Source organism: Salinivibrio sp. PR5, from assembly GCF_001996085.1.
Taxonomy (GTDB): domain Bacteria; phylum Pseudomonadota; class Gammaproteobacteria; order Enterobacterales; family Vibrionaceae; genus Salinivibrio; species Salinivibrio proteolyticus.
Window position 1 is genome coordinate 1 of record NZ_MUFK01000005.1, and the last position, 57,671, is coordinate 57,671.

Annotated in this window: 50 protein-coding genes and 1 rRNA gene (1 of these 51 running past the window's edge); 31 read left to right on the forward strand and 20 right to left on the reverse strand. The window is 51.8% G+C overall.

Features of this window, described 5'->3' with window-relative positions; all coding sequences use genetic code 11:
• A 16S ribosomal RNA gene (locus BZG82_RS03160) occupies positions 1-148 on the reverse strand; the annotation flags it as partial.
• A gap of 527 nt (positions 149-675) precedes the next feature.
• On the opposite strand from BZG82_RS03160, the gene BZG82_RS03170 reads away from it, so the two are divergent.
• A complete protein-coding gene (locus BZG82_RS03170; protein WP_077663351.1) occupies positions 676-1,008 on the forward strand; it encodes an SMR family transporter in 333 nt (110 codons plus the stop codon).
• Positions 1,009-1,086: 78 nt separating this feature from the next.
• Here BZG82_RS03170 and groL read toward each other — a convergent pair whose 3' ends face one another.
• Positions 1,087-2,733, reverse strand: coding sequence for a chaperonin GroEL (gene groL / locus BZG82_RS03175; RefSeq protein ID WP_077765149.1), 1,647 nt, complete (start codon positions 2,731-2,733; stop codon positions 1,087-1,089).
• Between the two features lie 43 nt (positions 2,734-2,776).
• The gene (locus tag BZG82_RS03180) at positions 2,777-3,067 is read right to left on the reverse strand and encodes a co-chaperone GroES (protein WP_069586954.1); all 291 of its coding nucleotides are present in this window, start codon (positions 3,065-3,067) and stop codon (positions 2,777-2,779) included.
• Between the two features lie 219 nt (positions 3,068-3,286).
• Here BZG82_RS03180 and BZG82_RS03185 point away from each other — a divergent pair, with 219 nt between their 5' ends.
• Positions 3,287-4,636 (forward strand): MATE family efflux transporter, encoded by a 1,350-nt coding sequence (locus BZG82_RS03185; protein ID WP_077663349.1) that lies wholly within the window; start codon positions 3,287-3,289, stop codon positions 4,634-4,636.
• Here BZG82_RS03185 and BZG82_RS03190 read toward each other — a convergent pair.
• The gene (locus BZG82_RS03190; RefSeq protein ID WP_338012742.1) at positions 4,606-5,094 is read right to left on the reverse strand and encodes a MarR family winged helix-turn-helix transcriptional regulator; all 489 of its coding nucleotides are present in this window, start codon (positions 5,092-5,094) and stop codon (positions 4,606-4,608) included. The genes BZG82_RS03185 and BZG82_RS03190 overlap by 31 nt on opposite strands.
• A gap of 232 nt (positions 5,095-5,326) precedes the next feature.
• Here BZG82_RS03190 and BZG82_RS03195 point away from each other — a divergent pair, with 232 nt between their 5' ends.
• The 4 genes from BZG82_RS03195 to BZG82_RS03210 are packed head-to-tail and all read left to right on the forward strand — an operon-like array spanning position 5,327 to position 10,116.
• Positions 5,327-6,466, forward strand: coding sequence for a homogentisate 1,2-dioxygenase (locus tag BZG82_RS03195; RefSeq protein WP_046074551.1), 1,140 nt, complete (start codon positions 5,327-5,329; stop codon positions 6,464-6,466).
• A gap of 14 nt (positions 6,467-6,480) precedes the next feature.
• Complete coding sequence (locus tag BZG82_RS03200) at positions 6,481-7,467, forward strand: fumarylacetoacetate hydrolase family protein (protein WP_077765150.1); 987 nt, start codon at positions 6,481-6,483, stop codon at positions 7,465-7,467.
• A 60-nt stretch (positions 7,468-7,527) separates the two neighbouring features.
• Positions 7,528-8,148, forward strand: coding sequence for a maleylacetoacetate isomerase (gene maiA / locus BZG82_RS03205; protein ID WP_077765151.1), 621 nt, complete (start codon positions 7,528-7,530; stop codon positions 8,146-8,148).
• A 9-nt stretch (positions 8,149-8,157) separates the two neighbouring features.
• Complete coding sequence (locus BZG82_RS03210; protein WP_077765152.1) at positions 8,158-10,116, forward strand: acetoacetate--CoA ligase; 1,959 nt, start codon at positions 8,158-8,160, stop codon at positions 10,114-10,116.
• 69 nt (positions 10,117-10,185) lie between these two features.
• On the opposite strand, the gene BZG82_RS03215 is transcribed toward BZG82_RS03210, so the two are convergent.
• Complete coding sequence (locus tag BZG82_RS03215; RefSeq protein ID WP_077456074.1) at positions 10,186-10,701, reverse strand: FxsA family protein; 516 nt, start codon at positions 10,699-10,701, stop codon at positions 10,186-10,188.
• 306 nt (positions 10,702-11,007) lie between these two features.
• On the opposite strand from BZG82_RS03215, the gene aspA reads away from it, so the two are divergent.
• Complete coding sequence (gene aspA / locus BZG82_RS03220) at positions 11,008-12,459, forward strand: aspartate ammonia-lyase (protein WP_420876441.1); 1,452 nt, start codon at positions 11,008-11,010, stop codon at positions 12,457-12,459.
• Positions 12,460-12,529: 70 nt separating this feature from the next.
• On the opposite strand, the gene BZG82_RS03225 is transcribed toward aspA, so the two are convergent.
• Positions 12,530-13,840: an anaerobic C4-dicarboxylate transporter family protein gene (locus tag BZG82_RS03225; protein ID WP_077765153.1), complete on the reverse strand. Its 1,311-nt coding sequence runs from the start codon at positions 13,838-13,840 to the stop codon at positions 12,530-12,532.
• Positions 13,841-14,262: 422 nt separating this feature from the next.
• Between BZG82_RS03225 and BZG82_RS03230 the strand changes: the two genes are divergently transcribed.
• Complete coding sequence (locus BZG82_RS03230; RefSeq protein WP_077479088.1) at positions 14,263-14,532, forward strand: type B 50S ribosomal protein L31; 270 nt, start codon at positions 14,263-14,265, stop codon at positions 14,530-14,532.
• Entirely contained in the window at positions 14,529-14,672 is a 144-nt protein-coding gene (gene ykgO / locus BZG82_RS03235) for a type B 50S ribosomal protein L36 (RefSeq protein ID WP_077639285.1), read from the forward strand. Before BZG82_RS03230 ends, ykgO begins: the two co-directional genes overlap by 4 nt.
• Here ykgO and BZG82_RS03240 read toward each other — a convergent pair.
• Together BZG82_RS03240 and BZG82_RS03245 are read right to left on the reverse strand one after the other, a co-directional pair.
• A complete protein-coding gene (locus tag BZG82_RS03240) occupies positions 14,669-14,962 on the reverse strand; it encodes a DUF2218 domain-containing protein (RefSeq protein ID WP_077765154.1) in 294 nt (97 codons plus the stop codon). The two genes, ykgO and BZG82_RS03240, sit on opposite strands and share 4 nt — an antisense overlap.
• 43 nt (positions 14,963-15,005) lie before the next feature.
• A complete protein-coding gene (locus tag BZG82_RS03245; protein ID WP_077765155.1) occupies positions 15,006-17,018 on the reverse strand; it encodes a TonB-dependent receptor domain-containing protein in 2,013 nt (670 codons plus the stop codon).
• Between the two features lie 185 nt (positions 17,019-17,203).
• Here BZG82_RS03245 and BZG82_RS03250 point away from each other — a divergent pair, with 185 nt between their 5' ends.
• The 7 genes from BZG82_RS03250 to BZG82_RS03280 all read left to right on the forward strand — a co-directional run bounded on the left by BZG82_RS03250 (position 17,204) and on the right by BZG82_RS03280 (position 22,913).
• Complete coding sequence (locus BZG82_RS03250) at positions 17,204-18,178, forward strand: helix-turn-helix domain-containing protein (protein WP_158075975.1); 975 nt, start codon at positions 17,204-17,206, stop codon at positions 18,176-18,178.
• Positions 18,179-18,226: 48 nt separating this feature from the next.
• Positions 18,227-18,742, forward strand: coding sequence for a thioredoxin fold domain-containing protein (locus BZG82_RS03255; RefSeq protein ID WP_077479083.1), 516 nt, complete (start codon positions 18,227-18,229; stop codon positions 18,740-18,742).
• Positions 18,743-18,829: 87 nt separating this feature from the next.
• The gene (locus BZG82_RS03260; RefSeq protein WP_077479082.1) at positions 18,830-19,462 is read left to right on the forward strand and encodes a response regulator transcription factor; all 633 of its coding nucleotides are present in this window, start codon (positions 18,830-18,832) and stop codon (positions 19,460-19,462) included.
• 37 nt (positions 19,463-19,499) lie between these two features.
• Positions 19,500-20,132, forward strand: a complete 633-nt coding sequence (locus BZG82_RS03265; protein ID WP_077765157.1) for a MarC family protein — start codon at positions 19,500-19,502, stop codon at positions 20,130-20,132.
• Between the two features lie 180 nt (positions 20,133-20,312).
• The gene (locus tag BZG82_RS03270) at positions 20,313-20,579 is read left to right on the forward strand and encodes a DUF4212 domain-containing protein (protein WP_069586971.1); all 267 of its coding nucleotides are present in this window, start codon (positions 20,313-20,315) and stop codon (positions 20,577-20,579) included.
• Positions 20,580-20,591: 12 nt separating this feature from the next.
• The gene (locus tag BZG82_RS03275) at positions 20,592-22,319 is read left to right on the forward strand and encodes a sodium:solute symporter family protein (RefSeq protein ID WP_077456064.1); all 1,728 of its coding nucleotides are present in this window, start codon (positions 20,592-20,594) and stop codon (positions 22,317-22,319) included.
• Between the two features lie 72 nt (positions 22,320-22,391).
• Positions 22,392-22,913, forward strand: coding sequence for a hypothetical protein (locus tag BZG82_RS03280; protein ID WP_077663338.1), 522 nt, complete (start codon positions 22,392-22,394; stop codon positions 22,911-22,913).
• Between the two features lie 6 nt (positions 22,914-22,919).
• On the opposite strand, the gene BZG82_RS03285 is transcribed toward BZG82_RS03280, so the two are convergent.
• The 3 genes from BZG82_RS03285 to BZG82_RS03295 all read right to left on the reverse strand — a co-directional run bounded on the left by BZG82_RS03285 (position 22,920) and on the right by BZG82_RS03295 (position 27,875).
• Positions 22,920-23,144: a hypothetical protein gene (locus BZG82_RS03285; RefSeq protein ID WP_077765158.1), complete on the reverse strand. Its 225-nt coding sequence runs from the start codon at positions 23,142-23,144 to the stop codon at positions 22,920-22,922.
• Positions 23,144-26,590 (reverse strand): hybrid sensor histidine kinase/response regulator, encoded by a 3,447-nt coding sequence (locus BZG82_RS03290; RefSeq protein ID WP_077663336.1) that lies wholly within the window; start codon positions 26,588-26,590, stop codon positions 23,144-23,146. Before BZG82_RS03290 ends, BZG82_RS03285 begins: the two co-directional genes overlap by 1 nt.
• Before the next feature lie 103 nt (positions 26,591-26,693).
• Positions 26,694-27,875, reverse strand: a complete 1,182-nt coding sequence (locus BZG82_RS03295; RefSeq protein WP_077663335.1) for a 3-phenylpropionate MFS transporter — start codon at positions 27,873-27,875, stop codon at positions 26,694-26,696.
• Between the two features lie 197 nt (positions 27,876-28,072).
• Here BZG82_RS03295 and BZG82_RS03300 point away from each other — a divergent pair, with 197 nt between their 5' ends.
• The 6 genes from BZG82_RS03300 to accC all read left to right on the forward strand — a co-directional run bounded on the left by BZG82_RS03300 (position 28,073) and on the right by accC (position 35,333).
• On the forward strand, positions 28,073-29,869 hold the full coding sequence (locus BZG82_RS03300; protein WP_077663334.1) for a DUF294 nucleotidyltransferase-like domain-containing protein: 1,797 nt from the start codon (positions 28,073-28,075) through the stop codon (positions 29,867-29,869).
• 1 nt (position 29,870) lies between these two features.
• Positions 29,871-30,494 carry a 3'-5' exonuclease gene (locus BZG82_RS03305; RefSeq protein WP_069586978.1) on the forward strand — a complete coding sequence of 208 codons (624 nt, stop codon included), beginning with the start codon at positions 29,871-29,873 and terminating at the stop codon, positions 30,492-30,494.
• Between the two features lie 244 nt (positions 30,495-30,738).
• Positions 30,739-32,688, forward strand: coding sequence for an acetate--CoA ligase (gene acs / locus BZG82_RS03310; protein ID WP_077765159.1), 1,950 nt, complete (start codon positions 30,739-30,741; stop codon positions 32,686-32,688).
• A 347-nt stretch (positions 32,689-33,035) separates the two neighbouring features.
• Positions 33,036-33,491: a type II 3-dehydroquinate dehydratase gene (gene aroQ, locus BZG82_RS03315; RefSeq protein ID WP_077479074.1), complete on the forward strand. Its 456-nt coding sequence runs from the start codon at positions 33,036-33,038 to the stop codon at positions 33,489-33,491.
• Positions 33,492-33,516: 25 nt separating this feature from the next.
• Entirely contained in the window at positions 33,517-33,978 is a 462-nt protein-coding gene (gene accB / locus BZG82_RS03320) for an acetyl-CoA carboxylase biotin carboxyl carrier protein (RefSeq protein ID WP_077456057.1), read from the forward strand.
• A gap of 11 nt (positions 33,979-33,989) precedes the next feature.
• On the forward strand, positions 33,990-35,333 hold the full coding sequence (accC, locus tag BZG82_RS03325; RefSeq protein ID WP_069586982.1) for an acetyl-CoA carboxylase biotin carboxylase subunit: 1,344 nt from the start codon (positions 33,990-33,992) through the stop codon (positions 35,331-35,333).
• Between the two features lie 72 nt (positions 35,334-35,405).
• Here accC and BZG82_RS03330 read toward each other — a convergent pair whose 3' ends face one another.
• A complete protein-coding gene (locus tag BZG82_RS03330) occupies positions 35,406-37,370 on the reverse strand; it encodes a methyl-accepting chemotaxis protein (protein ID WP_158074928.1) in 1,965 nt (654 codons plus the stop codon).
• 251 nt (positions 37,371-37,621) lie between these two features.
• Between BZG82_RS03330 and prmA the strand changes: the two genes are divergently transcribed.
• From prmA to fis, 3 genes are all read left to right on the forward strand, one after another.
• A complete protein-coding gene (prmA, locus tag BZG82_RS03335; protein ID WP_077479071.1) occupies positions 37,622-38,509 on the forward strand; it encodes a 50S ribosomal protein L11 methyltransferase in 888 nt (295 codons plus the stop codon).
• Positions 38,510-38,738: 229 nt separating this feature from the next.
• Complete coding sequence (dusB, locus tag BZG82_RS03340) at positions 38,739-39,704, forward strand: tRNA dihydrouridine synthase DusB (protein WP_069587013.1); 966 nt, start codon at positions 38,739-38,741, stop codon at positions 39,702-39,704.
• Between the two features lie 22 nt (positions 39,705-39,726).
• Entirely contained in the window at positions 39,727-40,023 is a 297-nt protein-coding gene (gene fis / locus BZG82_RS03345; protein WP_002542007.1) for a DNA-binding transcriptional regulator Fis, read from the forward strand.
• Between the two features lie 89 nt (positions 40,024-40,112).
• Here fis and zntR read toward each other — a convergent pair whose 3' ends face one another.
• The gene (zntR, locus tag BZG82_RS03350; protein WP_394329759.1) at positions 40,113-40,538 is read right to left on the reverse strand and encodes a Zn(2+)-responsive transcriptional regulator; all 426 of its coding nucleotides are present in this window, start codon (positions 40,536-40,538) and stop codon (positions 40,113-40,115) included.
• A gap of 270 nt (positions 40,539-40,808) precedes the next feature.
• Here zntR and purH point away from each other — a divergent pair, with 270 nt between their 5' ends.
• On the forward strand, positions 40,809-42,398 hold the full coding sequence (gene purH / locus BZG82_RS03355; protein ID WP_077765160.1) for a bifunctional phosphoribosylaminoimidazolecarboxamide formyltransferase/IMP cyclohydrolase: 1,590 nt from the start codon (positions 40,809-40,811) through the stop codon (positions 42,396-42,398).
• A gap of 21 nt (positions 42,399-42,419) precedes the next feature.
• Entirely contained in the window at positions 42,420-43,709 is a 1,290-nt protein-coding gene (gene purD / locus BZG82_RS03360; protein WP_077765161.1) for a phosphoribosylamine--glycine ligase, read from the forward strand.
• Between the two features lie 50 nt (positions 43,710-43,759).
• Here the strand turns inward: purD and BZG82_RS03365 are convergent, their stop codons facing one another.
• Both BZG82_RS03365 and hupA read right to left on the reverse strand, forming a co-directional pair.
• Positions 43,760-44,431, reverse strand: coding sequence for a DUF1481 domain-containing protein (locus tag BZG82_RS03365; RefSeq protein WP_077765162.1), 672 nt, complete (start codon positions 44,429-44,431; stop codon positions 43,760-43,762).
• A gap of 62 nt (positions 44,432-44,493) precedes the next feature.
• Positions 44,494-44,766: a nucleoid-associated protein HU-alpha gene (hupA, locus tag BZG82_RS03370; protein WP_069586989.1), complete on the reverse strand. Its 273-nt coding sequence runs from the start codon at positions 44,764-44,766 to the stop codon at positions 44,494-44,496.
• A 224-nt stretch (positions 44,767-44,990) separates the two neighbouring features.
• Between hupA and BZG82_RS03375 the strand changes: the two genes are divergently transcribed.
• Positions 44,991-46,085: a CNNM domain-containing protein gene (locus BZG82_RS03375; protein WP_077456049.1), complete on the forward strand. Its 1,095-nt coding sequence runs from the start codon at positions 44,991-44,993 to the stop codon at positions 46,083-46,085.
• 52 nt (positions 46,086-46,137) lie between these two features.
• On the opposite strand, the gene BZG82_RS03380 is transcribed toward BZG82_RS03375, so the two are convergent.
• Positions 46,138-46,725, reverse strand: coding sequence for a YjaG family protein (locus tag BZG82_RS03380; protein ID WP_077676096.1), 588 nt, complete (start codon positions 46,723-46,725; stop codon positions 46,138-46,140).
• A 92-nt stretch (positions 46,726-46,817) separates the two neighbouring features.
• On the opposite strand from BZG82_RS03380, the gene BZG82_RS03385 reads away from it, so the two are divergent.
• Both BZG82_RS03385 and BZG82_RS03390 read left to right on the forward strand, forming a co-directional pair.
• Positions 46,818-47,723, forward strand: coding sequence for a D-2-hydroxyacid dehydrogenase (locus tag BZG82_RS03385; RefSeq protein ID WP_077765163.1), 906 nt, complete (start codon positions 46,818-46,820; stop codon positions 47,721-47,723).
• Complete coding sequence (locus tag BZG82_RS03390) at positions 47,724-48,320, forward strand: uracil-DNA glycosylase family protein (RefSeq protein WP_077479065.1); 597 nt, start codon at positions 47,724-47,726, stop codon at positions 48,318-48,320. It abuts the gene before it with no gap.
• 31 nt (positions 48,321-48,351) lie between these two features.
• Here the strand turns inward: BZG82_RS03390 and hemE are convergent, their stop codons facing one another.
• A complete protein-coding gene (gene hemE, locus BZG82_RS03395; RefSeq protein WP_077479064.1) occupies positions 48,352-49,416 on the reverse strand; it encodes a uroporphyrinogen decarboxylase in 1,065 nt (354 codons plus the stop codon).
• A 219-nt stretch (positions 49,417-49,635) separates the two neighbouring features.
• On the reverse strand, positions 49,636-50,406 hold the full coding sequence (nudC, locus tag BZG82_RS03400) for an NAD(+) diphosphatase (RefSeq protein ID WP_077479063.1): 771 nt from the start codon (positions 50,404-50,406) through the stop codon (positions 49,636-49,638).
• A gap of 144 nt (positions 50,407-50,550) precedes the next feature.
• On the opposite strand from nudC, the gene BZG82_RS03405 reads away from it, so the two are divergent.
• The gene (locus BZG82_RS03405) at positions 50,551-51,036 is read left to right on the forward strand and encodes an Rsd/AlgQ family anti-sigma factor (protein ID WP_077479062.1); all 486 of its coding nucleotides are present in this window, start codon (positions 50,551-50,553) and stop codon (positions 51,034-51,036) included.
• 118 nt (positions 51,037-51,154) lie between these two features.
• Here BZG82_RS03405 and rpoC read toward each other — a convergent pair whose 3' ends face one another.
• The gene (rpoC, locus tag BZG82_RS03410) at positions 51,155-55,369 is read right to left on the reverse strand and encodes a DNA-directed RNA polymerase subunit beta' (RefSeq protein ID WP_069586997.1); all 4,215 of its coding nucleotides are present in this window, start codon (positions 55,367-55,369) and stop codon (positions 51,155-51,157) included.
• 84 nt (positions 55,370-55,453) lie between these two features.
• Positions 55,454-57,671, reverse strand: the 3' portion of a protein-coding gene (gene rpoB / locus BZG82_RS03415; protein WP_077765220.1) for a DNA-directed RNA polymerase subunit beta. It continues 1,808 nt past the right edge of the window; 2,218 of the gene's 4,026 nt are visible here — the last part of the coding sequence; its start codon lies beyond the right edge, outside the window; its stop codon occupies positions 55,454-55,456.

A 57,671-nucleotide genomic window follows, 5' to 3' on the forward strand; every position in this document is an offset into this window, starting at 1 on the left:
AGGGCAGGTTCCCAGCCGTTACTCACCCGTCCGCCGCTCGACGTCCAGTAAATCCACCGAAGCTTCAATACTGCCGTTTCCGCTCGACTTGCATGTGTTAGGCCTGCCGCCAGCGTTCAATCTGAGCCATGATCAAACTCTTCAATTAAAGTTTTTTCGAAACCGAAGTTTCAGCTCAATGAATACTGATTACTGTTTCTCTCCAAAGAGAAAAACGAATTGACTGTGCTCCTGTTGGCATTCACTTTTAAAAAAGTGAAATCAAAACAGCTCAAGGCTGTACCAACATGAATTGGTCACTCAGTTCATCGAATAAATCTTTTTGTCTATTCTCAACGAGTGCCCACACAGATTGCATAGGTCAAATTGTTAAAGAGCGTGTCGATTTAGTGGTCGGCATTTCGTGACTTGCGTCTCATTGCCCCGTCGACAGGAAGCGCAGTATAGAGATTTCAGTTTTTCCCGCAACCCCTTTTTGCAAAAAACTTTTCGTTAGCGCAAAAAGTGAACAAAAACGGTCGTTTTGTTTAATAAACCAGCAAAAACCGTCCCACTTTCGCTTACCAAGCTTCCTATTATAGTACCCACCCTCAGCTCTTTCCATAAAATGTGGCATACATCATACATTCGGGCTGGTAGCATAGTCGCTCTGTTTCTCACTAGGGAGTCATCGATATGAAGCATTGGCTTTTTCTGGGGTTTGCCATCGTGGCAGAGGTGATTGCAACCGCATCACTCAAAAACAGTGACGGCTTTTCTAAGCTCGTCCCTTCCGTATTAGTGGTGGTGGGATACAGTTTTTCCTTCTATTTGCTTGCGCTAACACTCCGAGCGATCCCTGTGGGTATTGCTTATGCCATCTGGGCTGGCGCCGGTGTGACTTTGATAGCGCTCATTGGTTGGTTGGTCTTCGGTCAGAAGCTTGATACGCCTGCGGTGATTGGAATGACGCTGATTGTTGCCGGTGTGGCCGTGATGAATTTATTTTCATCTGCATCTCCGCACTAGTTATCACGCCCACTGACGGTCGAACTAAAACAAAAAACCCAGCCGAAGCTGGGTTTTTCTTGTTCAGGGGAAAGGCAATTACATCATGCCGCCCATTCCGCCCATGCCACCCATACCAGCAGCGCCCATATCAGCACCGCCGTCTTTTTGTGGCAAGTCAGTAACCATTGCTTCGGTGGTGATCATTAGACCAGCAACAGAGGCAGCAAATTGCAGTGCACTACGAGTCACTTTGGTTGGGTCAAGAATACCCATTTCGATCATGTCACCGTATTCACCGGTTGCGGCGTTGTAACCATAGTTACCGTCACCTGCTTTCACATTGTTCGCAACCACTGAATCTTCGTCACCCGCGTTAGTCGCGATTTGACGAATAGGCGCTTCCATGGCGCGCAGTGCAACACGGATACCGACGTTTTGCTCTTCGTTATCGCCTTTCAGCTCGCCAACTTTGCTAGCGGCACGGATAAGCGCAACGCCACCACCGGCAACCACGCCTTCTTCCACTGCCGCACGAGTCGCGTGCAGAGCATCTTCAACGCGATCTTTCTTCTCTTTCATTTCGACTTCGGTCGCTGCGCCGACTTTGATCACTGCAACACCGCCAGCCAGTTTGGCGACGCGCTCTTGCAGTTTTTCTTTGTCGTAGTCTGAGCTCGCTTCTTCGATTTGTTGACGAATTTGAGCAACACGCGCTTCGATAGAGGCTTGTTCACCAACACCATCGATAATGGTGGTGTTGTCTTTAGTGACAGTGACACGCTTAGCTTGGCCTAGATCTTCCAGCGTCACTTTCTCCAGTTCCATGCCAATCTCTTCTGAGATCACGGTACCAGCAGTCAGTGTCGCGATGTCTTGTAGCATTGCTTTACGACGATCACCAAAGCCAGGGGCTTTCACGGCAGCAACTTTCACGATGCCACGCATGTTGTTAACCACCAAGGTAGCCAGCGCTTCACCTTCAACATCTTCTGCGATGATCAGCAGTGGACGAGAGGCTTTAGAAACCGCTTCTAGCGTTGGTAGCAGCTCGCGGATGTTAGACACTTTTTTGTCAATCAGCAGGATAAATGGGTTATCCAGCTCAACGTTGCCAGCTTCTTGGTTGTTGATGAAGTAAGGAGACAGGTAACCACGGTCGAACTGCATGCCTTCAACAACGCTCAGCTCGTCTTGCAGAGATTGGCCTTCTTCAACAGTGATAACACCGTCGCGACCTACTTTGTCCATGGCTTCAGCAATGATCTTACCCACAGTCTCATCTGAGTTGGCAGAGATAGTACCCACCTGAGCGATCGCATTGCTGGTTGAGCAAGGTGAAGACAGTTTTTTCAGCTCTTCAACCGCAGCAACCACCGCTTTGTCGATACCACGCTTCAGATCCATTGGGTTCATGCCCGCAGCAACCGCTTTCAAGCCTTCATTGACGATAGATTGCGCCAATACAGTTGCAGTGGTCGTACCGTCACCTGCCGCATCATTTGCTTGTGAAGCGACTTCTTTTACCATTTGTGCGCCCATGTTCTGGAACTTGTCTTCCAGCTCGATTTCACGGGCAACAGACACGCCGTCTTTGGTGATAGTTGGCGCACCGAATGATTTGTCTAGAACAACGTTACGACCTTTAGGGCCTAGTGTGACTTTCACGGCATCCGCCAGAACATTCACACCTTCGAGCATTTTCGCACGCGCGTCGTCACTAAATTTAACGTCTTTAGCAGCCATGATTCTATTCCTTTCTTACGTTCTTGATTGGAGGTGAAATGAATTACTCAACGATTGCCATAATGTCGCTTTCTGACAGGATCAGGACTTCTTTACCGTCGATTTTTTCACTCTTAGTACCGAAGCCTTCAGAGAAGATAACAGTGTCACCCACTTTAACGTCCAATGGCTGCACGTTGCCGTTTTCAAGAATACGGCCATTGCCTACCGCCAGTACTTTACCGCGAGTAGACTTTTCTGCAGCAGAACCAGTTAACACGATGCCGCCTGCTGATTTAGACTCAGCTTCTTGGCGCTCAACGATAACGCGATCATGTAGTGGACGAATGTTCATCGGTCGTCTCCTGAATTAGTAATGATGTTCCGTTTGATGAAGTAAGTATGCACACAGGCCGTTCATGCGTCCGGTTCCTGATGTAATTCCCTATGTGGGGACGCCCTTTTTCTTTCCCAAGGGTTTTACAGCAATTTTTTTGATTTTTTTTACCCGGCAGCTTCCTCACCTAGGTGCGATCCGCTAGGGTAAGCCGTCCCAACCCAGTGATCAGAGATTATGAACGACAAACACGGGCTGCTGTCCGCCCCGATCAACCTCACATTGCGTAAGATGACCGTGCCCATGGTATTTGGGCTGTTCGCGATCATCATGTTTAATGTGGTGGATACCTTCTTTATTTCACTGCTTGGCACGGAAGCACTCGCTGCGGTGAGCTTCACCTTTCCCATCACCTTTGCAGTTAACTCCATCACGCTAGGATTAGGGGTCGGCATTGCCGCCTTGGTCGCGCGATTACTCGGCCAGGGTGATCATCAAGATGCCGCGCGGGTCTCGAGTCATGGTTTGATCTTGGCGGTACTCATGGTGATGGTCGTCGGTTGGTTAGGAGCCGCCACCATCAATCCGGTGTTCTCAGCGTTGGGGGCAAGCGATAACTTATTGCCGTTAATCCACGATTACATGCAGGTGTGGTATCTCACTATTCCATTGCTCGTCGTGCCGATGGCAGGGAACGCGGCTATCCGCGCCACGGGCGACACGAAAACGCCGGCGAAAATCATGATGATCTCTGGTGTCATTAATGGCGTGCTCGACCCCTTACTGATTTTTGGCTTGGGCCCATTTCCAGAACTGGGAGTGCAAGGGGCGGCCATCGCCAGCGCCGTCAGTTGGGCGGGGGCATTAGTTGCCGCGCTGAGTATTCTTATCCGCCGCGAGCGACTGTTGATGGCGCCACAATGGACGAAACTGGCGACTGATGTGCGTCAGATCCTTAAAATTGGTATGCCGGCTGGAATGACCAATGCCTTAAACCCGGCCGCAGGTGCCATTTTAATGATGATGCTTGCCTCACAGGGAACAGAAAGTGTTGCCGCCTATGGCGCCGCTCAACGCATTGAAGCCATTTTATTAATTGTGATGATGGCGATGACGTCATCGCTCACGCCCTTAATGTCACAAAACTTTGGCGCGCAATACCATCAACGGGCCTTTCAGGCGCTGTTTAGCGCGATGCGTTTTGCCATCTTGTTTCAGTTTGCCTTGTACTTGTCGCTGTGGCCTTTTATCGATCTGATTGCGGATGTATTCAGTGACGATGTGCGGGTTCAACAAGAAATTGCCCACTATTTAATGGTGGTCCCGGCCAGTTACGGCTTACAAGGCACCTTGATGTTATTGGTCGGCGGCCTGAATGCCATGAAACGTTCGCTGCATTCGTTCGCCTGCAACCTCGTCCGTTTGTTTGTCTTCTTAGTACCTTGTGCGTGGTTGGGCGGCATGGTCAACGGCACCCATGGCTTGTTTGCGGGCATCGCCATTGCCAACCTGCTGGCGGGTATTATGGCGTACCTCTATGCTGTGGTGTTGCGCCGTCAGACACTCGCGGCATCATTGCCCGTCTGAGCCAGCTCTTGAACGCGATGCTGCAGAGCATCTAGCGCCTGATAAAGCGCTTGATACTGCGCCGCACTGAGTCCCTCGAGCATGGCTTTTTCCCACTCCAGTACTTTGGGAACAATGGTCTGGTAATGGGTGCGGCCTTTGTCGGTCAAATGGACTAACGCGGCGCGCTGATCACCTTGGCATGCGCGTCGCTCTACCAACTGATGCTGCTCTAAACGGGTAAGCAAGCGCGACACTTTCACTTTATCCAGCCGTGTTTCTGCGGCTAAATCTTTCGCCATCACGCCATCCCGTGCGCCCAAAGAGGCCAGCACGCGCCATTCTGGACGCGACAATCCAAACTCTGCTTCGTAACGTGCCGCAAGACTGTCGGCCACCAACTCCGCCGTGTGGACCAACTTATACGGCAAAAAACTATCGAGTGCTAAATGAGGAAGGGTCATATCAGTTAGTTTCAAATGAAATCATATAACCTACTTTACGAGAGGCTTAGATAAGATGCAAAGGTAGTGCTTTGTTTACACTTATGATTTTTAAGCGGCAAAAATACTGAACACATAAGGTAAAATATTTGTTAACAATGCGTTGCTTTTTCTTATCTCTGATCGCTAGTATAAACGGATATATTGTTTCTTTTGAAACTATTTGGCGGTCCCAGTGAGCTCGGCCGCCCAGCACAAGGAGCGAGTTATGCGAAAGTGGTTTTCATTCCCCATTCGTGAAGGGGATGCCTCACGTCAAGCCCACTGCGACTTTCCCGAGGGAACCTACGAGCGCGAGTGTGGTAAGGAAGGCTTTTTTGGCCCGGCGAGTCATATGTATCACCGCCATCCCCCGACGGGCTGGAGCGAGTGGGAAGGGCCATTGCGACCGCATGCTTTTGACACCAACCGAGTTGAAACTCAAGGCACGTCACCAATGGATGCACCGGTGCTGTTATCCAATGCCAACGTTCAGGTTCGCTTATGGCGCACCGATACCGCCATGTCTTATCTGGTGCGCAACAGTGATGGCGACGATTGCTTATTTGTCCATCAGGGCGAAGGCTCGCTGTATTGCGATTATGGCCACTTGCGCTATACCAAAGGCGATTATTTGATCATTCCTCGCGCCACCAGCTGGCGACTGGTGCCGGATGAGGCCACCACCTTGTTGATGATTGAAGCGACACACGGCTCCTACATGAGCGCCGAACGAGGCATTGTCGGCGAACATGCGGTGTTTGACCCCGCAGTGTTAGAACATGCACGCATTGACGATAGCTTTAAGGCCCAGCAATCCGACAGCGAAAGCTGGCAGGTGATGATCAAATCGCGCCAGCAGCTTAACCGTGTCACTTATCCTTATAACCCACTCGATGCCGTGGGCTGGAAGGGTAACCTCACCGTGTTCCGACTCAACTGGCGAGATATCCGCCCATTAATGAGCCATCGTTATCACTTGCCGCCATCGGCGCACACCACCTTTGTCGCACAAGGTTTTGTGATTTGTACCTTTGTCCCCCGCCCGATCGAGTCCGATCCTGGCGCACTGAAGGTGCCTTTCTACCACAATAACGATGACTATGATGAGGTACTTTTCTATCACCAAGGTGACTTTTTCAGCCGCGATAACATTGATGCCGGCATGGTGACCTTACACCCTTGTGGCTTCCCACATGGTCCTCACCCAAAAGCCTTTGCCGCGGGCAAAAAGCATCAGAAAAAAGAGACCGATGAAGTGGCGGTGATGATCGATACCCGCATGCCACTTGATATGGGCGACGCGGCGAAAGCCACCGAGCTGACCGATTATGTTTACTCTTGGCGCACGCCAAGTGACGCAGAATAGCGAAGGAGAAAGCAATGAAACTGGCTTCACTCAAACACGGACGTGATGGCAAATTGATTTTGGTCTCTCGTGACCTTACTCGCGCCGTCCACGCCGACGATATTGCGCCCACACTACAAGCGGCACTCGATAATTGGGCGGCCCTTGCGCCCAAACTGACTCAGCGTTACGACGCGCTCAACGACAACCAAGTCAGTGAGTCCTTTGCCTTTGACCCAAGTGTCTGCGACTCACCACTGCCCCGCGCCTATCAGTGGGCGGATGGTAGCGCCTACGTTAACCACGTTGAACTGGTGCGCAAAGCACGCGGTGCACAAATGCCTGAGAGTTTTTGGACTGACCCACTGATGTATCAAGGCATGTCTGATGGCTTTCTCGGCCCACGTGACGAGATTGAATTGGTCGATGATGCGTGGGGTTGTGACTTTGAAGCCGAGCTTGCCGTGATCACCGATGATGTGCCCATGCACCTTAGTGCTGACAAAGCGGGCCAACACATTAAACTGCTGATGCTGGTCAACGACGTTTCACTGCGCAACCTGATCCCCGGCGAGCTTGCCAAAGGGTTCGGCTTTTTCCAATCTAAGCCCGCCTCTGCATTTTCACCGGTGGCGGTTACCCCAGATGAGCTGGGCGATCACTGGCGCGACCATAAAGTCCACTTACCGATGCATGTCACCCTCAACGGCGAATGGTTTGGGTCACCCGACGCGGGTGTCGATATGACCTTTGATTTTGCCCAGTTGGTCGCGCATGTGGCGAAAAGCCGCCATGTCAGCGCTGGGACCATTATTGGCTCCGGCACCGTCTCCAATACCGATCGCAGCAAAGGATCGTGCTGCTTAGCCGAAAAGCGCATGCTGGAAATTATCGACCAAGGCGAGGCAAAAACTCCGTTTATGACCTTTGGCGATAGCGTCACCATCGATATGCGCGACAGCCAAGATGCGTCTATTTTCGGCGCCATTGAGCAAACTGTGACCCGTTACATCGCAGAGTAACCTTGATGCGCGCCTAGTACCTCTGGGCGCGCTTTACGTTGACGCCGCCTAGGAGCTTGTATGCTGCTTTATGATTACAGTAAGTCGACCGCGGCCTACCGCGTCCGCATCGCCCTTGGCCTTAAAGGCCTCAGCTACCAACGAGAAACCGTGTCCCTGCTGGATAAACACCAGCACAGCGACGCCTATCGTTCGCTCAATCCCGCCGGTTTAGTGCCTACCTTGGTCGATGGCGATGTCACCTTGAGCCAATCGCTCGCCATTATCGAATACCTCGACGAGCGCTATCCACAGGTAAAACTGCTCCCCAATGATCCCGTGCAAAAAGCCCAGTGCCGATCTCTGGCGCTCGACATTGCCTGTGATGTGCATCCACTCAATAACTTACGGGTTCTGCAATACTTAACCGGCCCCTTTGGCCACAGTGATGATGACAAAATCACTTGGTATCACCATTGGCTAAAACAAGGGTTCGATGGCTTGGAAGCCAAACTACAGGGATTAGACAGCCCCTTTATCGGCGGAGAAGCGCCTAATTTGGCCGATATTTGTTTGGTCGCGCAGCTGTTTAATGCACGCCGATTTGCGTTTGATTTAACGGCCTACCCAACTTTGACGCGCATTGAATCACAATGCCAAACGCTGGATGCATTTATACAGGCACACCCTGATAAGAGCTAAGGAGAGGACATGAAAGACGGATTGTTGTGGGCGCCGGATAAGGAACGTCAAACCCACACCTTACTCGCCGCGTTTATCCGTGCCGTGAATCAGACTCACGACACCCAGCTGAGTGGCTATGACGATCTTTATGCATGGTCAGTGCGTCAAAGCGGCGATTTTTGGCAACAATTATGGCAATTTTCCGGCGTGATCGGCGATCCGGGCGAGAGAGTGTGCGATATCGACCCCGAGCACCCTAATCGGGATAGCCAGTGGTTTCCCACCGCACGTCTGAACTATGCCGAAAACCTGCTCAAGCACGCAGAGCAATATGCCGACCAACCAGCGATGATTTTTAGCGGTGAGCATGAGGCAGCACGCACCCTCACTTGGCGCGAGCTCGTCGATCAGGTGGCGGTCATCCGTCACTACCTAGATACGCAAGGCGTTCAACCGGGCGATGTGATTGCCGGCTATTTACCTAATCTGCCTGAAACCGTGATTGCGATGCTTGCCACCGCAGCACTGGGCGCGATTTGGACCTCAACCTCACCGGACTTTGGCGTCGACAGTGTGTTGGACCGTTTTGGCCAAACCGAGCCCAAAGTGCTGTTTACCACCGATCACTATCATTACAACGGCAAAACCTATGACTGCCTGCATAAAGCGCAGCAGGTGGTGGATAACGTACCGGCCATTGAGCGCCTAGTGGTGATCCCTTTTGATGGTGATCGACCTTCTTTACCTGCTAGCGTGGATAACTGGCAAGACTTATTAGCCAAGGACGCGCCGCCGCTTCGCTTTACCCGCGTGGCGTTCAATGCGCCACTCTTTGTGCTGTACTCTTCCGGCACCACGGGTAAGCCCAAGTGCATAATTCATTCGGTGGGCGGGATATTGCTCAATCATTTGAAAGAGCATCAGCTCCATTCGGATGTGCGCCCCGGCGATCGCTTTTTCTATTTCACCACCTGCGGCTGGATGATGTGGAATTGGCAGGTCAGTGCCTTGGCAAGCGGCGCGACCTTAGTGCTTTATGATGGCTCGCCGTTTTATCCGGATGCGGGGGTACTTTGGCGACTGGCCGAGCGGCATCAGATCACCCTTTTTGGTACGGCGGCGAAATACTTAGAGGCATTGGAAAAACAAGGGGTGGCGCCAAAAGAGGATTACTCGCTGGCGTCGCTACGCGTCCTATGTTCGACCGGCTCGGTACTTGCGCCCGAGCAGTTTGATTATGTCTATCAAAAGATAAAGTCTGATCTGCAGTTAAGCTCGATTGCGGGTGGCACCGACATTTGTGGCTGCTTTGTTCTTGGCAGCCCGCTGTCACCGGTTTATCGCGGCGAAAGCCAAAAGCGCGGCTTGGCGCTCGATGTACAAGTGTTTAACGCCCAAGGCCAAGCGGTCGAGGAGCAGAAAGGGGAGCTGGTGTGTTGTAATAGCTTCCCCAACCAGCCGGTTGGCTTTTGGCACGATACCGATGGCAGCCGCTATCACAACGCCTATTGGAACAAGATTGATGATATCTGGTTTCATGGTGACTATGTACGCCTGACCGCACAAGGTGGCATGGTGTTCTATGGACGGTCTGATGCGGTATTGAACCCAGGCGGGGTACGAATTGGTACGGCGGAAATCTATCGCCATGTGAATCAGCTTAGCGAGATCATGGATTCGGTGGTCATCGGCCAGCAATGGCAAAATGATGTCCGCGTGGTGCTATTCGTCAAACTCGCCGCCGGCGTGACACTGGATGAGCCACTCAAGCAAACCATCAAAAAAACCATCCGCACCCAGTGCACGCCGCGTCACGTTCCCGCCGTAATTGCCGAGGTGAGCGATATTCCACGCACCAAGTCAGGGAAACTGGCCGAGTTAGCGGTGCGCGATGTGGTCCATGGCCAAGACGTGGCACAGTTAAGCGCACTGGATAACCCAGCATCACTCGACCAATACCGTCAGCGCCCCGAGCTCAACGAGTAAGCTGACGCCATGATCGAAAAAGGCCGCATCTTCATGCGGCCTTTTGGCTGGGCTTAATCCCGACATGGCTTAGCGCAGGCGATGGTCATCGTCGTCATCTTTGCGCTCATATTCACCCTCAAAGGTATTGCCATCCTCACCACGGCCTCCGCGACGGAAAGGATCCTCACCAAAAGGTCCTTGCGCATTGCCCCCTTGATGGAAGCTACCTTGGCTAAAGCCTGCTTGAGACACAGTGACGCGCTTCATCACTTGTTTGGCGAGCGCGGCTCGCGGCCCAGGTAAAAGCACCAACATCCCCATCGCATCGGTCATAAAACCTGGCGTTAACAGCAGCACACCGGCGACGGCCAGCATCACGCCTTCAAGGATTTGCTGAGCGGGTAATTCCCCTCGGTTGAGCCTGTCTTGCACCGAAGCCAAGGTCATAATGCCTTGGCTTCGCACCAAAGACGCACCGACAAACGCGGTAATCAAAACCAGCGCCAGTGTGGGCCACAGCCCCAGCCAGCCACCAACCTGAATAAACAGGCCAATTTCGATCACTGGCACCAAAATAAATAGCAGTAATAAAACTGGAAACACGGTTCACCTCGCACTGGAAATTCACTTTTCATCCTAACATCAAAATCACGCAAAAGCCGAATCGGGAAAGTGGATTTACTGCTTGAATCTCGCGGCAAGAAAGCGCATTTTGTTATCGCCTCCTCTTAGTGCTGTGACCGGTGTCAGCCCTTTTCACCACATCATATGCTCTAATAGCGGCGAAAGGATGTAAGAGACGATACATCCAGCCAAAATCTCTGAGGAATGGATTCTACAGCAAAATTTGTGGCGACGTTTTAATCATTATAATAACTTTGATGTTAAGGCCAACACATGTCTCAGACGATTATTACACCCAATGATACCCCTACGCTGACTACTGCAACCCGCCTTGAAGAAGACTTACTCGGTCAACGCGCTGTTCCAGCCGATGCGTATTACGGTATTCACACCTTGCGCGCCATTGAGAACTTTACCATCTCAAGTACCCGTATTTCAGACATTCCCGATTTCGTACGCGGCATGGTTTACACCAAAAAAGCTGCCGCGATGGCAAACCAAGAACTCGGCGTGATCCCTTCTGATGTCGGTGACTACATTATCAAAGCCTGTGACCAGATTTTGGAAACGGGTAAATGCATGGATCAGTTCCCCTCGGATGTCTTCCAAGGCGGCGCAGGCACCTCAGTGAACATGAATGCTAACGAGGTGATTGCCAACCTTGCGCTTGAACTGATGGGGCATGAGAAAGGTGACTATGATGTGATTAACCCCAACGACCACGTCAATAAGAGCCAATCGACCAACTGTGCGTACCCCACCGGCTTCCGAATTGCGGTCTACAACAGCATTCTCAAATTGATGGATGCGATTGATTATCTGCAAAACGAATTCAACAAAAAAGCGGAGACTTACTCTCACGTACTGAAGATGGGCCGCACCCAGCTGCAAGACGCAGTACCGATGACGGTCGGACAAGAGTTCAAAGCCTTTTCGGTACTACTGCGTGAAGAGATTAAGAACATTAAATATACCGCCGCACTGCTGCTCGAAGTTAACCTCGGCGCGACCGCGATTGGCACCAAGTTGAATGCCGCAGAAGGCTATCAGCAACTGGCGGTAAAACATCTGGCTGAAATCACAGGTCTGCCATGTATCCCGGCCGAAGATTTGATTGAAGCCACGTCAGACTGTGGCGCGTATGTCATGGTCCACGGCGCGCTGAAACGCTTGGCGGTGAAACTATCGAAGATCTGTAACGACTTGCGTCTACTCTCCTCGGGCCCACGTGCGGGACTCAATGAGATTAACCTACCCGAAATGCAGGCAGGTTCGTCCATTATGCCCGCCAAGGTTAACCCAGTGATCCCCGAGGTAGTCAACCAAGTGTGCTTTAAGGTGATGGGCAACGATACCACCATTACGTTTGCCGCCGAAGCCGGCCAACTTCAGCTTAACGTGATGGAACCCGTGATTGGACAGGCACTGTTTGAGTCTATTTCCATTCTGGCGAATGGCTGCCGGAACTTGGGTGAGAAGTGTGTAAGCGGGATTACCGTCAACCAAGAGGTGTGCGAGCACTATGTGCACAACTCGATTGGTATTATCACTTATCTCAACCCCTTTATCGGCCACCACGAGGGCGATATTGTCGGTAAGATTTGTGCGGAAACAGGAAAGAGCGTGAAAGAAGTGGTGCTAGAACGCGGGTTAATGTCCGAAGAAGAACTTGAAGACATCTTCTCCGTCGACAACCTGATGCATCCCAAGTATCGCGGTAAACGCTTTAACGCCTAAGTGAATAACGGTTATCTGATCAACAAGGGCGCTCAATGCGCCCTTTTTATTCGCCTGTCTTTCTATTGGCTTACAGCACCTGAGTGAGTAACAAACCGCAGGCAATGCTGAAGACCATACTGAGCAACCCTGGCACCATAAAGCTGTGGTTAAACACATATTTGCCAATCTGAGTCGTCCCTGTTCGGTCAAAATCAATAGAAGCAATGATAGGACCATAATTGGGGATAAAGAAGTAACCATTTACCGCCACAAAGGTCGCGATGATAATTGAGGGTGGCAGACCCAGTGTAATCGCTACTGGCACCAGCACAGCCGTTGTTGCACCTTGGCTATTCACCATGACCGATAGCGCAAACAAGGCAAAGGCGAACGTCCAAGGCGCCACCTCAACCAAGCCAGACACGGCTTCTTTTACCATATCCGCATGCCCACCAATCAAGGTGTCACCCAGCCACGCAATACCAAAGATAGCGACAATGGCACGCATACCCGCATGAAACACCGAACCTTGGCTAATCGCATTGCCATCCGGTTTACAGGTCAAGATGATCAGTGCACCGACTGACAGCATCACAATTTCAATGGTGTGCGCCATGCCAAGAGGCTCGCCGTCAAACGCTGGGCGCAACGAAGGAAACGCCCCCATTAGCACCACGGTAATGGCCCCGAGTAAAAATAAGGTCACCGATTTTTTCGCTTCCGGCGTCACCTCGACCTCTTCCACGGTCGACGATGCTTCCATTTCTGCGCGAAATGCGGGGTCTTGAAGGCGGCGTTGGTATTCAGGATCGTCTTTAAGCTCTTTGCCAAGCTTATTGACGATCACACACGCAAGCGCAAGACCGATAAAGGTACTGGGAATGGTCACTGACAGCACATCGGTGAGCGTAATCCCTTGTGGCTCTAAAAAGGCCACGCAGGCCACCACAGCAGCAGCGATGGGGCTAGCCACAATCGCAAATTGCGAGGCGATAACCGCCATACTTAATGGGCGTGCTGGGCGAATGCCACTACGGCGGCTCACTTCCGCAATCACAGGCAACACGGAATAAGCAACGTGTCCTGTCCCCGCCATCATGGTAAAGACATAGGTCACTAAGGGGGCAATAAAGGTAATGTGACGCGGGTTTTTACGCAAAATCCCCGTGGCAATTTTAATCAGAAAATCAAGACCACCGGCTGCCTGCATACTGGCCGCAGCGGCAACAACAGCCATGATCATCAGCATGACATCAATCGGTGGATGCGTGGGTTGCATACCAAACCCAAAACTTAATATCGCGAGGCCAACCCCGCCCATCACACCTAAACCAATGCCGCCAATTCGGGCACCAATCAAGATGCAGCTGAGTACCACTAAAAACTCAACCAAAAACATAACGCTCTCCTACTCTGGATAGTTGGGCCCAATTTCCTTACTAGCCAACGCCATGATCGTCTGTCATTTCGCCCTGATGTCGCCAACGTTAACCAGTGTTATTGGGATATGAGTGTCGAGACGGTTCCTTGTCTGTGCATCATCATGATGTTTGCCTTCCGTGAAGGGGATGTGCACGCATGCGCAGCATCATGGATGACAGGCTATCCGTGAGCAGTAACACGCGTGTTGATATAAGTAATAAAAACTAACACTTTTGCGCCCTTCATAACAAAAAGTTCGTAAAATGAGATCTTTAACGCAGATTGTTTCGCCAATGCCTGCTGGGTTATTGATCAATTCACCGCTTTCTCACCCTTAATTNCCCTTAATTGTTATGATATAACATAACAATTAAGTACAACGAAAAGAGGCGCTTCACGGTGAAAAAAGATATCCACCCTCCGTATCAACAAGTCGTGTTTCATGACACCAGTGTCGATACCTATTTTATGATTGGTTCAACCTTGCAAACGTCACGTACCATTGAGTGGCACGACGGTAAAACCTATCCCTATTTTCCACTCGATGTCTCGAGTGCATCGCATCCGGTGTACACGGGTAAACAGCGGGTCACAAACAAAGAAGGACGCGCGGCACACTTCGCCCGCAAGTTTGGCCAAATTGGTGGCAGCCAAAAGGAGAGGTCATGAAGGTCGTGAACTCACTGAAAAGCGCCCGCCAGCGTCACCCTGATTGTCAGGTTGTCCGTCGTCGCGGGCGCATGTTTGTTATTTGCAAAACCAATCCACGTTTTAAGGCGGTGCAGGGGCGGGCAAAAAAACGCGTCTAAGCGTCGGCGACGCACTGCCACTGATGGGGCAGTGCTTCTCGGCGAGCAAACATCTTGATGTGGCTGCTTACCGTTTCAGTCACTAAGGTCAAGTTCGCCTCATCGTCGGCGTGGCATGTAACACGCAACTGGGTCCCTTGTAACTGCATATCGCACACACCCGCAGGGAAATGTACACGTCCTGTTTGCTCATCCCAGCTCGCCTCGACTTTGCGACCAAAGTGACGACACAAGGTCTGCAAGTAACGTGGGGCATGCTCGGACTCCATCATCGTTGTCATACTCGGCATACGTTCTCCTTGGTAGGCTGGCATAGATGCCAGCCTCATCGCGTTAAAATTGATAGGACGCCGTCAATTTAATGTTGCGGCCAGGCTCGTAATCGAGAATTTCTGCGCCTCGTTCACCTGACGTTGACGCATGCGAGCGATAACGACTGTCAAACAAGTTGTCGATCCCTGCCGTCAAAGTGAACCCGTCTACCGTCATTGGTTGCCACTGAGCGAACACGTTGTGTACTGTGTAGCCCGGTTTGGTCAAGTTGCTATCAGGAACCGTGGTCGAGCGCTGAATTTGGGTGTTCCACCCCAGCAGCACATCCCAGCTGTTCAACGCGTAATCCGCATTCAAGGCAAGGGTATCGCCGAGGTGGCGAGCGCGACCAAAAATTTGATCCAGTTGATACGCCTCTGAATAACTCACATCCGTGCGACTGTAACTGGCTGACGCCGTCCACTGCTGCCATGCCCAATAGGTACTGGCTTCAAAGCCACGATAGGTAGCATCGCCACGGTTGGTGGTTTCATAAGCCCAATTACCACTGCCATCTTTGTAACTACGCACCACAATTTCATCATCGAGCTCAGTGCGAAACACCGTCAGATTGGCGGTTAACAAGTAGTCTTCTTGCGCCGCTGCGTTTGAGAGGCGCACACCAATTTCATCGGTCCGGCCATGCTCGGCTTTCAAGTCTTTATCCGCGCTTTCACTCAGTGCTGTGGTGGTGAATGATTCATTCAACGGCGGCGCTTTGTGCAGCTCTCGACTGTTGGCAAACAGGGTGAGATAGTCGTTAGCGACAAACTCTGCACCCAAGGCCAGCGACACATCATCGTAACGCTGACTCGAGCTGGTCGCTCGACGATCAAAGCTGTCATAACGTACCGCTGGCGTCACAGAAAAGCGTGAGGTCAGCGCTATCTTGTCTTCCACATACAGCGCAATCTTGTCGGCCGATTCCAAAATCTGTACACCCGGTTTGGCAAATTGGGTGTCGTTGTCTTGGTTTTCATAGTGCGCACCGTACGCGAGCTGATGATCGCCAATACGCTGCGATACACTGAGTTTTACCCCAATATTGGTGTCTTCTGCCACGTTAACGCCTTTGCGGTCAGCCAGAAATGGGTGGGTCGCAAATTCGGTTTCATCACGGGTGAGTGACAGCTGGTTATAATAGGCCAGCGCTTTTAATTCGATGGTTTGTGACGGCGTGTATTCATAGTTGATCGTCGCGGTATCACGATCGTAGGTCACTGGCAGGGTCATTTCGCCCGTGCGATTACGGTTGAAGCTCACGCCCATATCAGGACGCGGCAGGTAATCGCCCTTGTCGCGGTACTTGTCATAACTGACTTCAAAGCGATGCCCACTCTCAGGCTCCCAACCTAGTTTCACTAAGCCATTAGTGACCTCACCTTCACCGCCGAAGGTACGATGCCCATTGCCGTCTTTAAAGTTGTCGCGATCAAAACGGCTGATATATGCCATCGCATCCCATTCATCACTCAACAACCCATAAACGGTCAACGAGCCTTGCTGGTAATCGTTACTGCCCCAGCCCCCACTTAGGCGTGCCCCAAATGTCTCATTCGCACGCAAGAGATCGTACGGATCTTTGGTTTCAAACGCGACCGCGCCCCCTAGCTCGCTGGTGAGAATCGACGATGCGCCCACCGCGACATCAACACGCTGCAAAATGTCAGGATTTAAAGTGAGGTTGCTGATGTGGTGGAACATTTTACCGCCTTGTGAGGCGCCATCGACGGTGATATCCAGATCTTGTTCGGTAAAGCCACGGATATTAATGCGCTGGGTGAGCGAGTGCGTGCCGCCCACATCCACACCGGGAATATCACGCAATAAGTCAGAGAGGTGATCGGGCTGCTTCACGGTAAGATCGGCCTCCCCCAGATAACGGGAGGAGCTAGACACTTTTGTGCCCCACACGGACACCGTTTCTATGCTTTCACCTTCGGGGCTATCAGCCATCGCAGAGGGACACAAAGCACTGGCAATGCTCAGCGCAAGCAAAGCCGGACGCGCCTTGACGGGAAGTAACAACGTCATAATTCATTTCCTTCTTGGGTAACCCAAACAACTAAATGATACTAATTCGCATTTATGTTAACGTTTAAGTGATTTTCAGGAAGAAAAAAGAATTATGTGCGTGCATCAAGCTTTTATGCGCAGAGCTTTTATGTGCAGAGCTTTTATGCATAGCGCGTTGATGCAGCATGTTAAAGGGGAAAACTATGGCAGCACCCGTGTCTGTTGTTTGCGCACAACGAGAATCCAGCACAGAGGGTCACGCCGAGATCATGGCTAACCACTCGCAAGGAACGCAATCTTTGGTACGTGGGCAGTTCTCACATACCTTATGCCCAGGTGGATTGCAGATCGATGGCGGGATCACCGATGAGTTATGTGATGCCAATGTGCTCCACCGTGCCCATCTGGGGATCACGCTAGTGATAGTACTCGAGGGCGTGCTAGAGTTTGCCTACGATGGCCACACCTATCGGTGTGATGCACGCCACCAGCCCCAAGCGCTTGCCGTCTCCGTGGGTCGTGATAGCACCTTTCGCCGTCGCTTGATTGAAGGTAACCACCTGAAAAAAGTGAACATACTGCTGTCACCTGAATGGCTTAATGGCTATGCAGACGAGCAAGCCTTGCCACTGCTTAGTGGCTTGCATCGCCATCATTTAGGCAGTGTACGCTGGCAACCGAGTACCTCCACACTTGACTCCATTCGCGCCTTATTGCCCAGTATTAATCGGCAACATGAGGCTGATCCCCTGACCCAGCATCTACATGCACTCACCATCATCAAGCATCTGTGTGACCAAGCCGCTCATCGGATCATTGAGCCTGTTGTCGAACACATCCCTACCACCCATGAACCGCAAGTCGCAAAAGCCGTCGCGTATATTGAGACCAAACTGCATACCGCATTGACCTTATCGACCATCGCGCAGGCTTGCGGCCTGAGTCGCAGCACACTGCAGCGTCGTTTTCGTACCCATCTGGGCGTGCCCGTGTCTGATTACATTCGGCGCCGCCGGCTCGCGGTGGTCAAAGAAAAGTTACTGCATGAGGCAATGTCAATTGGCGAAGCGGCTTACTGGGCGGGCTACCATCATCCCTCTAATTTCGTCACCGCATTTAAGCGTCAGTTTGGTATGACGCCCGGGCAGTTGATCCAGTCGCACACCCATGCGGTGTGATCATGGTATTTGTGTATACTCATCCTATTAGCATGAAAAGGAAAAAGTATGAGACAGGGTCGCCGCTTCGCACTGACGGCTGGGGCGTTGATTGCCGCATTAGGCGCCAGTGCGCTTTATATTGTTCACTCGCAACAAGCCACCGCGCCTGCAAACGCATCGCATACCGTCGAGGCGCCAACGTTTGTGACCGTCAACAGCCAAACAGCGCTTGATGCAGAGCTCGCCAACGCAGCCGCGAGTCAGAAAATCGCCTTTGTCGATTACTACGCCGATTGGTGCATTCCGTGTAAGCAGTTCGCCACACAAACCTTTACCGATCCCGACGTGGCTCAGCAACTTAACCGCATGCACCGGATTAAAGTGAACCTTAGCCATAATCGTCCTGAAGATTTTGCCCTTATGCGTCGCCAAAATGTAGCGGGCTTACCCACCCTCGACTTTTGGCTACCCAGTGGTGAACGGCATGAAACCGCACGCGTAACCGGCTTTTTACCTCCCGAGACATTTCTCTCCCATCTTTCTGAACACGGACTCATGGTTCGGGCTAAAAGCAAGGAATGATCAATCTCTTAGTTCCTTTGTTACAAAATTGATAAACCGCACACCCAGTGGTAGCGTTGAAAGAAACACGGGAGCGGCATAAACACCATGGAAGCGCAACATACCATTGTGATCGCTGACGATCATCCGCTGTTTCGAAATGCCTTATTTCAATCAGTGCATATGGCTGTTAGCGGCGCGAATCTACTCGAAGCAGATAGTCTGGATAGTTTGAACGATCTATTAGCACGCGATGCCGAGGTCGATTTAGTGCTACTGGATCTAAAAATGCCGGGGGCCAATGGCATGTCGGGATTAATTGCCCTGCGTCACCAATACCCGACGCTGCCGATTGTGGTAGTCTCCGCCAGTGAAGAGCCCAGCGTAATCCGTCAAGTCCGCTCCCATGGCGCGTTCGGTTTTATTCCTAAATCCAGCGATATGCGTACGCTGGTACAATCGTTAACCCAAGTCCTCGAAGGCACCCCCTGCTTTCCTGATGATTTAGGTGACGATGACGACAGTGAATGCTTGTCGAGCAAATTAGCCGCCTTAACGCCGCAACAATACAAAGTACTACGTATGCTTTGCGATGGCTTGCTGAATAAGCAGATCGCTTACGACTTGGCGGTCTCCGAAGCCACTATCAAAGCCCATATGACGGCGATTTTTCGCAAGCTTGGGGTAAAAAATCGCACCCAAGCGGTGATTTTATTGCAGCAATCGAATATCGAACTTTGATACGCTAGCGCCACATCTCGACCTTGGAGCGCCGCTTATGTTAAGTATTCTTGCTACGCAATTCGTGATTTTATGGGCCGTGATCGATCCTGTCGGTAGCGTGCCCATCTATCTGTCGCAAACCAGCCACATGTCCCCCAAACAAAAGCGCCGCGTGGCCGTAAAAGCGGTAGCGATCGCGTTCGCGATTTTATTGTTCTTCTTAATTGTCGGTCAGCTTTTACTCGAAGCCATGCAAATCCCTTTGCCCGCCTTTCAGGCGGCAGGCGGGCTGGTATTGCTGTTATTTTCTTTAACCATGATTTTCGGCGAAGGCAAGCCTAGTCAAGAAGCCAAAATGCTCAGCGAAAACGTGGATAAGGCCGAGATAGCCGCCACCGCGGTGTATCCCTTGGCAGTGCCGTCTATCGCCTCACCTGGCGCGATGATGGCCATTGTCATGCTCACGGATAACAACCGCTATGCCATTGCTGAGCAAGCCATTACTGCCGGAGTGATGTTCTTAGTCTTAGTCGCGACCTTGGTCTTACTCCTCGGGGCCAATGTAATACACAAAGTGATCGGTAATGTCGGCGCCTCGATTGTCAGTCGTGTCATGGGGCTAATCCTCGCCTCCGTCGCCGTTGCTAATTTGCTCGAAGGGATCCAAAAGTTTTATCACCTGACTTAGACCTTTGGCGCAAGTCGTGGCTAGCTCACCCCGAGCTAGCCCAACCTAGCTCACAAAAATCCTGTCTTTTCGCCATATTGGCGCGCTTGTGGCTCGACTAAAGTTGCAATGTCGCTTTGCCCATCCACTGCTATCGTCTTCATGTAACATTTCATTAACGTGTTAAACAAGGAGATGGCGATGGCGTTTCAAAGCAAGGAACACGCGAAAGCCTACTGGGAGAGAAACGTAAAACTGATGATCAGCTTGCTGATTGTCTGGTTTGTTGTCTCATTCGGTTTTGGGATCTTATTCGTAGATGCCCTCAACACGATTCAAATCGCAGGCTATAAATTGGGATTTTGGTTCGCTCAACAAGGCTCAATTTATACCTTCCTTGGCATCATTTTTGTGTATGCCAAACAGATGCGCAAACTCGATCGCGAGTTCGGTGTAGACGACGAGTAAGAGGGAACACGCATGGATTTAAGAACCATTACTTACATTGTTGTCGGGTTCACGTTCGCCCTCTATATCGGGATTGCGATCTGGGCTCGAGCAGGCTCAACCAAAGAGTTTTATGTCGCTGGCGGTGGGGTTAACCCCGTTGCAAACGGGATGGCCACCGCAGCCGACTGGATGTCAGCAGCCTCCTTCATTTCTATGGCCGGTTTGATTGCCTTTATGGGTTATGGCGGCTCGGTCTTTTTGATGGGCTGGACCGGTGGCTTTGTGCTGCTCGCCCTACTCCTCGCACCTTACCTGCGTAAATTTGGCAAGTTTACCGTCCCCGAGTTTGTCGGTGAGCGCTTTTATTCGAAAACCGCGCGTATCGTGGCGGTGGTTTGCTTGATTATCGCTTCGGTCACTTATGTTATCGGTCAGATGAAAGGGGTTGGGGTCGCATTTGGACGCTTCTTGGAAGTCGATTACTCCACTGGGCTGTTAATCGGTATGGTGATTGTCTTTATGTATTCGGTGATGGGCGGGATGAAAGGCATTACTTATACCCAAATTGCTCAGTATTGCGTACTTATTTTGGCGTATACGATCCCTGCTATTTTTATCTCGCTGAAGCTCACCGGCAATCCGTTCCCACAGTTAGGCCTGGGTAGCACCATGGCAGGTACGGATCAGTATTTGCTCGACCGGCTCGACCAAGTGGTCACCGAGCTCGGTTTTGTCGAATACACTACCGCGGTGCGTGGCAGCACGCTCAATATGTTTGCCTACACCATGTCGCTGATGATCGGTACCGCAGGTCTACCTCACGTAATTATTCGCTTTTTCACCGTTCCTAAGGTGCGCGATGCGCGAACCTCTGCTGGCTGGGCACTCTTCTTTATCGCGATTTTGTATACCTCAGCCCCTGCAGTCGCCGCGATGGCTCGCTTAAACTTGATGGACACCGTCAATCTACCTAATGGTGATAATTTGCTGTACGACGAGCGTCCGGACTGGTTTAAAAACTGGGAAACTACTGGCCTGCTCGGTTTTGAAGACAAAAACGGTGACCAGAAAATTCAGTACACCTCTGATCCAGAAACCAATGAGCTGCGTGTTGACCGCGATATCATGGTGCTCGCTAATCCCGAAATTGCCAAGCTGCCTAACTGGGTGATTGCACTAGTGGCTGCCGGTGGTCTTGCTGCGGCACTGTCGACTGCTGCGGGATTGTTGCTTGCGATATCGTCAGCCATATCCCACGACTTAATCAAAGGGGTCGTTAACCCGAATATCAGTGAAAAAGGCGAGCTCATGGCGAGCCGGATATCCATGGCATTAGCCATCGCCGGTGCTGGCTATTTGGGACTGAATCCGCCTGGCTTCGCCGCTGGTACAGTGGCACTGGCCTTTGGTCTCGCCGCTTCATCAATCTTCCCAGTCCTGATGATGGGGATCTTTACCAAGACCATCAACAAGGAAGGCGCGATCGCCGGGATGGTTGCAGGGATCAGTGTCACCCTGTTCTATGTATTCCAACACAAAGGGATCCTATTTATCCCTGAATGGACATACCTAGAAGGTCTTGGCAGCAATTGGATCTTAGGGATTGAACCTAATGCATTTGGTGCCGTCGGTGCAATCTGTAACTTTGTGGTGGCTATCCTCGTTTCTCGCGTGACCAAAGAAACCCCACAAGAAGTGCAAGATTTGGTCGAACATGTTCGCATGCCATCGGGCGCAGGCGATGCGCAATCACACTAATACGGTATTAACCTATCAAGCCCCTACGGGGGCTTTTATACTATTGGTTACTTCCAGCCAAGGAGAGGCCTGATGTCAACGGTCACACGATTATTAACGAACAAGCATGTCGTCATTGCGATGCTGGTTGCGCCAGTCTTAGCCATCATCGCTTATTTTGCCGTCGATGCCAGTGTGTCTGAGCCCCCTCAAGCGGCCCAGTCAGGACAAAGTTACCCGCTTGCGGTTCGCTCAAATTGTCGTTACACCAGTGGCTTTTGTCAGCTTGAAAATGGCGATATAAAGTTAAAATTAGAATCTGACGGCGTGCAGAATAATCGGCTAACACTGCGTTTAGCGAGCGCGTTACCCCTCGAAGGCGCGAGGATCAGCATGGCGCATACAGGCAACGAGCCTCAGCCACAATCAATGCAAGCGACAGATGAAACCGGCACGGTTTGGCAGGTGTCGCTTCCCGCCCCCGCCAATGAGCAAGCGCAAATTCGACTCGCAGTGAGTGTGGATGGTAGCTACTACTTTGCCGAGGCACCGACCACTTTTATTGAGCATAAAACATTCTACAGCGAGCATCAAAAAGCACAGGACGCGTCCTAACCTTTGCTACGCATCACTTCCGATTAAGTAGCCACGAATGGCGTGCACGATCGTGGCGACTTTATGCTCATAGGCCTGCTCCGTCAGCCAGTGGTTCACGTCCGTCCAGCCATTGCTGTCCAAATGGGCAAGGTCGTCTATGTCGATATGTCCATCCACGGGATTAAACCGACCTTCCACTCGGACCGTGCCAATGTCTGTGTCGAGACGAGAAATACTAAATGGATCCATTACTGTCCTCGTTGCTGTAATAAAGCGCGAAGTTTGAGTGGTTTTACTGGCTTGGAAATGTAAGCAAACCCCAGTCCAGTGACCGATTGTTGAATGTCAGCACTGCGATCTGCGCTGATAATCGCGCCACGGAAACAGCGCCCTAAACGCAACTGACATTGTTGTAAGACCTGCAACCCCGTTTGTTGATTAGCTAAATGGTAGTCACTGAGCACAAACTCTGGGTGCCAATCATCATTAATTTGTTGCATCGCGCCACTGACATCCGGCGCACAACGGACATCACAGCCCCAGCGTGACAATAGCTGTGCCATGCCGGTTAGAATATCGGCTTCGTTATCCACACACAGCACACGGCATCCTTTCAGCGCACTCGCTGCAACATCACTGTGTGAGCGCGGCTCGGCGGGCACCACGGCCTCGGGAGTGCCTTGATCAACCGAGATAGAAAAAACCGTGCCTTTGCCGGGCCAAGAGCGCAACCCAAGCGGCTGCTGTAAGATCTGGCTGATCCCTTTCGCGATCGCAAGTCCCAGCCCCAATCCTTGCTCTGCACCTTGACGGTCAAGGCGAGTAAATTCTTGGAAAATATCTTGCTGACGATCATGCGGGATCCCTGCTCCATCATCCCACACTTCAATACGGTATCGGTTTTCTTCGCGACGTACTCCCAATAACACCCGCCCCCTCGGGTTATAGCGAAAGGCATTGGTCAAAAAGTTTTGCAGTACGCGGCGAAGCAGTTTTTTATCTGAACGTACCCAACCTTGGCAGTGTTGAACATCAAAGCGCATGCCTTGTTGGTTGGCCAATACGCCAAACTCTGCTTCCAATGCCGTGAGTACATCATTTAATGCAAAGTGTTCAATCCGTGCTTTCATCTTGCCCGACTCTAATCGCGAGATATCCAGCAAGTCACCAATCAAATCCTCTGCCCCTTCCAGTGCGCTTTCAATGTGGCCAGCAACCCGTTGCGTGTCGGCATTATGGGCAATCTCCGATAGCGAGGAGGCAAATAAGCGCGCCGCATTCAAAGGCTGCATCAAGTCGTGACTGACCGCCGCGAGAAAACGGCTTTTCGACTGAGACGCCGATTCAGCTTTACGGGTGGCATCAATCAAACGGCTATTGAGGGATTCAAGCTCACGGGTGCGCTCCGTCACTCGTGCTTCCAAGGTTTCATTGGATTGCTTAAGCGCCGCCTCCGCTTGGCGAAACGCAGTAATGTCGGTAAAGGTCATCACGAACCCACCACCGGGCATGGGGTTACCTTGGAGCTCAATGACCCGTCCATCAGGGTGCACACGTGAGGAGGTATGCGGCTGACGGCGTGTTAAATGATGGACTCGTTTCTCTACATGCTCTTCCGGATCGCCCGGTCCACAAAGTCCGCGTTGGGCATTAAAGCGAATCAAATCAGCCACCGGGCGTCCCACCTGAATCAATCCGGGTGGAAACTGAAACATATCAATATAACGTTGGTTCCACGCCACCAGCCGTAGCTGTTTGTCGACCACCGAGATCCCTTGATTAATATGTTCAATAGCGCCTTGGAGCAAACCGCGCGAGAAATCAAACAACTCAGACGCTTCATCAACAATGGTGGCAATTTCTTCCAGCTGCATATTCCGCCCTTGTAAGGCAGACGATAGCACCAGCCGCGCAGACGATGCCCCAAACACTCCCGCCAACACGCGTTCAGTATGACGAATCAAAGGGGCACTTGCTTGCTGTTGCGGGATCAAGTCTTCGCCACGTTGATCGGCAAATTGGCTAAATGCCTGACGCATCCGCCGCCGGCCGACAAAACGGGCCGCAAGCATTTCCAGTTCTGCCACCGTGACTCGACTTTGATATAGGCGTGCATCTTCACTTTCTGGTAGCGGCATGCCCACAAACGCGGCGGCTTGCAGTCGCTCACTCAAAGACGGTCGGGTTAACAGTGACACGGCCACAAAACTGGCAGCGTTCATTAACACACTAAATGCCAAGCCCCAATCGATGGGATCTAGCGTTGCAATAGGCGCAATCGCCGGTGGTGTGATCACCCAAATCAACAAGTTGCTCTGCCCATCGCCGGCAAGCATCCCGGTTTGCGTCATCATGGTGATCAGCCACAAGCTAAATCCTACCGCCAAGCCGGCATACACGCCTTTCTTATTACCTTGGCGCCAATATAAGGCACCGATCATCGCGGGAGCAAACTGCGCAATGGCCGCAAAAGAGAGAAAGCCAATTTCTGATAAAGTTGGCACCGTTAAAATCAGGTGGTAAAAGCCCCAAGCGGCAATAAGAATCAGGAAAATTAAGGCGCGACGGACGTTGAGCAAAAGGCCAGAGAACTGCGTGAAGTTACGCGACGTCATCTTCATCCGCCGCAGCAAAAGGGGCAACACCAGATCATTCGAGACCATAATGGCAAGCGCAATGGTCGAGACAATGACCATACCACTCGCCGCTGATGCGCCCCCCATGAAAGCCAATAACGCCATGCCTTCGGCACCAACCGATAAGGGCAAACGAATCACATACGTATCCGCTGGGGCGTCTGGGATCAGCATTTGTCCGGCGTACGCGAGTGGCAAAACAAATACCAACATCAGTAATAAATAGGTAGGGAATACTTTGCGGGCAGTATTGAGATCGCTGGCACGGGTATTCTCCACCACCATGGTATGAAACTGGCGCGGCAAACAAATAATGGCTGCGGCCGTTAGAAAGGTATGAATGATTAAATTACCAATATCCGGCCGTCCGATTACGCCAGACTCTTCGAGACTCATGGGCAAGCTCGGCGCTTGAAACAAGAGTGCCACCACAAATACGCCAATGCCCAAAAAGGCGACCAGTTTGATCACCGATTCAAACGCAATCGCCATCATCATACCGCGATGGTGCTCGGTGCTATCGATATGGCGTGTACCGAATAACACGGTGAACATCGCGAGCGAGATGCATACCAACCATGCTACTTGGGGTTGCTCTAGGCCAATACTGGCTCCGAGCTCAGGCGAAAGCACATCTAACCCCATAGCGATACCGCGCAGCTGCAGCGCGATATAGGGCAGAACACCGATGACAGCAATCAAGGTAACCACCACCGCCAATCCTTGTGATTTGCCATAACGTGCCGCGATAAAGTCGGCAATCGAAGTGATGTGCTCTCGTTTGGCAATTAAGATCATGCGGGCGAGAAAGCGCCATCCCAGCGTGAACACTAAAATGGGCGCTAAATAGATAGGTAAAAACGACCACGGCGAGCTAGAGGCTTGACCGACCGTACCGAAGAAAGTCCACGAGGTACAATAGACCGCGATAGAAAGGCTATAGATCCAAGGGCGCCACGTTCGTAGCCAACGCGGGCGGCTGTCGCCATACCATGCGATGGCAAACAGCGTCCCCATGTACAGTAGTGAAACCGAGACAATTACCCAGCCTTGTGTCATGACTCCCTTCCTGACCCCTGCGTATTTTTCGTCCGCCTAGAAGGGTGTAACACGCGACAGACACCGGCTCAATCTTCCTGTCTCGGCTTTGTGGGCCTCGTGGCTAACTTTGCTGCAAGCGGGCCTTTCTTGCTTGTTGGTACTGAGGTTCATGCAAAGGCAGTAACAGCGCCGGCAGTGCCAGCAACGCCATCGCATAGAAGGTCCACGCTGGAGAAAAGTCATATACCCAACCGCTAGCTGCCGTCAGCGCCGCGACCACCGCGCCCATGGGAAGGGCATTATAGGCGGCTTGTACCGCGACAAGGCGCGTCCCACATTCGCGTTGAATATATTGCATGGCACCCAAATGGGCGGCGGCAAAGGTAATTCCGTGGAGAAGTTGTACCATTATCACTGGCACTAAGGCTGTCGTTGAGCCAGTGATCCCCCATCGCACTAACACGCCGAGAGCGGCAAGACGGAATAAGGCTTTGGCAGACCAGCCACCAAAAAGACGTGCGCCCAGCGCAAAAACCGCCACTTCCGAGACCACACCCAGACTCCACAAATAGCCCACGATGCTTTCGCTGTAACCGGCATGCTTCCAATAGATAGCGCTAAAACTGTAATACGCGGCATGACTGCCTTGTAGCAAGGAGGCGATCAGCAGGAATACCACAATGTGAGGGTCACGAAAAAGTTGGCGCATCGACACCTTACTGTGGGCCGCGTCATGCTCACTTTCCGGCATTACTGTCGGGCGACGTAAGGTTAACAGCAAGCAAGCCGACAAGCCTCCAATCGCAACCCAAGGGATAATCGCGGCGGTTTCCTCGGTTACCAGCCATCCTGTCAAGCTTGACCCGACAATAAAAGCAATCGACCCCCATAAGCGTGTTCGACCATAGTCGATAATCTGATGACGTGCATAATAGTTCGCTAACGCGTCGGACAAAGGCACCGATGGCCCAATCGCCAGATTAAAGAGCACAGTCACCAACGCGAGCCACGCAATGTTCGCTCCCATTACAGGGTGCAAGGCACAGGTTAACAACGCCATTAAGGTTAAGCCACGAAGTGCAGGCAGTAGCGACTCCACCCGCTGCACTTTGGGAGTAAACACTAAGTTGGCCACACAACGAGTTGCAAAGCCCAAGCCAATCAGCGTACCAATCACCCCGGCATGCAACCCCATGTAATCAAACCAAACCGCCCAAAACGGCAAGTAGACTCCGTAAGAGAAAAAGAAACCGCCAAAGTACTCTGACAGCCAACGAAAAGGAGAACAGTGGGACAAGCTCATTTCATTACTTCACATCAAGATAGATTCGCGGCTAAGTGTCTCAACTCTTTGACATGAAAAAAACCCCTACTCAGCGAATATCCTCATCACTTCGTTGATCTCAGCCTAGGTTTCGCCGCAACTGGCTAGACTAAAGTCGGCTAGCCGGAACAGGTAACGTGCGACACACTAGAAATATTATTGTGGGGAGTGCGATTATGCCTGAACCGTTTGACACCTCTCATGCACCGTTTGATTGCCTAACGGCGTCCCAAGTCAAGCAATGCCGCCAAGCCATAGACGTTGCCTACTTCCGACGTGGCGATACGCTGCTCGCCGCCGGTGATAGTGGCGATCAGCTCTTTATCATTATCAAAGGCAGTGTGGAAGAGGTGTCGGAAGACGGCAAAGAAACCTTTTCGCACTACACCACGGATGATCTATTTGATGTCCCAGCGATATTAAACGGTACCGCCAAGCACCAATATCGCGCCCTAGAAGATACTTTATGTCACTTACTGCCTGCCGAGGTGTTCCTCGCCATTTATCATACCAATCAAGATTTTAGTGCTTACTTCGATACCAACTTACAGCGCCGTCAGCAGCTAATCGCACAAGCTCGCCAACAACAGAACTTAGCCGAGTTCATGCTCACTCGCATTGACGATAGCAATATTCAACCAGCGCTGTGCGTAACACCCGATGTGCCCCTTAGTGACGCCACCGCAAAAATGAAAACACAACGCTGTGATTGTGCCTTGGTTGATTACGAGGATGGGAGCTGCGGCATTATTACCCGCACCAATCTACTGCATGCCTTGGTACTCGACGGCCATGACCAATCGGTCCCGGTGGGAAATATCGCCACCCGCCCCGTGATAAGTGTCGAGCGAGGGGACTTTCTCTTTCATGCCATGATCACCATGACGCGTCAGCGAGTGAAGCGTGTCCGTGTCGTCGATGATCAGGGACAGACCGTAGGCACGCTCGACCTGCCGCAAGTATTGAGCTTATTCTCCACCCATTCTCATGTGCTTAACTTACGCATTGCACGCGCGCAAACCGTCGATGAACTGGTGTTAGCGGCAAATAGCCAAAGCAAATTGGTTCATACCCTGTTTAACAACGGTATCCACACCCGCTTTGTGATGAAGCTCATCGCGACCGTGAATGAACAAATCATGGAAAAAGCGTTTCGCCTCATCGTGCCCGAGCCCTATCAGCAGCAATGCTGTTTGGTGGTGATGGGCTCGGAAGGGCGCGGCGAGCAAGTACTTAAAACCGATCAAGATAACGCACTCATTTTGGCCGATGATCTCACCTGGCCCGAGTGCCAAACCGTGATGGAGGCCTTTTCACATACCTTAAATCTACTCGGCTATCCGCCCTGCCCTGGGCAGGTGATGGTCAGTAACCCTAAGTGGGTGAAAAGCGCGTCTCAATGGCAACAAACCATTCGTAACTTAGCGCAAAGTGCTAATCATCAAAGCGTGATGGATTTAGCCATTCTCGCCGATGCGCATCCTGTTGCGGGCGACAGCCAGCTTATCGACGCGATTCAAACGCCACTTAAAGCCTCGCTCACCGATAATATGCTGACCTTAAATACCTTTGTGCGCCCGGCATTGGCGTTCAAAGTCCCTTTGACGGTATTTGGCTCATTAAAGAGTGGTAAAGAAGGGCTCGACATCAAAAAAGGCGGCATCTTCCCGATTGTGCACGGCATTCGCACTATGAGCCTAGAAAAAGGGGTCAGCGAAACCAATACCTTTGAGCGGATTGAGAGGCTGGCCACCATAGGGACACTGGCCGAAGAAACGGCAGAGAATCTCGCCGAGGCGCTGAAGCTATTTATCCGACTGCGGTTACGCCAACAATTAAGTGGTGAGCAACAGAGTAACTATATCGATGTCTCTGCGCTTCCTTCCAGCGAGCGAGATCTTTTACGCCACGGCCTCCACGTGGTAAAAAAATTCAAAGAATCCCTCGCCTACCACTACCATGTGAGGGACTAGAGTGAACTGGTTGTCACGTCAATGGTACCGCTACCGATTGCGGACATCGTCCTACCGCGCGCTCTTCTTACCCTCGGATCGCAGCACAGTGATCTCACTCGACTGCGAAACCACCAGCTTGGATCCAGAGCGTGCAGAACTCGTCACTATCGCCGCCACTCCGATTCAAGGGAATCGAATACTCACCAGCCAGGCGCTCACCTTGACCTTAGTGGCGCCAAAAAGCTTGAACGCAGGCTCGGTCCGCATTCATCAGTTGCGCCATCAAGATCTTGAACAGGGTGTCAGCGCTGAGCAAGCCATGACGACGTTAATCGCCTTCATCCATAACCATCCTTTGGTTGGCTACCACATTCGCTACGACAAAACGATCTTAGATCGCTACGCACGGCGTTTTTTAGGCTTTCCGTTACCCAATCCCGTGATTGAAGTTAGCGATATTTATCAACGTCAATTAGAGCGTTTACTGCCCAATGCCTACCATGACATCAGCATGGAAGCGATCAGTCGCCATTTAGACCTCCCTTTGCCCGCCCGTCATGATGCACTGGACGATACTATCGCCGCCGCTTTGATTTACGTGCGCTTGCAATATGGCGACATGCCTATGCTACGTTCGCAATAGCCAACAGCGACCCAGCGTTACGACACGTATTGCACAAAAAGTGAGATCAATCCCGCAATCTATGGTCCAACAAGCGCACAAAATACTTATAAATCAATGGCCTCATCCTAAAGTCTAATTGCCGGACCCCACGAACTGTCACACCTTTAAGGGCATGGTTTTCATTTGCCAGGCAGCGGTACAGCCTGACATCTCACGACATGGAAGCGCCGCATGAGATTACGCGGACACGAGGAGAAACAGGATGAGCGATAGTCACGTATACCCCGTCATGCCTTCAATTGCACAAAAGGCACACGCGGATGAAGCCACCTACCAAGCGCTTTATCAGCAATCAGTGACCGATCCCGAAGGCTTTTGGCGCGAACACGGGCAAATTCTTGATTGGATCAAACCCTATACCAAGGTGAAACATACCTCTTTTGATACCGGCCACGTCGATATTCGTTGGTTTGAAGATGGTACCTTGAATGTGGCCGCCAACTGTATCGATCGTCATCTTAACGACAAAGGCGATCAGGTTGCCTTAATTTGGGAAGGAGACGATCCGAAGGACGATGCCACGCTAACCTACAAGCAGCTCCACCAACAGGTGTGCCAATTTGCCAATGCGCTTAAAGACAATGGCGTGAAAAAGGGTGATGTAGTCTGTCTTTATATGCCGATGGTCATGGAAGCCGCGGTCGCGATGCTCGCCTGTGCCCGTATTGGCGCCGTGCACACAGTGGTATTTGGCGGTTTCTCACCTGAAGCGCTGGCGGGACGTATTATCGACTCCAACGCTAAAGTCGTGGTTACCGCGGATGAAGGCGTTCGTGGCGGCCGTGCAGTACCATTGAAAAAGAACGTCGATGAAGCCCTTGCCAACAGCAAAGTCACGTCAGTCAATAACGTGCTGGTTTTCAAACGCACAGGGGGGCAAGTTGATTGGCACGAAGGTCGCGACGTGTGGTGGTATGAAGCCACCGCAAATGCATCAACCGATTGCCCTCCCGAAGAAATGAATGCCGAAGATCCTTTATTTATCCTCTATACATCTGGCTCAACCGGGACGCCAAAAGGGGTACTGCATACCACAGGCGGCTACCTCGTGTATGCTGCGATGACCTTCAAATACGTTTTTGATTATCAAGACGGGGAGGTGTTCTGGTGTACTGCCGATGTGGGTTGGATCACCGGCCACAGCTATCTCATTTATGGCCCGCTAGCTAATGGCGCGAAGACGATTTTATTTGAAGGCGTGCCCACCTACCCATCAACCGCCCGCATGAGCGAAGTGGTTGATAAACACCAAGTGAATATTTTATATACCGCACCGACCGCCATCCGCGCGTTGATGGCCAAAGGTAACGAAGCCGTTGAGGGAACGACACGTAGCTCACTGCGCATTATGGGCTCGGTGGGTGAACCCATTAACCCAGAAGCTTGGGAATGGTACTACACCACCATTGGTAATCGTCAAAGCCCGATTGTGGATACGTGGTGGCAAACAGAAACTGGCGGCATATTGATCACCCCCTTACCCGGCGCGACCGCGCTTAAACCCGGTTCTGCCACCCGACCCTTCTTTGGGGTACAACCAGCGTTGGTCGATAACGTCGGCAACATTGTCGATGGCGCGGCTGAAGGGAATTTGGTGATGCTGGACTCGTGGCCGGGACAAATGCGTACCGTGTTTGGCGACCACGACCGCTTTGAGCAAACGTATTTCTCAACCTTCAAGGGCATGTACTTTACCGGTGACGGCGCGCGTCGCGATGAGGACGGCTACTACTGGATTACAGGTCGTGTCGATGATGTCCTTAACGTATCTGGCCACCGAATGGGGACCGCAGAAATCGAGTCCGCGTTGGTGGCCTTTGATAAAATTGCCGAAGCCGCCATCGTGGGTGTGCCACACGACATCAAAGGCCAAGCGATTTATGCCTACATCACTCTGAACGCTGGTGAGGTGCCCAGCGCCGAGCTGCATAAAGAGGTGAAAGAGTGGGTACGCAAAGAGATTGGTCCTATTGCGACGCCCGATTTTATCCATTGGACCGACGCCTTACCCAAAACACGTTCAGGAAAAATCATGCGCCGTATTCTGCGCAAAATCGCCACCGGTGATACTGGTAGCCTTGGCGACACCTCAACGCTGGCCGATCCGAGTGTGGTCGACAAGCTGATTGCCGAGAAAGAAAACGTGGTGTAGCGCAACGACACGATTGCTTAGCAACCTTTGCCGCCTACGGGCGGCTTTTTTTGTTTTTATGATCTGTGCCACTGAACTGTCTGGGCGAACACCACTCCTATCCTTATCGTCGATAAAAAACACATAACCTTGACAGTACAGCAATCGACAATCGCGACAGTTTTTGCTACACCATAAAGGGAAAGTGTGCTGATTAGACCAGTATTTTGCTGCGATTTGCGGTGAATTCTCTATAATTGAGCCCACTAAGGACAAATCGGCGTGCTTGAAGCCCATTCAGCATGCCATCAGGCTGGAATCCACAAAGTGCTGCATATTGACAGCAAATAGGAGAAGTAAGCGTCAAGATGTCTACAAATAACCGTGTTTTAGTCTTAAATGGCCCAAACCTCAATTTGCTAGGCCAGCGTGAACCCGATCACTACGGTAGCCAAACGCTCGATCAAATTGTCGCCGCGTTGCATGCCCAAGCGGCAACCTTAGGGCTTCACCTTGAGCACTTACAATCCAACAGTGAAGCCAACCTGATTGATGCCATTCACCAAGCCATGGGTGAGATGGATTTTATCATTATCAATCCTGCCGCTTTTACGCACACCTCCGTCGCCCTGCGCGACGCGTTGCTCGGTGTTGGGATCCCGTTTATCGAGGTGCACCTTTCCAATGTGCATGCTCGAGAACCCTTCCGTCATCATTCCTACCTCTCTGACAAGGCTGTCGGTGTAATTTGTGGGTTGGGAGCAGATGGCTACGAATTCGCATTAACGGCAGCTGCGCGCCATTTGGCGTTTGCAGCTCAGTAAAACAAACACAAGAAGAGACGACACCATGGATATCCGTAAAATCAAAAAATTGATCGAACTGGTTGAAGAGTCAGGCATTGCTGAGCTCGAAATTTCTGAGGGCGAAGAGTCGGTACGTATCAGCCGTTCATCACCTGCCGCGCCTCAGTTTGCTGCACCACAGTATGCCATGCCAGCCCCTGCGCCTGCCGCTCCAGCAGCAACGGCCGCAGAAGCGCCAGCCGCAGCGCCGGCAAGCGCACCAGAACCGACGGGTCACCAAGTTCTTTCGCCAATGGTGGGTACTTTCTATCGCGCGCCAAGCCCAGATGCAGCACCGTTTGTTGAAGTTGGCAGCCAAGTCAATGCAGGTGATGCCTTGTGTATCGTTGAAGCGATGAAGATGATGAACCAGATCCAAGCAGATAAGAGCGGTGTGGTAAAAGCGATTCTGTGTGAAGACGGCCAGCCAGTTGAGTTCGACGAACCACTCGTAATCATCGAATAAGCGAGGGCCGTATGTTAGATAAAATTGTTATCGCCAACCGCGGTGAAATCGCGCTACGGATCTTGCGTGCTTGTAAAGAACTCGGCATTAAAACGGTGGCGGTACACTCCACTGCAGACCGCGATTTAAAGCACGTCCTGTTAGCGGATGAAACGGTTTGTATCGGTCCTGCGCCGAGCAACCAAAGCTACCTAAATATTCCTCGTATCATCAGCGCCGCTGAAATCACCGGCGCGGTGGCGATTCACCCGGGTTATGGCTTCTTGTCGGAAAACGCCGATTTTGCTGAGCAAGTAGAGCGCTCTGGCTTTGTCTTTGTCGGCCCCAAAGCCGACACTATTCGTCTGATGGGTGACAAGGTCTCTGCAATCGAAGCGATGAAAAAAGCAGGCGTCCCTTGTGTTCCTGGCTCTGACGGCCCATTGGGTAGCGATCAGGAAAAGAACAAAACCATCGCCAAACGTATTGGCTACCCGGTGATCATCAAAGCGTCAGGCGGCGGCGGTGGCCGTGGTATGCGTGTGGTTCGCTCTGAAGCCGAACTGGTGGATGCCATTGCGATGACCCGCGCCGAAGCCAAAGCCGCGTTTAGCAACGACATGGTGTACATGGAGAAATTCCTTGAAAACCCACGCCACGTCGAAGTGCAAGTCTTGGCGGACGGCCAAGGTGGTGCGATTCACCTCGGTGAACGTGATTGCTCGATGCAACGCCGTCACCAAAAGGTGGTTGAAGAAGCGCCAGCACCCGGGATTACCGATGAAATGCGTAAGTTTATCGGCGAGCGTTGCTGCCGTGCCTGTATCGAAATCGGTTATCGCGGCGCAGGTACCTTTGAATTCTTGTACGAAAACGGCGAGTTCTTCTTTATCGAGATGAACACCCGTATCCAAGTTGAACACCCTGTCACCGAAATGGTTACCGGTGTGGATCTGGTCAAAGAGCAACTGCGCATTGCAGCGGGTCAGCCTCTGTCGTTTACCCAAGATGATATTCGCATTCGCGGCCATGCGGTCGAATGTCGTATTAATGCCGAAGACCCAGAGCGCTTTATTCCGAGCCCGGGTAAAATTGAGCGTTTCCACTCACCAGGCGGTATGGGTGTGCGTTGGGAGTCACATGTGTATGCGGGCTATCGTGTTCCTCCTCACTATGACTCCATGATTGGTAAGCTGATTTGTTACGGTGAGAACCGCGATGTTGCGATTGCTCGTATGCGCAATGCGCTGGCCGAAACCGTGATTGATGGCATTAAAACCAATATTCCGCTGCAAATCGATATTATGAACGATGAGCACTTCCAACACGGTGGGGCCAACATTCACTACCTCGAGAAGAAACTCGGATTGTCTTAATCTGTATTTCGCATAGAAAAAACCTGCCGCGTCGAGACGGCAGGTTTTCATCTCTTTCTCCCCATACAGAGACTAACGAGGCATAAGTTGCTGCTCCAACGCCTCTATCCCTGCGACGACTTGGTGCGATAAGGGTTCGATCTCTAAATACTTGTTGTTTGCCGCTTCGAGATTACCTTTGTCATGCAAGTCAATGATGTCCTTCAAGGTACGATGCAGCTGTGCATGTGGCTTTTCAAGCTGGCGATAGGCCGGCAAATGCCCCGCAATATCTTTGCCTTCGCCGTAGAACCATTTACCCAACCCGCAATGGTGATGAGAGCACGCCACTTTTCTATCCATGGCTTCCGCATTGCCATTTAAAAAGGCGCGCATCTTACTTTTCCAAGCCAAGTGCGCATTCTTGATCGCAGAGAAATCGTGGGCTTTGTCACTCGCACCATTGAGTTTGAAATCCGCTAACGCCACTTTAAGAATTTGCGAGTGCTCGGTAAGCTGCCTTGCTACTTCGCCAGTTTCTGAGGCTTGTTGACTGGCCGCCGAGCTTTGCTCATGAATTTGCTCGACAGAACGACTCATTTCTTTGGTGACTGTCGCCTGCTCATCAGCCGCAGTGGCGACCTGTACGCCCATATCCCGAACGAGGCTAATTTGATCGACAATGTCACGAAGTATCTGCTTCGAGTCTTGAATGTGAGTGAGGGTTTCTTTCGCCACTTGATTATTGCTCACGATGTTTTCAGAGGCTTGTCCAATACCAACACGTAACCCTTCCAACATCTGGCGAATATCGCCTGTCGCTTGCTGCGTGCGCTGAGCCAGACCGCGTACTTCATCGGCAACAACCGCAAAGCCACGCCCCTGATCCCCAGCACGTGCCGCTTCAATGGCTGCATTCAGTGCGAGCAAGTTGGTTTGCTCTGCAATGTCGCTGATCGTCTCGGTGACCGTACTAATTTTTTCACTCTCTGCCGCACTGGCTTGGATCTGAGCAATCGTCTGCTCTAAATCTGCCATATATTGTTCCATGCTTGCGCTTGCCGCCGATACCAGCTCATCCCCTCGGCACGTACTGTCTTGGGTTTGCTCAATAGTTTCAGCGGTACGAGTCATATTTTGTGCCACTTCTTCGACTGTCGAGCTCATTTGCGACATCGCACTGGCCACTTGCGTTGTGTGTTGCACTTGAGCATGCATCTGATTTTGCATGGTATAGCCACGCTCTGACAGTCCATCCGCGTACTGCACCAGTCGGGAGGTATTCTCCATGACTTGACCAATAATGACCCCAAATCGTGCTTTCACCATACGAAAGTTATCGGCCAGCTCTCCCATCTCGTCATAGCGAACTGGCTCTGTCGCATTATCGAGATCACCCGAGGCCAACAAGCGCATGGCTCGGGTGGTTTTTTCCACCGTAAACAGGACACGGTGGCGGACAACCCAAGCTAATAAAACTACGCTCACGATCGTGCCGATAGCGGCATAAAAGGCAAACATAAGCCCGTGAATAAACGCTTGATAAGCAACAGCAAGGCTAAGTACCGCACTGACTGCGGACATACCACGCACAAAGTGTCTTATCTGCAGACGCTGAAGCCATGACGGTCGAGGCATCGCTATCGAGCTATCTTTGCGCATCCGAGCATACAAGGCTTCAGCCTTTTCTATTTCCTCACGGGTAGGCTCACTGCGTACGGATTGAAAGCCAACAACCTGATCATTTTTGACCACCGGGCATACAAAGGCATTCACCCAATAATGATCCCCATTTTTGCATCGGTTTTTCACCACACCGCGCCAATTTTTACCCGCCTTAATGGTCTTCCACATATCATTGAACGCGGCTGGCGGCATGTCTCGGTGCCGTACCATAGAGTGATCACTGCCAATTAACTCATTGAGGGAGTAGCCACTAATGTCAACAAATGCATCGTTGACATAAGTAATACGTCCTTTCATGTCAGTCACAGAAACAAGCTCTCCGCGCCCTTCAAACCTCACTTCTTTCTGCGTTACTGGCCCATTATCTTTCATGGTGGCACTCCCTCTATGGTAAATCGCGTGCATAATGAGTCAAAAAACGTGCCTAAAAATCAATCAGCATTTAACCCTATGAATGCAATGGTTAAAAAACAACCAGAAAAAGATAATCGGTACCTAAGGCAGAAAAAACAGGCAAATAGTCGCATTCTGCTAAGCAAAATGCGTCGCCCTCGGAGACTCGTACATCACAAGGAGAGAGATATTTGATATAATCAGCGTTTAATTTTTATACGGACCTCACCATGCCTTGGATCCAATTAAAACTGAATGCAACTGCTGAAAATGCAGAAGCCATTGGCGACCTACTAATGGAAGAAGCGGGCGCCCTTTCCGTCACCTTTTTAGATGCCAAAGACACGCCTGTTTTTGAACCTTTGCCTGGTGAAACCCGTCTGTGGGGCGAAACCGACATCATGGCGCTATACGACGCCCAAGCGGACATGTCGACCGTGTTGGCCGTGTTAAACGCGAGCCCATTGTTGGCGGACAACTTTGCCCACAAGGTCGAACAGCTTGAGGATAAAGACTGGGAACGCGCTTGGATGGATAACTTCAAGCCAATGCAGTTTGGTGAGCGCCTGTGGATCTGCCCAACTTGGTGTGAAGTCCCTGATGATAATGCCGTCAACGTGATGCTCGACCCTGGCCTCGCCTTTGGCACAGGATCACACCCGACTACCGCGCTTTGCCTCGAGTGGCTCGACGGACTCGACCTCAGCGGTAAAACGGTAATCGACTTCGGTTGTGGCTCTGGGATCCTTGCGATTGCCGCCATCAAACTCGGTGCCGAGCGTGTGATTGGCATTGATATCGATCCTCAAGCACTACTGGCGTCCAAAGATAACGCAGAGCGCAACGGTGTCGCCGACCAACTGCACTTGTATTTGCCTAAAGACCAACCGGCCGATCTCCAAGCCGATGTAGTGGTGGCCAATATTCTGGCCGGTCCACTCCGTGAGCTGTCTGGCGTGATCAAAGGACTCATCAAACCCGGCGGCCAATTAGCGATGTCTGGTGTCCTCGATACCCAAGCAGAAGACGTCGCCAATCACTACCGCGACAGCCTCACTATCGACCCGATCGTAGAGCGTGAAGAGTGGTGCCGAATTAGCGGTCAGTTACCCGCTTAATCGTTCGCATCGTCGTACAAACGGCTTACCGTACCCTTAACAAGGTCGGTAAGTCATCGTTGACGTGCTACTCGAAATGCTTGATTAATCAGCGAAACGCGACTGATACAAAAAGTGCTGTAAAAATCAAGCCATCAATGCTCAAATATTGTCCTTTTCAGACGCGTCAAAAATGCGTAAAATGCGCGCCCTTGCTGACTCAGAGCGGCTGACAGAGGATTTAGAGCTTTTGCGTATCGGACCTTATAACCTGGATGTCCCGTTGATCGTTGCCCCAATGGCAGGTGTCACGGACCGACCTTTTCGTGAGTTATGTCTTGCGCACGGCGCAGGCATGGCGGTCAGTGAAATGATGTCGTCTAATCCAGCCTTATGGCGAACGAACAAATCGCAAAAGCGCATGGTTCATATTGACGAGTCTGGCCTTCGTTCGGTTCAGATCGCCGGTGCCGAGCCAGAGCTAATGGCCGAGGCGGCCCGCTTTTGTGTCGAAAACGGGGCACAAGTCATCGACATCAACATGGGTTGCCCAGTGAAAAAGGTCAATAAGAAGTTAGCCGGCTCTGCCTTGCTAACGCGACCGGACCTCATTGAGCAAATCCTCAAAGCCACGGTAAACGCGGTGGATGTGCCGGTGACATTGAAAACCCGTACAGGTTGGGACCCGGACAATAAGAACTGTGTAGAGATCGCCCGGATGGCGGAAGATTGTGGTATCCAAGCCCTTGCCCTGCATGGCCGCACGCGCGCCTGCATGTACAAAGGGGAAGCGGAGTACGACAGCATTAAAGCAGCCAAAGCGGCTGTGTCGATCCCAGTGATTGCCAATGGCGACATTGATTCTCCGGAAAAAGCACGTTATGTGCTGGATTACACAGGTGCTGATGCATTAATGATTGGTCGTCCTGCTCAAGGACGCCCGTGGATTTTTCGCGAAATCCACCACTATCTCACCACTGGTGAGTACCTGCCTGCCCCTTCACTAGAAGAGGTTAGGACGATTTTGTTGGGTCATGTTCAAGAGCTTCATCACTTTTATGGGGAGCTCAAAGGATTACGTATCGCCCGTAAGCACGTGGGGTGGTACCTGAAAGAGCATGATCAAATTGGCGATTTTCGCCGAACCTTCAACGCAATCGAAGATGCACAACAGCAGATCGATGCGCTGCAAGGCTACTTCGACAACGTTGCATAAATACGAGAAGAGCTGACAGAATATGTTCGAACAAAACCTGACTTCCGAAGCATTGACAGTAACGACTGTAACTTCACAAGATCAAATTACGCAAAAGCCACTTCGTGACTCTGTAAAAGCATCCCTGAAGAACTACCTAGCGCAATTGAATGGCCAGGAAGTCAACGATCTGTATGAGCTTGTCCTCGCAGAAGTTGAGCAGCCACTGCTGGATACCATCATGCAATACACCCGCGGTAACCAAACCCGCGCAGCCACCATGATGGGCATCAACCGCGGTACATTGCGTAAGAAACTGAAAAAATACGGCATGAACTAATCAATCATTGGTTTGGCTGTTATAAAACGGGCTAGCCGTCAATCGGTTGGCCCGTTTTTGTTTTCTCTGATGGTACAACGCACCTTCCCTTAACAGCATGAGTTGGAATCTTCGCTGTCCGCTAGGGTTTCTAATATTGAGCAATGGGTCGCGTCATCGTCGTCCATACCGCAGCAGGCGGCATTTAAGCGTGTCAGTGCATGCTTGACCCGCTCAAGCGCGGCTATCTTCTCTGAGACCTCATTCAGGCGCCGCTGGGTGATCCCTTTCACTTCTGCACAGGTGTGCAAGGTCGCTTCTTCGCGAATGTCAGACAGCTCGTGAATTTCATCAAGCGATAATCCCATTTCTTTGCCGCGCAAAATGAACATGACTTGGCTAATGGCATCATCGGCATAAAGCCGGTATCCACCCTCTGTGCGCGCACTCGGTGCCAACAAGCCAGACTTTTCATAAAAACGCAGTGTATCGGTGGAGACACCACAGTGCTTGGCTAGCTCACCGATTTGCAGCAACTTGGTCATCACCGCTCCTTTTCATGTTGGATGAACCTTCTTTTTGTAGCAAAGGCGGGCTCTTATGACCAGCGTTGCATGAAGACGAGCAACGACAGCCGGATAAAAACAATAAAAATGTCGCCATCAGCAAATAGCAATCGATTGCGCAAACAAAATCAGATAGAATGTCGCCGCTTTGACAATTGGCGGTTTAATAAAGCTTATCCCTGTTGATAGACACGATGGGCTTTGATAAGCATTCAATCTGTCAGTGAAGAGAACTAAGCCATGGAAAATCTGCGTCCTATTCGTCGCGCGTTACTCAGCGTGTCTGATAAAACCGGTGTGGTCGAGTTTGCCCAAGCTCTCGCCCAACGCGGTGTCGAACTGCTATCGACCGGCGGTACTGCCCGTTTACTCGCAGAAAACGGCCTCGCGGTCACCGAAGTCTCCGAGCATACCGGCTTCCCAGAAATGATGGATGGCCGCGTGAAAACCCTCCACCCCAAAATTCACGGCGGCATTTTGGGCCGACGCGGTCAAGACGATGCGGTAATGGAACAGCATCAGATCGCACCGATTGATATGGTGGTGGTGAATCTCTACCCGTTCGCCCAAACCGTTGCCAACCCAGATTGCACACGCGAGCAAGCCATCGAGAATATCGATATCGGCGGCCCAACCATGGTGCGCTCAGCGGCGAAAAACCATGCCGACGTCACCATTGTGGTGAACAGCCAAGACTATGATCGCGTGCTTACCGAGATGGATCAGCACCAGCAGTCTTTGACACATGCCACGCGCTTTGATTTAGCCATTGCCGCGTTTGAGCACACCGCAGCCTACGATGCCATGATTGCGAATTACTTTGGCACCCAAGTGCCTGCCTATCATCAGGCAGAAGAGAGCCAAGACTCGCCATTCCCACGCACCCTGACCCAACATTGGGTTAAAAAGCAAGACATGCGCTACGGCGAAAACAGCCATCAGGCAGGTGCGTTTTATACTGAAGCCCAACCGCAAGAAGCCTCGGTGGCAACGGCGACCCAACTACAGGGCAAGGCGTTGTCTTATAACAATATCGCTGACACCGATGCGGCATTAGAGTGCGTAAAAGAGTTTGAACAGCCTGCCTGCGTGATTGTAAAGCACGCCAACCCCTGTGGCGTTGCCATTGGCGAAGACTTACTCAGCGCCTATCAGCGTGCTTATCAAACCGATCCGACCTCAGCATTTGGTGGCATTATTGCCTTTAACCGTGAGCTGGACGGCGACACGGCACTCGCCATTGTTGAACGTCAATTTGTTGAAGTGATCATCGCACCTCGTGTCAGTGAGGCCGCCAAAGCAGCGGTTGCGGCAAAGAAAAACGTCCGTCTTCTCGAATGTGGCCAATGGCAAGCGCGCACCACAGGGTGGGATAGCAAGCGCGTCAATGGCGGCTTGTTAGTCCAAGCACGCGACCAAGGTATGGTCGGTTTAGACGATTTGCGTATTGTCACTGAGCGTCAGCCTACAGACAAAGAGCTTAGCGATGCGCTATTTTGCTGGAAAGTGGCAAAATACGTGAAATCAAACGCGATTGTGTATGCCAAAGACAGCATGACCATCGGCGTGGGCGCCGGCCAAATGAGCCGCGTCTACTCGGCGAAAATAGCTGGCATCAAAGCGGCCGATGAGCAGCTCGAAGTGGCCGGTAGCGTGATGGCCTCCGATGCCTTCTTCCCTTTCCGTGACGGCATTGATGCTGCAGCAAAAGCTGGGATCACCTGCGTGATCCAACCGGGCGGTTCGATGCGTGATGACGAAGTGATTGCTGCCGCCAATGAGCATGGTATGGCGATGGTCTTTACCGGTATGCGCCATTTCCGCCACTAAGTGGGCGATGAAGGAGAACACATGAAGGTATTAGTTATTGGTGGCGGTGGCCGCGAACATGCGCTGGCGTGGAAAGCCGCCCAATCATCCAACGTTGAGCTCGTGTATTGCGCGCCGGGAAACGCCGGCACCGCGCATGAAACCAAGTTGAGTAATATTGCGATCGCGGCTGATGACGTTGAAGGATTACTGGCCTTTGCCCGCGAGCAACAAATTGATTTGACCATCGTGGGCCCTGAAGCACCTTTGGTGTTGGGCGTGGTCGATGCCTTCCGCGAGCACGGCTTGGCCATCTTTGGTCCTACTCAAGCGGCCGCGCAACTTGAGGGCTCGAAAGCCTTCAGTAAAGACTTTTTAGCGCGACATGGCATTCCCACCGCTGACTACCAAACCTTTTCGACGGTAGAGCCCGCATTAGCCTACATCGAGGAAAAAGGCGCGCCCATTGTGGTCAAAGCCGACGGCCTTGCTGCTGGAAAAGGGGTCATTGTCGCGATGACCGAGCAAGAAGCCACCGAGGCAGTGCGCGATATGCTCTCGGGCAATGCGTTTGGTGAAGCCGGTCACCGAGTGGTCATCGAGGAATTTCTGCAAGGTGAAGAAGCAAGCTTTATCGTCATGGTCGATGGTGAGCATGTGCTGCCAATGGCCACCAGCCAAGACCACAAACGGGTCGGAGAAGGCGATACCGGCCTTAATACCGGCGGTATGGGTGCATACTCGCCCGCGCCTGTGGTCACCGATGCAATCCATCAACGCGTGATGGACGAGGTGATCATGCCCACCGTGAAAGGGATGCACGAAGACGGTGTGCCCTACACCGGCTTTTTGTACGCAGGACTCATGATTACCGCCGATGGCACCCCAAAAGTGGTCGAGTTTAACTGTCGCTTCGGCGATCCGGAAACCCAACCAATTATGATGCGCTTGCAATCTGACTTGGTTGCGCTTTGCTTGGCGGGCACAGAGGGACGCCTTGATAAGGTCGAGTCTCACTGGGATCCGCGTGCAGCCGTGGGTGTGGTCTTAGCCGCTGGCGGCTATCCAGGTGAGTATCGAAAAGGCGATCGTATCACTGGGTTGCCCACCGATAGTGAGACGGCCAAAGTGTTTCACGCAGGTACCGCGCTAAAAGACGGCGATATCGTGACCGCTGGCGGGCGTGTACTCTGTGCTACCGCATTAGGTGAGAATGTGACCACGGCAAAACAAGGGGCTGATACGCTGGCTGCCATGATCCAGTGGCCGGGCTGCTTTTACCGCCGTGATATTGCCCATCGCGCCATCGCCCGCGAAAACGCTACATCATAAGTAAATCAGTGACCGAGACTCTGCCACAATGCGCCTTCGGGGCGCATTTTTTATTCTGCCAATAGCTGAGGACGGGTTAAGCACGCCTTTTCACGGCGCACCATGACCAAGGCATCGATGGTATCTTTGCCAATACCGGGATTCCCAGCGCCAATCACAAAGGTACCCGGCTGGAGCAGCTTGCTCACCACCACAGGCGGGATCGCATCATCAAAGACCCAACGCTGCCGTTCGCCACGGCAATCTACCCAATATTCACCTATTCGCTGTCCCTGCAAGACAGACACATTGCGCGCGATTTGGCCTTGGGCTTGGCCGAGGATCTGATTGGACTCTTGATACAGGCGCGTTAACGCAGCACTGTCGAGGGGAATAATCGCGCCATCTTGGCGATAGCGTTGAAATACAGGTTCGCCACTGGCATCAAAACGGACATGGAGAGAAAAAGGGACACGCGTATTATCTGCGAGCTGTTCACCTTCACGCTTTAAGGCACGTAATTGGCCATCTCGCCACACATATTCGCCGCGATACTCGCCGTAATCCCCTTGCCAAACATGCTCTGACAAGCTGATTGGGCGCCCCTGTTGGCTATCGAGCCAATAGACCGCACTGTGGTCACCCGCAACAGAGGCTGTTACCCGTGTGACAGGCTTAGGGGGTTCGCCACGGCTACAGGCCGTGAGCAGTATGATCAGCGATAACGCCCATACTCTTCGCATTTTGCGTCACCCAGAGACAAAAACGCCATAGCAGAGGCTATGGCGATAATGACGATTGACGCTTACTTAACCGCGTCTTTCAGTGCTTTACCTGCCACAAAGGCTGGCACGTTAGCCGCTGAAATTTGGATCTCTTGACCCGTCTGTGGGTTACGACCCGTGCGCGCTGCACGGTGGTTTACTTTAAACGTACCGAAGCCAATCAGTTGCACCTGCTCGCCTTCTTTTAGGGCACCTTCAATTCCGCCCAAAGTCGCTTCCAGTGCTGCTTTTGCTTGCGCTTTTGAAAGGTCGGCTTTTTCAGCGATCAGGTCGATCAGTTGGGTCTTGTTCATTATGTCTTCCCTTCTAGGTTTTTTTAGAGACGAGCTCACTCTAATTCAAAAGAAGCCCGGCTGGCAAAGGTTTGTGGCGCTTGGTGAGACTATATGGAGGCTCTTTAACCACAAACTGAGCGCGATCTCACAATTTGTTGCGCTTTTTCTCATTTGAATGGTTGTAAAAGCCCGCCACTGGCCTGATCTTTAAGGGGACGACTGGCTTTCATACTCGGGAATATATGCTGACTCTTGTCCTATTTATCTCATTATCTATTGGTGTATCTTTCATTTGTTCTGTGCTTGAAGCAATCCTATTGAGTATTACGCCAAGCTATTTGGCGAATCTCCGTCAGCAAGAACACCCAGCCGCGGCGAAACTGACCGCCTTAAAAGATAATATCGACCGACCACTGGCTTCGATCCTCACCTTAAACACCATTGCGCACACCGTGGGGGCAGCAGGTGCAGGGGCACAAGCGGCCAATGTGTTTGGCGATGCATGGGTTGGGGTATTCTCCGCAGTACTCACACTGGCTATTTTATTACTCTCCGAGATTATCCCAAAAACCATTGGTGCCAACTTCTGGCCGCAATTGGCGCCAGGGGCGGCGATTGTATTGAAGTGGATGGTATGGGGCCTGACCCCCTTTGTGTGGGTATCCGAGCAAATAACCAAGCGTCTTAGCTCTGACGCGACCCATGTCAAACTGCGTGATGAAATCTCGGCCATGGCGATGCTCGCCTCAGAAAGTGGTGAAATGGGTGAAGATGAAACCCAGATGCTCAACAACATGTTGAAACTGCGTGAGCTCCCTGCCACGCAGTTGATGACCCCACGCCCAGTGCTCTTTCGTGTCCCGGCGGAGATGAGTGTAGATACCTTTCTAACCGAGCACAGTGATTGTCCCTTCTCGCGCCCGTTGATTTATGGCGAACAGCGTGATGATATTTTAGGTTTTGTCCACAAATCCGATATCTATGCCGCCAAGACACGCGGGGCTCGACGTACCACCTTGGGTGACCTTATGCGTCCACTCGCGGTGATTTTGCCCGGCAATAGCGTATTACAAGCGTTCGATATCTTAATGATCCGTCGCGCGCAATTAGCGATGATCGTAGACGAGTACGGGACGGTGCAAGGGATTATCACGCTGGAAGATATTTTCGAGTACTTAACCGGCCGCGAGATCATTGATGAAGCGGATACTGTCACCGATATGCAGCAATTGGCCTACCAGCGTTGGGAGTCATGGAAAAAGCAGCATAAGATGATTGAGAGCCAAGACGACGATGAACCGCCGGTACAGCGCCAATCGGATGAGTCATCGGGATAACCTAAACACAAAAGGCGGCCGAAGCCGCCTTTTTTATCTCATTTTCCGCGGTTCAGAGACTTAATCCTAAGTTGCTCACACCCGCCTCGCGTAACTCTTGGCGAATGCCTTTGAGCATCTCAACGTCGCGGGTTTCCGCACTTTTCAGTACCCGGAAAATCGCCCACTGCGCGTCCCATTCATCACACACAGCTTCATTCGCCTTCTGGTTTTCATCGGTGACTGCATCGCCGGTTTGTGCTTCTTCCAGTTGCGCGACGCTCATCACCGACTGCTGGCTCACTTTCAGCGTAATGGTCAGCATTTCATCACGGTCAAGCAAGGCGTGAAGAAGGTGTGATAATGCCGCGCAGGCATCAATGGCTGGATAAGTGAGGTAAATCGCGTCATCGGTGAGCGCAGGGATCAATGGTTCCAGCTTTTCTAGCTGTCGCTCAAAGTCAATTTTGGCCCCTTTCACTGTTTGTGATTCCCACACTGCATCAAGAATATTGCGAAACGCTTGCGGGTCGGCAAATTCAGTTTGCGCACAGTAAAGGGCATAGTTAGGGTACATACGCTCCACCAGCGCAGCCATAAAACTGACGTGCTGCCAAGTCTCACATTTTTCCAAACGCAGTTGTAAGGGGTTTCTTAACATAGCCAATTGATCTTAAATAACGGGGGACAATTGTCCGTCGGTAAATTGGGTGCAAGTGTACTTGATTCACCGCCCCATAAAAAGGAGCCTTTGTGGATAAAGTTTATGTGATCAGTGAGCATGCTGCGACCTACCATCAATTACTGGCAGCGGCCCAACTCCCCGATCTCGCCGTCACCCATAACGCAGCAGAGGCCACGATCTGGCTAGCTGACCCACCGCTTGCCGTGTCAAAGCTGCCTCATGCCAACGCGTTGCGCTGGTTGCAATCCACCTTCGCTGGGACCGATGCGCTGATTCAGGCGCCGTTCCGCCACTATCAGCTCACCAATGTGCGCGGTATTTTTGGCCCCTTGATGGCCGAATATGTTTTCGGACACCTACTGACGAATACTCGCCATATTGGTCAGTACGCCAAACAGCAAGCGCAGTGTCACTGGCAGCCTCAGCCCTATCAGTCATTGCATGGGCAAACGCTCGCCATTTTAGGCACAGGAGCGATTGGCCAGTATATCGCGACCGTCGCTCACGCGTTTGGCATGAAGGTACTGGGCACCAACCAAACCGGCCGGTCTGTCGAGGCGTTTGATCACACCATGACACTGCCCGAATTACAGCAACGGTTGCGTGAGGTTGATGTGTTAGTAAGCACTTTGCCCGCCACAGACAAAACACACCAATGCCTGAATGCGGCGTTTTGGCAGCATGCGCAGGATCTTTTCTTTATTAACGTAGGGCGCGGTGCCACCGTGGATGAGCCCGCCCTGATCCACGCACTGGAGGCGAAGCAGCTTCGCGGCGCGGTCTTGGATGTGATGCAACAGGAGCCCCTGCCCGAGTCGCATCCGTTTTGGACACACCCCAAGGTGACAGTGACACCGCATATTGCTGCCGTTAGCTTCCCCGATCAGGTCTTTAAGCTGTTTACGGATAACTATCGGCGCTGGCATGCTGGCGAGCCTTTGCTCCACCACGTCGATTTTGATAAAGGGTACTAGATGACGTTTTCGGATTTGGAGACAGGGTTATCCGCAGCACAAGCATGCCGATTATGCCAACATTGGCTACCTGATGGACCTCGTCCTGTGATCCAAGCCAGTACGGATGCGCGGGTACTGATTATCGGCCAAGCACCCGGTAGACGCGTCCATGACAGTGGCCTGCCCTTTAATGATCCCAGTGGCGACCGCTTACGAGAATGGCTGGGGGTCACGCGCGAGCAATTCTATCAGCCTGACTTATTTGCCATTATGCCGATGGGGCTATGCTATCCGGGCAAAGGTAAATCGGGCGATTTGCCGCCTGCCCGCATTTGTGCGCCTGTGTGGCACAAGGCAATCAAAGCGCACCTCCCTAACGTTGCGGTGACCTTGCTGATTGGCCAGTATGCTCAGCAGTACTATTTAGCCAATAAGCCCAAAACATTGACCGAAACCGTCAAACACTGGCGGCAGTGGGCACCGCACACTTTTGTGCTACCTCACCCCTCGCCCAGAAATACGTTATGGCTACGTCGTCATCCATGGTTTGAAGAACAGGTAGTGCCAGCCCTGCAAACGCAGATCCAACAGGCGTTGTTCACTGCACCGAGGTAAAAAAACGCTCGCCATTGGCGAGCGTGCTAGCTTAGTCGTGATACAGACGGGACAACTCATGCACCGCATCGACAAACACCCCGGCGTTTTCCGGCGGGACATCGAGGTGGATCCCGTGGCCGAGATTAAAGACATGGCCTGTCCCTTCGCCAAATCCTTCTAGGATAGTCGCAACCTCTTGACGGATACGATCAGGCTGAGCATAGAGGATGGACGGGTCCATATTGCCTTGCAAGGCCACTTTATCACCAATCCGTGCTTTGGCATCGGCAATATCGATTGTCCAATCTAACCCCACACCATCGCAACCGGTCGCCGCGATTTTCTCAAGCCACATTCCGCCGTTTTTGGTAAACAAGGTCACTGGGACACGACGGCCTTCATGCTCACGGATCAGACCATCCACAATTTTATGCATGTATTGGAGTGAGAAGTCGTAATAATCACGCGGGGTTAATACCCCACCCCAAGTATCAAAGATCATCACCGATTGGGCGCCCGCTTTGATTTGCGCATTCAAATAGCTGGTCACGCTATCGGCAAGCTTATCGAGTAATGCATGCAGGGTTTGTGGCTCGGCATACATCATCTTCTTAAGCTTGGTAAAGGCTTTCGAGCTGCCCCCTTCCACCATGTAGGTGGCGAGCGTCCAAGGGCTGCCGGAAAAACCAATCAAGGGAACGTCTCCGTTCAATTCGTGACGAATAGTGCGTACGGCATTCATCACATATTGCAGCTCACCTTCAGGATCGGGAATGCCGATTTTATCGACGTCCGCCTTACAGGTAATCGGGCGCGCAAACTTCGGCCCCTCTCCGGTCTCAAAATACAAACCCAGTCCCATCGCATCGGGGATGGTCAAAATGTCGGAGAACAGAATAGCGGCATCGAGATCAAAGCGGCGTAAAGGTTGTAAAGTCACTTCACACGCCAGCTCTGCATTTTTACACAATGACAGAAAATCACCGGCTTGCGCACGTACTTCGCGGTATTCTGGCAGATAGCGACCAGCTTGACGCATCATCCACACGGGGGTGCAATCCACTGGCTGTTTGAGTAAAGCGCGTAAATAGCGATCGTTTTTCAGTTCAGTCATTGTGTTAAAGCCTGTGAGCGAAAAGAGGCGTCATTGTATCACTGTCGAGTCGCAACAAAAGCCAACCTTTGTTAACAGGATCATAAAACTGTCATCCCAAGGGTGGGCGATGATTGCTGCTTTTCTCACCACATGATACAACCAACGCATAACGACAATAGGTCTGCGAAAGACAATTATGTTCGCATCTTACCCCGGCTTCCCTACGGCCGGGTTTTTTTATTCCTGCGCAAGCGCGCAGCTTGCGTCAATCAAGCGCCGCGCAATGGTCCCTTGAGGTGCAACTGGCGGGAGTGATTGGCAGTCAAACCATTGTGCATCCGTCAATTCCTCATAATCTGGCCGTAGCTGACCGCTTGCATAGTCGGCCAAAAAACCCATCATGACATTGGAAGGAAAGGCCCACGGCTGGCTATCCATATAACGGATATTTTTCACCTCAATCCCCGTTTCCTCTTTGACCTCGCGCGCCACGCACTGTTCGAGGGTTTCACCGGGCTCAACGAATCCGGCAATCACGGTATACATCCCGGTTTTATGCCGTGGATGCTGTGCCAGCAGCAGTCGCTTGTCATCACGTACCGCCACAATCACACAAGGCGACACACGCGGATAATCGTGACGTTGACAGACGGCGCACCACATCGCCACCGACTGTGTATCCAATACCGCACGGTGGCCACAGCGGCCGCAAAATGCTTGCTGCTTTTGCATCACATCAAGCTGAACGACTCGTCCCACTAGCGCAAACAAGTCAGCCGGTAAATCCGATAATAGCGCTCTCAAGTCCGCCATCTCATCACTCGGTAGCATGGTGTTACAATTCCATGCCCCCACCACTGGGATGTGTTGATAATGACCAACGGTGATCGTCGTCTGCACCGCAAACGGCAATTCTGATAGGGATAACAAAGGCAATGTACCGTGAGGAAGCCAGAGTTTTCCGTCGACAACCGCACACAAATAGACGGCTTGTTGATTCTGAGACATGGTCACTTCCTTAGCCTTGCAGCTATACTTGAATACTGGCAATCTAACTTCATAACGTGATGCAAAGGATTGAGCAGCCCGTTAATTTTAAGTTGGCCGTATATAGTGCCACCCATTCGCTGATCGATCACGAGGACGCCGATCATGCTGAAAAAACTTGAACGTACTAAAGCACAATGGAGCGGTTACGATGACGTCATCGATTACTGGCTCGAGTTACGTCGTCAGCTGCTGGTTGAATACTACAACGTGGCAGGTGTCGCGGTAAAAAAGAAGCAGAATCTGCCCAGCAAAGAAGAAATTGACCGCTTCTGCGATCACTTGGTCGATTACATCTCCACGGGGCATTTTAAGATTTATAACATGGTCATGGAGCGATGGCAGTCTACCGGCTTCTCGGCAACACAAGAAACCGATAGCTTGTATTTCCGCATTGTTGACACCACGGATCCTTTGCTCGATTTCAACGACAAATTTAGTGAGCTTGATTGGGATGATGAGGACTATCACTTCCCCGACTTTGATGAAGACATCTCAGCGATCGGCGAGCTGCTGGAACAACGTTTCGAGTTAGAAGACACACTAATTCGTGTCATTGCAGATAGCTTAGCTCACCCGCCTGGCGCGTAAATACGTATCAGTGAATAAACGAATCCGTCGCCTCTTGGCGGCGTTTTTTTGTGCTCTAGGGCAGAAAAACAAAAGGCACCTCCGAGGAGGTGCCTTTTCAATGGTGCGAGACAATCGATTAATTGTCGTCGTTCAGTCCTGCATTCAACAGTGCTGCCAGATCTTGTGAGGCTTGCTCAGCATCAATCTGTGGTGCAACAGGCTGTTCAGGCTCAGCACGTTTGGCTTGACGATCTTTATGATACGCGAAACCAGTACCGGCTGGGATCAAACGACCCACAATCACGTTCTCTTTCAGACCACGTAAGTCATCACGTTTACCCGCTACGGCTGCTTCTGTCAGCACGCGCGTGGTTTCCTGGAACGATGCCGCTGAGATGAATGACTCAGTCGCCAACGAGGCTTTAGTGATACCCAGCAGGTCACGACCATAGGTCGCTGGACGCTTGCCTTCCGCTTCAAGTTCACGGTTAGCAATGGTCACACGTGAGTATTCCACTTGCTCGCCTTCCAAGAAGTCGGTATCACCTGCAGACTTAATGGTCACCTTACGCAACATCTGACGCACGATGGTCTCGATATGCTTATCGTTGATCTTAACGCCTTGCAGACGGTAAACGTCTTGAACTTCGTTGGTGATGTACTCAGCCACTGCGTGAACACCACGCAGACGCAAGATGTCGTGCGGTGATTCTGGACCATCAGCGATCACATCACCTTTCTCGACTTTTTCACCTTCGAATACGTTGAGCTGACGCCATTTTGGAATCATCTCTTCGTAGGCTTGGCCTTCTTCTGGGGTGATGATCAGGCGACGTTTACCTTTGGTTTCTTTACCGAAGGAAACAGTACCTGTGATCTCCGCCAAGATAGCTGGCTCTTTTGGCTTACGCGCTTCGAACAGGTCAGCAACACGTGGCAGACCACCGGTGATATCCTTGGTACCGCCGCTTTCTTGCGGGATACGCGCCAAGGTGTCACCAATGCCAACGTTCGCGCCGTCATCCAGCTGAACAATTGCGTTACCCGGCAAGAAGTATTGAACCGGCATATCAGTGCCTGGGATCATCATGTCATTGCCTTGCGCATCAACCAGTTTCACTGCAGGGCGCTTATCTTTACCGGATGATGGGCGCTCAGAGGCATCCATGACCACGATAGAAGACAGGCCGGTCAGTTCATCAGTTTGACGCTGCATGGTGACGCCATCAATCATGTCTACGAAGCGAACGCTACCTTCTACTTCGGTGATGATTGGCATGGTGTGCGGGTCCCAGTTAGCAACGACGTCGCCAGCTTCAACCGCTTCACCATCTTTCTTGCTCAGCAAGGCACCGTAAGGCACTTTGTAGCTTTCTTTCGTACGACCGAACTCATCAACAATGGTCATCTCTGACGCACGCGAGGTAATCACTAGCTTACCGTCGCTGTTGGTCACGGATTTCACATTGTGCAGGTGCATAGAACCTTTGTTCTTCACCTGGATGTTGTTTTCTGCCGCCGCACGCGATGCCGCACCACCGATGTGGAACGTACGCATGGTCAGCTGTGTACCTGGCTCACCGATAGACTGTGCCGCGATAACGCCCACAGACTCACCGTGGTTCACCAAGTGACCACGTGCCAAGTCACGACCGTAACAGTGTGCACAACAACCGAAGTCAGTTTCACAGGTTACGACAGAGCGTACTTTTACCTTATCGACAGAGTGCTGCTCAAGAATGTCACACCACTTCTCATCCAACAGGGTGTTACGTGGTGCAAGCACCTCGTCAGTACCCGGCTTCAGTACGTCTTCAGCCACGACACGACCCAGCACACGCTCACGCAGTGCTTCTTTCACGTCACCGCCTTCGATAACCGCCATCATGTGGATACCGCCTTCGGTGCCACAATCGGTTTCGGTCACGACCACGTCTTGGGCTACGTCAACCAGACGACGAGTCAGGTAACCTGAGTTCGCTGTCTTCAATGCGGTATCTGCAAGACCCTTACGCGCACCGTGCGTAGAGATAAAGTACTGAAGAACGTTCAGGCCTTCACGGAAGTTCGCCGTGATTGGCGTTTCGATGATAGAGCCATCTGGCTTCGCCATCAGACCACGCATACCGGCTAGCTGACGAATCTGTGCCGCAGAACCACGTGCGCCTGAGTCGGCCATCATGTAAACACTGTTGAACGACTTCTGGGTTTCTTCTTCGCCGTCACGGTTAATCACTGTCTCGTTAGACAGGTTATCCATCATGGCTTTTGCAACTTGTTCGTTCGCTGCAGCCCAGATATCGATCACTTTGTTGTAACGTTCGCCCGCGGTAACCAGACCAGATTGGAACTGCTCTTGGATTTCCGCAACTTCTGCTTCTGCTGCTTCGATCAAGTCGTACTTGGCTTGTGGGATCACCATATCGTCGATACCGACAGAGGTGCCCGACAGTGCCGCGTAGGCAAAACCGGTGTACATGATTTGGTCAGCAAAAATAACAGTGTCTTTCAGACCCAGCTTACGGTAACAGGTGTTGAGCAAGTTAGAGATTTGCTTTTTACCCAGCGGCTGGTTAACCAAGTCAAATGACAGGCCTTCCGGCACGATGGTCCACAGCATGGCACGACCGACGGTGGTATCAACCAGTGATACTTTCTCGGTACGAGCGCCCATCTCATCGATATCGACTTGCTTGATACGCACTTTTACGCGCGTATGCAGTTCAGCATGGCCAGTACGGTAAACCTTTTCGGCTTCGCCTGGGCCGGCCAAGTACATGCCTTCGCCTTTGCCGTTCACCTTCTCACGGGTCATGTAGTAAAGACCCAGTACCACGTCCTGAGACGGTACGATGATAGGATCACCGGATGCTGGCGATAGGATGTTGTTGGTCGACATCATCAACGCACGCGCTTCGAGCTGGGCTTCCAGCGTCAGCGGTACGTGAACAGCCATCTGGTCACCATCGAAGTCGGCGTTATAGGCCGCACACACCAATGGGTGTAGCTGAATCGCTTTACCTTCGATAAGCACAGGTTCAAACGCTTGGATACCCAAACGGTGAAGTGTTGGTGCACGGTTTAGCAGGACAGGGTGTTCACGGATGACTTCATCCAAGATATCCCATACCACAGCTTCTTCGCGCTCAACCATCTTCTTGGCCGCTTTGATAGTGGTCGCGAGACCACGAGTCTCAAGCTTGCCGTAGATAAACGGTTTAAACAGCTCTAGTGCCATTTTCTTTGGCAGACCACACTGATGCAGACGCAAGTATGGACCTACGGTGATTACCGAACGGCCAGAGTAGTCAACGCGTTTACCCAGCAGGTTCTGACGGAAACGACCCTGCTTACCTTTGATCATGTCAGCCAGCGATTTAAGCGGACGCTTGTTCGAGCCAGTGATGGCACGACCACGACGACCGTTATCAAGCAGGGCATCCACAGACTCTTGCAGCATGCGTTTTTCGTTACGCACAATGATGTCTGGTGCAGCAAGATCAAGCAGGCGCTTCAAACGGTTGTTACGGTTGATCACACGACGGTAAAGGTCGTTCAGATCCGAGGTCGCAAAACGACCACCGTCCAACGGTACCAATGGACGCAAGTCTGGCGGCAACACAGGCAGCACAGTCAGGATCATCCACTCAGGGTTGTTACCTGATTGCAAGAAGGCTTCCACCAGCTTCAAACGCTTAGTGATCTTCTTACGTTTGGTTTCAGAGTTGGTTTCTTCCAACTCTTCACGCATTTGCTCTGTCTCAACTGACAGATCCATGTTCGCCAGCAGTGCTTTCACTGCTTCTGCGCCCATGCGCGCATCAAATTCGTCGCCCCACTCTTCCAACGCGTCCAAGTACTGCTCTTCAGACAGCATCTGACCACGCTCAAGGTTGGTCATACCTGGCTCAATCACCACGTAGGATTCAAAGTAAAGCACACGCTCGATGTCACGTAGCGGCATGTCCATCAGCAAACCAATGCGTGATGGTAGCGACTTCAGGAACCAAATGTGGGCAACAGGTGAAGCCAGCTCAATGTGACCCATACGCTCACGGCGCACTTTGGTCTGAGTAACTTCAACGCCACATTTTTCACAAATGACGCCACGGTGCTTCAGGCGCTTGTATTTACCACAAAGACATTCGTAGTCTTTGACCGGGCCGAAGATACGTGCACAGAACAAACCGTCACGCTCAGGCTTAAAGGTACGGTAGTTGATGGTTTCTGGCTTTTTCACTTCACCAAACGACCATGAACGGATCATGTCTGGTGAGGCTAGACCGATTTTGATCGAATCAAATTCTTCGGTCTTATGCTGTGCTTTCAGAAACTTAAGTAAGTCTTTCACAATCGGCTCCTGTGAGGAGTTGACCCATAAAGGCGCTGACAGGCAGCGCCTTCATATTCTTACCGGAGAGAGTCAGCCAGCGGCTTACTCGTCTTCCAGCTCGATGTTGATACCCAACGAGCGGATTTCTTTCAGCAATACGTTGAAAGATTCCGGCATGCCCGGCTCCATACGATGGTCGCCATCCACGATGTTCTTATACATCTTGGTACGGCCATTAACGTCATCCGACTTCACGGTGAGCATTTCTTGTAGGGTATAGGCAGCACCGTATGCTTCCAGTGCCCATACTTCCATCTCACCGAATCGCTGACCACCGAACTGTGCCTTACCACCCAGCGGCTGCTGAGTTACAAGGCTGTACGAGCCAGTTGAACGGGCGTGCATCTTGTCATCAACCAAGTGGTTCAGTTTCAGCATGTACATGTAACCCACGGTTACTGGACGCTCAAACTTCTCACCCGTGCGGCCATCATAAAGCGCTAGCTGACCTGACTCTGGCAGATCACCCAGTTTGAGTAGCTCTTTGATCAACGGCTCTGGTGCACCGTCAAAGACAGGCGATGCCGTTGGAAGACCGTCACGCAGGTTGTTCACCAAGGTGCGTACTTCGTCGTCAGTCAGTTTACTGATGTCCACTTTCTGACGGGTATCGCCCAGACTATAGACCTTCTGCAGGAACTCGCGGAATTTCGCCAGTTCTTGCTGCTCTTTGAGCATACGGTTGATCTTGTCACCGATACCTTTCGCCGCCAGACCCATGTGTGTTTCTAGGATCTGACCGATGTTCATACGTGAAGGTACACCCAGCGGGTTAAGTACCAGATCCACAGGAACACCGTTTTCGTCGTAAGGCATGTCTTCAACTGGGTTAATCTTCGAGATTACACCTTTGTTACCGTGACGACCGGCCATCTTGTCACCCGGCTGGATGCGACGTTTAACGGCCAAGTAGACTTTAACGATCTTCAGTACGCCAGGAGCCAAATCATCACCTTGAGTGATCTTACGGCGCTTGGTTTCGAACTTCTTATCGAACTCGGCTTTAATTTCGTCGTATTGCTCAGCCAGTTGCTCTAGCTGGGTTTGCTGTGCTTCATCATCCAGTGTTTGTGTCAACATGGTCTTACGATCCATGCCGTCTAACTGGTTGTCGGTATAACCGGCTTGAGAAAGCAGTGAACGAACACGTGCTAGCAGACCACCTTCAAGGATAGAAAACTCCTCGGTCAGGTCTTTCTTCGCTTCTTTCAGCTGCATCTCTTCGATTTCGAGTGCACGCTTGTCTTTCTCTACGCCATCGCGAGTAAAGACTTGTACATCGATAACCGTACCTGATACACCGTTCGGCACACGTAGTGACGAGTCTTTCACGTCAGAGGCTTTTTCGCCGAAGATTGCACGCAGCAATTTCTCTTCTGGTGTCAGTTGCGTTTCGCCTTTTGGCGTCACTTTACCAACCAAGATATCGCCGCCTTTCACTTCGGCACCGATATACACAACCCCTGACTCATCCAGTTTCGATAGCGCTGCTTCACCCACGTTTGGAATGTCCGCGGTGATTTCTTCGCTGCCCAACTTGGTATCACGCGCCACACAAGAAAGCTCTTGAATGTGGATAGTGGTTAAACGGTCTTCCTGCGCGACGCGCTCAGAAATAAGGATGGAATCCTCAAAGTTATAACCGTTCCACGGCATAAACGCGATACGCATGTTCTGACCCAGTGCTAGCTCGCCCAAGTCAGTCGATGGGCCGTCAGCCAGTACGTCACCTTTTGCCACTTGGTCGCCCGGCATCACAGTTGGACGCTGGTTAATACAGGTGTTCTGGTTAGAACGGGTGTACTTAGTCAGGTTGTAGATGTCGATACCCGCTTCACCAGGTACCAGCTCATCTTCATTCACTTTCAGTACGATGCGCGAAGCATCAACTGACTGGATGATACCGCCACGTTTCGCAACCGCGGTAACACCTGAGTCAACCGCCACATTGCGCTCGATACCCGTACCAACCAGCGGCTTTTGCGCACGCAATGTTGGAACGGCCTGACGTTGCATGTTCGCACCCATCAAGGCACGGTTCGCATCGTCATGCTCAAGGAATGGGATCAAAGAGGCTGCCACCGATACAACCTGGTTGGTTGCAACGTCCATGTACTGAACATGGTCACGTGGGTGCAGACCTGATTCCCCTTTCTCACGCGCAGTGATCAGTTCATCAGTGAACGAGCCATCTTCGTTCAGCGCGGCGTTCGCCTGCGCAATCACGTAGTGGCCTTCTTCAATCGCTGACAGGTAATCG

Coding starts and splice junctions, on each gene's coding strand:
- BZG82_RS03255 (WP_077479083.1), top strand. CDS start 18,227: ATGAGACAGGGTCGCCGCTTCGCACTGACGGCTGGGGCGTTGATTGCC.
- hemE (WP_077479064.1), bottom strand. CDS start 49,416: ATGACTGAACTGAAAAACGATCGCTATTTACGCGCTTTACTCAAACAG.
- BZG82_RS03290 (WP_077663336.1), bottom strand. CDS start 26,590: ATGACACAAGGCTGGGTAATTGTCTCGGTTTCACTACTGTACATGGGG.
- purH (WP_077765160.1), top strand. CDS start 40,809: ATGGAAAATCTGCGTCCTATTCGTCGCGCGTTACTCAGCGTGTCTGAT.
- BZG82_RS03405 (WP_077479062.1), top strand. CDS start 50,551: ATGCTGAAAAAACTTGAACGTACTAAAGCACAATGGAGCGGTTACGAT.
- accC (WP_069586982.1), top strand. CDS start 33,990: ATGTTAGATAAAATTGTTATCGCCAACCGCGGTGAAATCGCGCTACGG.
- BZG82_RS03375 (WP_077456049.1), top strand. CDS start 44,991: ATGCTGACTCTTGTCCTATTTATCTCATTATCTATTGGTGTATCTTTC.
- BZG82_RS03250 (WP_158075975.1), top strand. CDS start 17,204: ATGGCAGCACCCGTGTCTGTTGTTTGCGCACAACGAGAATCCAGCACA.
- BZG82_RS03295 (WP_077663335.1), bottom strand. CDS start 27,875: ATGAGCTTGTCCCACTGTTCTCCTTTTCGTTGGCTGTCAGAGTACTTT.
- BZG82_RS03260 (WP_077479082.1), top strand. CDS start 18,830: ATGGAAGCGCAACATACCATTGTGATCGCTGACGATCATCCGCTGTTT.
- BZG82_RS03200 (WP_077765150.1), top strand. CDS start 6,481: ATGAAACTGGCTTCACTCAAACACGGACGTGATGGCAAATTGATTTTG.
- BZG82_RS03280 (WP_077663338.1), top strand. CDS start 22,392: ATGTCAACGGTCACACGATTATTAACGAACAAGCATGTCGTCATTGCG.
- maiA (WP_077765151.1), top strand. CDS start 7,528: ATGCTGCTTTATGATTACAGTAAGTCGACCGCGGCCTACCGCGTCCGC.
- acs (WP_077765159.1), top strand. CDS start 30,739: ATGAGCGATAGTCACGTATACCCCGTCATGCCTTCAATTGCACAAAAG.
- fis (WP_002542007.1), top strand. CDS start 39,727: ATGTTCGAACAAAACCTGACTTCCGAAGCATTGACAGTAACGACTGTA.
- prmA (WP_077479071.1), top strand. CDS start 37,622: ATGCCTTGGATCCAATTAAAACTGAATGCAACTGCTGAAAATGCAGAA.
- BZG82_RS03245 (WP_077765155.1), bottom strand. CDS start 17,018: ATGACGTTGTTACTTCCCGTCAAGGCGCGTCCGGCTTTGCTTGCGCTG.
- BZG82_RS03365 (WP_077765162.1), bottom strand. CDS start 44,431: ATGCGAAGAGTATGGGCGTTATCGCTGATCATACTGCTCACGGCCTGT.
- BZG82_RS03390 (WP_077479065.1), top strand. CDS start 47,724: ATGACGTTTTCGGATTTGGAGACAGGGTTATCCGCAGCACAAGCATGC.
- BZG82_RS03300 (WP_077663334.1), top strand. CDS start 28,073: ATGCCTGAACCGTTTGACACCTCTCATGCACCGTTTGATTGCCTAACG.
- hupA (WP_069586989.1), bottom strand. CDS start 44,766: ATGAACAAGACCCAACTGATCGACCTGATCGCTGAAAAAGCCGACCTT.
- BZG82_RS03185 (WP_077663349.1), top strand. CDS start 3,287: ATGAACGACAAACACGGGCTGCTGTCCGCCCCGATCAACCTCACATTG.
- BZG82_RS03240 (WP_077765154.1), bottom strand. CDS start 14,962: ATGCCGAGTATGACAACGATGATGGAGTCCGAGCATGCCCCACGTTAC.
- nudC (WP_077479063.1), bottom strand. CDS start 50,406: ATGTCTCAGAATCAACAAGCCGTCTATTTGTGTGCGGTTGTCGACGGA.
- aroQ (WP_077479074.1), top strand. CDS start 33,036: ATGTCTACAAATAACCGTGTTTTAGTCTTAAATGGCCCAAACCTCAAT.
- BZG82_RS03270 (WP_069586971.1), top strand. CDS start 20,313: ATGGCGTTTCAAAGCAAGGAACACGCGAAAGCCTACTGGGAGAGAAAC.
- BZG82_RS03380 (WP_077676096.1), bottom strand. CDS start 46,725: ATGTTAAGAAACCCCTTACAACTGCGTTTGGAAAAATGTGAGACTTGG.
- BZG82_RS03225 (WP_077765153.1), bottom strand. CDS start 13,840: ATGTTTTTGGTTGAGTTTTTAGTGGTACTCAGCTGCATCTTGATTGGT.
- BZG82_RS03275 (WP_077456064.1), top strand. CDS start 20,592: ATGGATTTAAGAACCATTACTTACATTGTTGTCGGGTTCACGTTCGCC.
- BZG82_RS03170 (WP_077663351.1), top strand. CDS start 676: ATGAAGCATTGGCTTTTTCTGGGGTTTGCCATCGTGGCAGAGGTGATT.
- purD (WP_077765161.1), top strand. CDS start 42,420: ATGAAGGTATTAGTTATTGGTGGCGGTGGCCGCGAACATGCGCTGGCG.
- BZG82_RS03195 (WP_046074551.1), top strand. CDS start 5,327: ATGCGAAAGTGGTTTTCATTCCCCATTCGTGAAGGGGATGCCTCACGT.
- ykgO (WP_077639285.1), top strand. CDS start 14,529: ATGAAGGTCGTGAACTCACTGAAAAGCGCCCGCCAGCGTCACCCTGAT.
- accB (WP_077456057.1), top strand. CDS start 33,517: ATGGATATCCGTAAAATCAAAAAATTGATCGAACTGGTTGAAGAGTCA.
- BZG82_RS03265 (WP_077765157.1), top strand. CDS start 19,500: ATGTTAAGTATTCTTGCTACGCAATTCGTGATTTTATGGGCCGTGATC.
- groL (WP_077765149.1), bottom strand. CDS start 2,733: ATGGCTGCTAAAGACGTTAAATTTAGTGACGACGCGCGTGCGAAAATG.
- BZG82_RS03285 (WP_077765158.1), bottom strand. CDS start 23,144: ATGGATCCATTTAGTATTTCTCGTCTCGACACAGACATTGGCACGGTC.
- BZG82_RS03210 (WP_077765152.1), top strand. CDS start 8,158: ATGAAAGACGGATTGTTGTGGGCGCCGGATAAGGAACGTCAAACCCAC.
- BZG82_RS03330 (WP_158074928.1), bottom strand. CDS start 37,370: ATGAAAGATAATGGGCCAGTAACGCAGAAAGAAGTGAGGTTTGAAGGG.
- BZG82_RS03180 (WP_069586954.1), bottom strand. CDS start 3,067: ATGAACATTCGTCCACTACATGATCGCGTTATCGTTGAGCGCCAAGAA.